Below are 57,671 nucleotides of genomic sequence, written 5' to 3'. Positions count from 1 at the left end.
TTGGAATGGAAAAATGTGATCAATCCTATCCCTACAAACGCTCCTATAAAAGACCAGAGGTGTTCTTTGGTATCTATGAGTGTTTCCTTGTAAAAAACGTATCGTGAAACGCGTATTCCACGCTGAATTTGCTTCTTCATTTAACCTTGATTCTAAAAATTCAATTTTGCAAAAATGGGCAATAATCACTTCTGAAGTCAAGAATTCTGGGAAATTCAGGGGTTTTTTGGTTTGAAATAGAAAAAAATGACCTGAATATTGTGGAAACTGTGTAAAAAATCTAAAATCCTTGAATTCTAAACGATTAGGTTTTGAGGCAGCGGTATCCTTATTTATTGCTCATTTTATTATTTTATCTCCGTCTGAGTTTGTGCGTTTTGGAGTAATCTGCCTAAATTTAATGACACCAAAATTTTTAGAATTATGAGAACCATTAGAGTTTTTATCCTTTTAGTTACTGTGTTCACGTTCTTGAGCATTTCTTACGCCGAAGCACAGCGAGTATCCACGCCTAGAGCCGGAAGAGTAGGTTCCTGGAAGGTACTGGGGACAGTAACAGCTTCTCATTCTGCAGACCATGACGTGATCGTAGTGAAGGGGCCGTACGATTTCTTTCGCCGACTGAAATTTAAGGTCACAGATTCCCCGCTGAACATGAGAAAGATTATCGTTCGATATGATGATGGAGGCAGACCAGAAGAGCTGAATACCCGCTTTGAAATCCCAAAGGGAGGGGAAAGCAGAATAATAGATCTAAAGGGGGGTAGGAGAAAGCTGAAGTCGGTGGAGTTTTGGTATGATACCAAAGGGATATTGAACGGAAAGGCGCATGTGACGCTTTTCGGAATCAAGTAGCCAAATAAAAAAGCCAAGTTGGCGGGAGAGCTAAATTTCTTTCCCGCCTTTATTTTATGCCTTCTATTGTTCGAGTTCCACGATCACCTCTATCTCCACGGCCATATTATTTGGTAAGGCAGCAACACCGACTGCTGAGCGGGCATGTTTTCCTTTTTCTCCAAAGATCTCTACCATCAAGTCTGAAAAGCCATTGATCACTGCTGGCTGCTTGGTAAATGCTGGATCTGAGTTGACCATTCCCAGTACTTTTACAAATTGCTTTACCCGGCTCAGATTTCCGCCTGTGGCTTGCTTTAATACAGCAATGATCTCCAGCCCGGTTTCTCTAGCTGCTTGATAGCCTTCATCTATACTCAGCTCTGCACCTACCTTTCCGAATACTGCAGGACCATTTCCAGACAAGTACAAAATGTTGTCAACTTGACGCCACTTTACATAATTGGCTATAGGTGAGCTGATCTCCGGGAGAGTGAGGCCTAGTTCTTTCAGTTTTTCTTCCGGGCTTTGGGCATAAGATAAGAGCGGGGATAGACAGACTAGGCTTAGCGTCAATAATAGGTTTTTAAATTTCATGGGGATGTGGTTTTGCTTTTTCTAAGCTAGCCGTTTCTTTTTACTTTTGAAATCAACTTTTAAAAAGCATTCTGATGGAGCATATCGAGATAATACCTTATTCACCTGAATTAAGCCCTTTTTTCAAATCCATAAATCAAGCTTGGGTGGAGGAATTATTCTCCATTGAGCCTTTTGACCGGGCTCAATTGGAAGCTCCAGAGGAGACCATCATCAAGCCAGGAGGAACCATTATCTACGCCAAATTAGGGGATGAAATAGTGGGGACGGTTGGCTTGCACAAGATTTCGGATGGGGAATTTGAGTTGGTCAAAATGGGCGTGTCACCGAGCGTTCAGGGAAAAGGTATAGGAATGGCTCTAGCCAAGGCAATTCTGGATAAAGCCAAAGAACTGGGAGGAAAAAAGGTAGTGTTATATACCCACTCCAAGCTTGGCCCAGCCTTGAGGATTTATGAGAAATTGGGTTTCAAAGAAGCTGAAATGGAAGCGGGCAAATATTGTCGCTGTGATATAAAGATGAAAGTAGAAATTTGAGATTTCAAATTTGAGATTACCAGAATCGGAAAGCTTTCTCGTTCACACGATTTCTAAAGAAGAAGTTATCCCAGATATCCGGAGCCAGGTAAATTTCCACGCCAAGGTTTACTGTCATGTATCCATCATAGCGGTGCGTAAGACCGGATCCACGGCGGATTCTTCCACCGTTTCTCAAAATTTTGTCCACATCCGGAAGCCCATTGTCATCTAGGAAATTTGGGTTTCGGACGGCAAGCCTCAGACGGTTTGGATTGTCACCAGATACATAGTCATCTACAAGGTCTAGGTAAAATTCACTGATATTATAGGCGGAAATATCATCCATGTAGTCTGTAAGCGTGAATCTATAGTTCCCTTCCAGGAAGAGATCCATATACACATTGATTTTATACTTCAGGCCCAAACCCATGGGAAAGGTAATGATATATCGCTCGTAAGGGTTGTTTTCCAACTGAAGTGGCCTCAGGTCTATCCATTCACCATCTAGCTGGGTCTCCGGATTGTTAGTGGACATTCCTAAACCTGCAAAAATATAGGGATTCCAAAGTGGGCGGTGGATATTGGGAACCTTTACCGGAAACCAGTAATATTCTACCATTGCGGTAGCTTCCCAGTTTTGAGCCCTGAAATTCAAATTTCTGGGCGTTCGATAAGCCCTAGGATCTGACGGAGGATCGGATCCGGACATTTTGATATAGGAAAAATCCAGTCGGGCTCTGAGATTGGTTCCAAAGGTGTAATGTCCGGCGATATTGACATTCCAGTCGGGTTGAATGCCCTCGTTATATTTCCAAAAGGAGTAAAGCTCGCCAAAATATTGAGTGGGGCCGGCACTTGCAGAAAATGACCATGGTTCCTCAAATCTAAAGCGGTAGAAACTTTGGGAATAGGCTACCGTTGAGGTCAGAAAAACAATTACAAATAGAAGTTTTTTCATAAACGGCCTTCACATAAGCGCAATAGAATCGGGGATTCTGTGCGGAAAATTACCCTATTTTTCCAACTTATCAAACCCTGATTTGAGGTGCAGGTCTCTTTGCGGGAATGGAATTTCTATTCCGTTTGCATTGAATTTTTCGAAGATCACATAATATAATTGGCTTTTCAAAACTTTTGGTCGGTTGCTGTATTCAGATGACCAGACTCTCAGGGTGAAGTTGATGCTATTGTCTCCATAGCTGTCAAATAGTACGTCAGGTTCTGGTGTGTTCAATACTCCTTTATTGGCTTTGGCTACCTCTACCAAAATGTTTTTGACCTTCTCAGGATCTTCTTTGTAGGAAACGCCCACCGGAAAGTTGAACCTGATATTTCGATCATTGTGTGACCAGTTGATCACCTGACTATCAATGAACTGGCTGTTGGGTACGATGATGGTGATGTTGTCATTGGTGACGATCATGGTGGATCTGGCGGAGATTTTGATCACATCTCCGGATACATCGCCCACTTCTATGCGATCGCCTACTTTGATCGGCTGCTCAAAGAGAATGATCAGGCCAGATATGAAGTTGTTGGTGATGTTTTGCAAACCAAAACCTATACCTACACCCAAGGCACCGGCCAGAATCCCAAATGCACTCAGGTCTACGCCATTAGTCTGTAAGATGGAAAAAAGCCCTGCCAATATCAGAATATACTTGACTATGGTACCTATTGATTGTCGGGTGCCCGCCTCAATTTTGTACCTGGAAAGTATTTTATTGACCAGTAGTCGGCGTATCCATTCGGAAATAATAAGTAGAGCCACGAAGGAGCCGATCAGCGTCAGGATAAGGCCAATGGTTAATTTTGACTCTCCTACGTTTACCAGGCTGTAGCTTAATATTTGCTCCACCCATTCTATAAAGCCTGTCGCTTTTTCCTTGGCTACCTCCTGAATTCCTTCTTGCATGCTTTCTATAGTGCTACTTTTCTTTTGCTTAGTTATTTGGCATTTAATCTACTACAATTCTCCCAAAACTTACAAAAGCAAATCCGTTCTTGTCCCCGAATCTGGTAATTGTACCGATGATAATAATTGTTTGAATTTGGCTAATTTTGAGCCATGAGTAAGCAAAAAGAAGAACTGGAGCACCGGCTGAAGCTGCGAAATATAAAACTCTCGGACTATGAAGATATCCGGGAGATCATGATTTCAATCTATAAAAACAAAGGTGGTGCTTGGACTAAGGAAGAGCTGAGAAATCAGTTGAGAGCCTTTCCAGAGGGCCAAATTGGGATTGAGGATAATGGGAAGGTAGTGGCGGCTGCCCTTAGTATTGTGGTGGATTATAATCGTTTCGGTGACAATCATACGTACGATCAGATTACTGGCTATGGGAAGTTTGATACGCACGATATGGAAGGGGACACCCTTTACGGTACCGATGTCTTTGTCTCCTTGGAATACAGGGGGATGCGACTGGGGCGAAGGCTATATGACGCGAGAAAAGAACTGTGCGAAAATCTGAATCTACGCTCCATCATCGCAGGAGGTAGAATACCTGGCTATGCCAACTATGCAGAGGAGATGACTCCCCGCAAGTACATAGATCTGGTGAAAAACAAGGAGATTTACGATCCGGTTTTGTCCTTTCAGATTGCGAATGAATTTCACGTAAGAAAGGTGATTACCAAATACTTGCCGGAAGATACGGACTCCAGAGCCTATGCCACTTTGCTGGAGTGGATCAACATCTATTATGAGAAAGATGAAAAACTGATCGGTAATAAGAAGTCCATTGTACGTCTGGGTTTGGTGCAGTGGAAAATGCGTAGATTTTCCAATGTGGATGATCTGATGCAGCAAGTGGAGTTTTTTGTGGACACTGTTTCCGGTTATAAATCCGACTTCTGCCTACTTCCTGAGTTTTTCAATGCCCCATTATTGGCAGAATTCAACGATATGGATGCTTCGGAAGCCATACGGAATTTGGCAGAATACACGGATGAAATCGTAAGCCGAATGAGTGATCTGGCTGTTTCTTATAATGTGAACATCATAGGGGGCTCCATGCCGGAATACGATGGCAAGAAGCTTAGAAATGTGAGTTACCTCTGTAGGAGAGACGGTACGCAGGATAAGCAATACAAACTGCATATCACTCCGGATGAAGCGGCCTATTGGGGACTTCAAGGAGGGAATGGCATCAATGTATTCGATACAGATGCAGGTAGAATCGGGATTTTGATTTGTTATGATGTAGAATTTCCTGAACTGGGTAGGATTTTGGCAGAGCAGGAAATGGATATTCTCTTTGTGCCATTTTGGACAGATACTAAGAATGCCTTTCTTCGTGTGAATACCTGTGCGAAATCCAGAGCGATAGAAAACGAGTGTTATGTGGCCATCACCGGTTCCGTCGGCAATCTGCCTAAGGTAGAAAACATGGATATTCAGTATTCTCAGGCAGCGATCTACTCCCCTTCGGATTTCTCATTTCCCCATGATGCTGTGGTAGCCATGGCTTCGGAAAATGAAGAAACAATCATCGTGGCAGATGTAGATTTGGATCTCCTCACCAAGCAAAGAAAAGCAGGAAGTGTTAGAAACCTAGAGCAGAGAAGGCTCGATCTTTATTCAATTCAATGGAAGCAGAAAAAATAGTAAACGCATACTTTTCCCATATTTCGGAAGATATCTGGGAAAGAGCGGCCAAAATAAAATTGGTCATTACCGATATAGACGGAGTGATGACGGATGGGGGGATCATCTACGACAACAATAAGCTGGAATTTAAGAAATTCAGTGTGAAAGATGGTCTCATCGTGTATCACCTCCGTAAAAGCGGTTTGATGGTGGGGGCGATCACCGGTAGGGAGTCTTATGTGGTTCAAAACCGCTGTGAGGAACTCAAATTTGACTTTCATTACCACGGTGTGAAAAACAAAGGCAAAAAATTTGACGAGGTATTGGAAACCCTGGTTTTACAGGCTGATGAAGTAGCTTACATCGGTGATGATTTGATTGATTTGCCTATTTTGAGCCGCGTAGGCTTGGCGGTAGTTTCGGCAGATGCCTTGGAATATGTAAAGCCAATAGCCCACTATGTGTCCAGATTTAAAGGAGGAGAGGGCGTTTTCAGAGAAGTGGGAGACTTACTTTTACATGCCAAAAACAATTTAGTCCCAATTATAGAAACCTTATCCCAGCAAGAAAATGCAAAGAAATAAGCAAGTCATGAAGATCACCGATTCTGTGGTATTGGGTGAAGAAAAACCAGTTTTATTCGCAGGTCCATGTGCTGTGGAGAGTTTTGACATTTGCATGGAGATCGGCAGTAAGACCAAAGCATGGGCTGAGCAGCACGGATTTTCTTATGTGTTTAAGGCTTCTTTTGATAAAGCTAACCGTACATCTTCTGCTTCCTTCAGAAGCATAGGGATGGATAAATCTTTAGCGGTTTTGCAGAGAGTGGGCAAGGAACTTCAGGTGCCGCTGGTGACAGATATCCATGAGAGTTACCAGGCCAAAGAGGTGGCTGAAGTAGTAGATGTTTTGCAGATCCCGGCATTTTTATGCAGACAAACAGACTTGCTTTTGGCAGCTGCAGAAACAGGAAAAGCAGTCAAAATCAAGCGGGGACAGTTTATGGCCCCTGAAGATATGCAATATGCAGTCAGCAAGGTCAGAGCTGCCGGAAATGACAACGTGTGCTTGACAGAACGAGGATTTTCTTTGGGATATCACAATCTGGTAGTGGATATGAGAGGCTTGCCTATTATGCGTCAATTTGCTCCTGTGGTTTTTGATATTACCCATTCTGTACAGCAGCCGGGGGGACAGGGCGGTAGTAGTGGAGGACAGCGGGAGTTTGCACCCATCCTGGCCAGAGCCGCTGCGGCTACAGGAATCGACGGCTTTTTCATCGAGACCCATCCGGAGCCCTCCAAAGCACTGAGCGATGGGCCGAATTTGATCCCTCTTCATAAAATGGGAGCATTCCTCGAAATGCTGAAGGAAGCTTGGGTACTGGGTAGAAAGTATCAGGATTTCGAAGTGAACTCTTAAAATAACTCCATGTACAAGTTATTTTTAGTAGTAGGCTTCTTTTTCATTTTTCACGCTTTAGATGCAGTTCCTCTAGACTCATCCCAAATAGCTGAAATAATCAGGTTTAGAATTGAAACTGATCCACCTGGAGAAAAACTCAAAATCAGGAATACCACACTTTTGACTACTGATGATGTAATCAATTTCTACACGGATCGGTATTTTGAGGAGGTTTGGTCTGTGGAAGGGATACTTTCTGAACTGGCTTACGCACTGCGGTTTGAAATCAAACAGTCCCAGTTTGATGGGTTAAATCCAAGGGATTACAATCTGGAAGCAATAGACGGGTTTTTCTCGAAATTCGAAACCAATATGGCGATGGGCAAATCCAATGATCCAGGTGATCTGGCTGATTTGGATATGCTACTCAGTGATGCTTTTTTCCATTTGGCTAGTCATCTGGAGATAGGTAAGGTAGATCCATCCCTAATAGATGAGGAATGGGAGATACAGCGTAAAGAGCAATTGGTTTATTATCCGGATTTGTTGGACGAGGCCATTGCCAGCGGGCAAATTCGACAGACTCTGGAGACGCTTTATCCTAAATTTCCTGTTTACAAAAGAGGTCGTGAAGTGCTGAGAGCACTGGTGGAAGAAGAAAAGGAAGATTCACTGAATTGGAAAAAAGTGAAGGTCTCCAAAGCCCTGAAGGTAGGGGATACCAATAATGATATTCCGATCTTAAGAGAAAGGCTTCAATACTGGGGACTTTTGGATCAATACGAGGTAAAAGAACCGAAACTTTATGACTCAGTGATGATGGCCGGTATCAAGGATTTTCAGGGATATCACGGAATGGTCATTGACGGTGTCATAGGAAAAGTGACAGCTGCAGCGCTAAATGATTCCCCTCAAGCCAAAATCGATAAAGCCAGAGTGAACTTAGAGCGCTTACGCTGGCTTCCGGATACGGTAGAAAATGCTGAATTTATCCTGGTAAATATTGCCAATTTTCAGCTGGATTATTTTAAAAATCTAGATACACTGCTCACAGAACGGGTTATAGTGGGTCGTAAATACCATGAAACACCGATTTTCATGGAGGAAATGAGCTACATCGTTTTTAGTCCTTATTGGAATATTCCCTATTCTATTACTCGTGGGGAAATCATCCCAAGTGCCAGAAAAAACCCAAACTATATCAACTCCAAGAATATGGAGGTAGTTACTCCTGCTGGACAGGTGGTAGATCCAAATTCAATCGACTGGCATTCCAAATCTTTTCCTTATTTGGTCAGGCAAAAGCCCGGTCCGGGAAATTCTTTGGGTTTGGTGAAATTCATGTTTCCTAATAAACATAACGTTTACATTCATGATACCAACGCAAGGTCATTGTTTGCCAATGATGACAGGTCCAGAAGTCACGGTTGTATCCGCATTCAAAATCCCGCTGATTTTGCAAAGATGCTGCTACGTGATGAGCCGGAATGGACCATGGAAAGGATCAATGAGGCGATGAGCCAAACCCATGAACAGGTAGTAAAATTGAAAAAGCCCATTCCAGTGGTGTTGGTCTATTTGACTTTTTGGGCAGATTCCAAAGGAGAAGCACATTTCCGGGATGATATTTATGAGAGAGATCAGGCAGTTTTGATGGCCTTGAATGAAAAGTCATCTTAAGAATGTGAAATGCAATACCCCGTTTTGGGCAAATAGCATCTCAGCATCCATGTTATTCTCTGTTACTCAGTTTTTTTATGTATTGGGTTAAGCGCTTGGTTTAGAGTGGTGTAATGAGTCTTTTTTCGGGTTCTGTCGCAAAATTAATATCGCGTACGAACTTTGGATAATAAAAGGATAAACACCAAAGCCTTTTATGAACAAAAAGATAATTGCCGGCATAGCCACAGTACTAATTGTTGGGATTGGACTTTTTTGGTATTCAAACCATAGAAGATCAGACCTGAAAGACGAATTAAGGGAAAGTCTGACTGGTGAAAAGTCAGGGGTTTTGTCCCAGTCTAAATTTAGTGCTCAAATCCAGGCCTTTTATGCAAATCGGGAATACCTGGAGGTTTGGCTGTTTAATGGCTCGCTTTCTAATTCAGGCGAGGAGCTATTGGAACAGATTGAAAACTCCAAATATGACGGGCTTCAGCCTGTTGATTATTCTTTAGAGGAAATTAACGCACTTTCATCAGACCCGGAAAAAGAAAACAAGAAATTCCGAAATCTCTCAACTGATGAAATGCTCAGCCTGGAGCTGATGTTGAGTGATGCTTTCTTGACTTTGGCGCATGACTTGGAAAATGGTAAGGTAAACCCAGCCAGTCTGGATCCCAATTGGAAATTTGAAAAGAAGGAATCTAAAATCGATTATTTGCATCTGCTCACGGAGATTGGAGCAGGAAGGTCTGTAGAGCATACTTTGCAGGAGCTCTATCCCCACTCCGAACTATATGCCAGAGGTAGAGAGGCTATAGAAGAACTGTATCAAATTCAAGCAAATGATACGCTCGCATGGGAGTTTGCACAGGTAGAAGGTGCTATTGAGGTGGGAGAGATGCATGCCGCCATTCCAGCTTTGCGAAAGCGACTGATGTTTTGGGGCTTTCTGGAACCTTACGAAATCAAGGAAGCTACACTTTTTGATTCTATTATGTTTGCCGGATTGCAGGATTATCAAAAATCCAATGGAATGAAACCGGATGGAATTATCGGGACCTTGGCGGCGGAGTCACTGAATAAGTCACCCCAGGATCTGATCGACATTGCTGCTGTGAATATGGAGCGACTGAGATGGATGCCAAAAATGGACTGGGACCAGGAGATGGTACTGGTTAATATTGCCAACTATCAGTTGGATTACATGCACCACCTGGATACGGCCTTCACGGCAAAAGTGATCGTGGGAAAGGAATACAATGAATCTCCGACTTTCACTGCCCCCATGAGTTATATCGTCTTTAGTCCGTACTGGAATATCCCTGAATCCATTACCAACGATGAGATCATACCCTCAATCAATAAGAATCCAGATTACCTTTCACAAAAAAATATGGAGGTAGTCAGCGGCAGCGGTGAGGTGGTGAAAGCCTCCAAGGTAAACTTATCCAAAGATCAGGGGTATCGTGTTCGCCAGAAACCCGGAGGAGACAATTCCCTTGGTTTAGTGAAATTTATGTTTCCTAATGACTATAATATCTATATCCATGATACTCCGGCCAGAAGTCTCTTTGCCAAGGAGACCAGAGCACTGAGCCATGGATGTATCCGAATTCAAAACCCGGATCAGTTTGCTAAAATCCTACTGGATGATAAGGAATGGGATGATGAAAAAATCCAGAAAGCCATGCACCAGGAAAATGAAGAAGTGGTGGAATTGGACCGAAAAATCCCGGTTGTCCTGCTTTATATGACCTTTTGGGCAGATAAAGATGGCAAAGCTAATTTCAGGTCTGATGTTTATGATCGGGATTCAGCACTTCTGAAAGCTTTGCGAAGCCAAAAATCAAGCCTGGATCAAGCTTGATTTATTGAGGTAATTTTCGTCTTGTCCATAGATAAAAAGTAAAGACCCCTCCTTGATTAAATCTATGGCTTGGTCAGAAAGCTCGCTTGGAAGAGCTGGACAGCCTAGGCTTCTTCCTAGTCTTCCCACGGATTTTGCGAATTCTTCCCGGGCGTAATCCGCCCCGTGAATGACAATCGCTCGATTTCTGGCCTGGTCGTTGAAGCCTTTTTCCAAACCATCCAGTCGCAGAGAGTACCCATGTTTTCCGGAGTAGGTTTCTGCAGTTTTATAGAATCCCAGACTGCTTTTGTAAGATTCAGGTTGGTTGGAAAAAGATATTGCCATCAATTCTCCGGAATTTCTGCCATGAGATACCACGGAGTTCAATAGGATTTCACCCTTTTCTGGGTCTATGATCCACATTCTTTTAGCCGTAGAAGGCAGGCTGAAATCTATGACCGTCAATACTTTTGATTTCAGATCTTCTTTCATTTTGGTCCAGCCTTGAAAGGCTAGGGTAAACACCTCTTTAGAAGGTAACACCCCTGTGCTGCTTTGCAGGCCGTTATAAATGGTGCTGATGGGGTCTATGGAGGTGATAATGGCAGGTTTTTCTGCTTTGATATTTGGCTGTGGGAAACTTCCTATGAAAAGGAGGAAGGTAATCGCAAGGGTTTGGTAAAGCATAAGCATCTGGGTGATTGTGCAAATTTAGGGACTAAGGCCCGTAGTACAAACGAGCTTAACCTCAGTCTCTTATGGTTAATGTCATAAAAGATGTGAAAACTCTTCGGAACCATCTCGGTACTTTTCAGGGTTCTAGCCTTAATGGCTGGAGAAGGTAGGTTTTGGTACCAATTAATATTCTGTATTTTTGCGTTCCGAAAATTATTCCACTGTCTGTCAGGATGCTCTATGCAGTCTAACAGTCTTTATCAAAAATAATTCAAACAAAAGCAGAATAGCGGCTGTTTCAGCAATTCATGAAAGTATCAGTTTACAGAAAAGAGCATTTCAATGCGGCACACAGATTACACAACCCTGACTGGTCAGACGAGCAAAACCAAGCTGTTTTCGGGAAGTGCAATAATCCTCATTTTCATGGACACAATTATGAATTGGTCGTAAAACTAAGGGGGGAGATAGACCCTCGGACGGGGTATGTATATGATATGAAAGTGCTCAGTGATTTGATCAAGGAGCATGTATTGAGAAAATTAGATCACAAAAATTTGAACCTGGATACCGATGAATTCAAAGAACTTAACCCTACCGCTGAAAACATTGCAGTGGTTGTTTGGAATATTTTAAGGGAAAAAATTGATCGAAAATTCGAGTTAACGATTCGACTTTATGAAACAGAAAGAAACTTTGTTGAATACGATGGGAATTAATATCGCCAGAGCTACAGCCGAAGATATAGGTGATGAGCATGTGGGTACCTCCCTTGAAACTCCCCTGAGAGAGGATGCATTTGAAATGGATGATGAGCTGAAGATCGAACTGATCGAAAAGCACTTCCGTGAAATTATGCACATCATGGGGCTGGATCTCACCGATGATAGTCTGAAGGGCACTCCGCATCGTGTTGCAAAGATGTATATAAAGGAAGTCTTTAGCGGTCTAAACCCGCTGAATAAGCCGGTAGCTAAGCTTTTTGACAATAAATACAAATACAATGAGATGCTGGTGGAGAAGAATATTACTTTCTTTTCACACTGCGAGCACCATTTTGTACCTATTCATGGCAAAGCTCATGTGGCCTACATTTCCAATGGTAGCGTGATAGGATTGTCTAAAATCAATAGAATAGTTCAGTATTTTTCGCAGCGACCTCAGGTGCAGGAACGCCTGACTATGCAGATCGGAAATGAGCTGGTGGAGGCTCTGGGCACTGAAGATGTGGCCGTGATCATGGATGCAGATCATATGTGTGTAAGCTCCAGAGGTGTCAAAGACACAACAAGTTCTACACTTACCTCGTTCTATTCAGGAAAGTTTGAACAAGATGAGCAGACTCGCAATGAGTTTTTGAAGTATATCAGCTTAGAGAGATAACTTTTGAAATACTAAACCAACATTATAGACCGGGCAAGCAGCTCGGTCTTTTTTTTTCATTGCAGAATCCTACCGATATTTAAACTTCTATTTAAGGTTTTCGCCCCATTTGTCCCCATGACCAAAAAATCCCAAAAAGAAAGCAAGATTCTGGATGTAGCCTATCAGCTTTTTCTGGAAAAAGGCTATCGTCAAACCACCATGGATGAGATTGCTCAGGTACTGGGGATGAGCAAAAAGACGCTTTATAAATATTATCCGGGTAAAATAGAGCTGCTCTCTGCTACTTTTGAAGTACTGAAAACCAAATTGACAGCCAAAGTGGAAGGGATTTTGGATAATAAATACCTGCCTTTTCCACTGAAACTCAAATCCACACTCACTGTCATGGCATCCCATCTGGCTCCGATCAACCCAGAGCTTTTTGAAGATTTAAGGGAATATGCCCCCGAGGTTTGGGAGGATTTGCAAAGCTACATCAACGAGTCAGCCTACATTCGCTTTCAGCAGCTAATCACCCAGGGAGTATCTTTGGGATTGATGAATCCAAGCACCAACATAAATCTGGTAGTGATGATGTATGCAGCTGCAGTTCAGTCTCTTTTGGATCCCAGGTTTACCGGCCAGTTTCCGGAGGAGATGCAAAAAGGCCTGAAAATTCCCGCTTCGGATATCTATGATCAGGTGACCACCATTATTTATAATGGGATTTTGACCGATGAAGCCCGAGAGGAATTTGCGAATGCGTAAGCCCAGCTTGCTTTGATTTTCCTATCTTTGCAGCCAATAAAAAGGAGGTTTCCGGAAGTAAATCCCACAATCACAGCAATACGAACTTTATCCTCATCATGAGTCATAAGAATTTTAAAAGATACACCATCACCTCAGCTTTACCCTATGCCAACGGCCCCTTGCATATTGGGCATTTGGCAGGCTGCTACATTCCATCAGATATTTATGTTCGATATTTGCGAAGCCAAGGCAAAGATGTGGCCTATATCTGCGGGTCTGATGAGCATGGAGTAGCCATTACCATCAAGGCAAAGAAGGAGGGGAAAACACCACAGGAAGTGGTGGACCATTACCATCAAATCATGAAAGGCAGCTTTCAGGAATTTGGAATCAGTTTCGATCATTATTCCAGAACTTCGGCTCCTATCCATCATGAAACTGCTCAGGGATTTTTTAAGGACCTCTACGAAAAAGGAGAGTTTATCGAGCAAAGCACCGAGCAGTATTATGATGAAGAAGCAGGGCAGTTTTTGGCCGACCGCTACATAGAGGGCACCTGTCCCAAATGTGGAAATGAGCGTGCCTATGGAGACCAATGCGAGAAATGTGGAAGTTCCCTGAGTCCAACTGAGCTGATCAATCCTAAGTCAAAACTAAGTGGGAGAACACCAGTTTTGAAAGAAACCAAGCATTGGTTTTTGGATCTGGCGAGGTACCAGAGTTTTCTGAAAAAATGGGTGCTGGAAGAGCATGCAGAGGATTGGAAAAACAATGTATTGGGCCAATGTAGGTCTTGGTTGGAAGCGGGAGACGGTTTGCAGGCAAGATCCATGACGCGTGATTTGGACTGGGGGATCAAAGTTCCGCTGCAAGACGCAGAAGGCAAAGTGCTCTATGTGTGGTTTGATGCGCCTATAGGATATATTTCTTCTACCAAAGAATGGGCAGCAGAAAAAGGAATAGATTGGGAGCCATACTGGAAAGATGAAGATACCAAGTTGGTGCATTTTATAGGAAAGGATAACATCGTTTTTCACTGCATTATCTTCCCGGCCATCTTGAAAACCCATGGTGGCTATGTGCTTCCTGATAACGTACCGGCGAATGAGTTTCTGAATCTAGAAGGAGAGAAGATCTCTACCTCTAGAAACTGGGCCGTTTGGCTTCATGAATATTTGCAGGAATTTCCGGGTAAGCAGGATGTGCTTCGCTACGTGCTGACAGCAAATGCTCCTGAGACTAAGGACAATGACTTCACCTGGAAGGATTTTCAGGCAAGGAATAATTCTGAGTTGGTAGCCATTTACGGTAATTTTGTGAACAGGGCCGTAGTTTTGACCCATAAATATTATCAAGGCACGGTGCCTGCCCCAGGAGAGCTGACCGGGTATGACGAGGAAGTGATAGCTACTTTGAAAGACTTCCCCGAAAAGATAGCCTCTTCCATTGAGCGATATAGGTTCCGTGAAGCGCTGGCTTTGGTGATGGATTTAGCTCGACTGGGCAATAAATACCTGGCAGACACAGAGCCTTGGAAAGTAGTCAAAACGGATGAGGGTAGAACAGCGACTATTCTGAATATCGCGCTTAATATTGCTGCAAATCTGGCGATAGTTTCCGAACCATTTTTGCCATTTACGGCTGGAAAGCTCTTCGAACTTTTTGGTTTGGAAAAGCCAGAATGGTCGCAGTCAGGCCAGTCCCAATTGTTGAAGGTAGGAAGTACGCTGGGCAAAATGGGGCTGCTTTTTGAAAAAATAGAAGACAGTGTAGTAGAAAATCAAGTACAAAAACTTATGGATGCCAAAAAGGAAAATGAAGCAGCAAATGCACCTGTACCGGTGATGAAAGAGATCATTACGTATGATGACTTTGCCAAACTGGATATGCGGGTAGTGACCATCCTCCAAGCGGAGAAAATGCCTAAATCAAAGAAATTGCTCAAGCTAAAGGTAGATACAGGATTGGGTGAACGCACAGTGCTCAGCGGTGTGGCAGAGCATTTTGAGCCGGAATTTTTGGTGGGTAAACAAGTGACTATGCTTATTAATTTGGCACCAAGGAAAATGATGGGAATTGATAGTGAAGGTATGATCCTGATGGCCGAAGACAAGGACGGTAAACTCAAGCTAATGGTGCCACATGAAGGGACGGCGAGTGGATCGACAATCTCATAAATTCATCGCTCCGAACGAAGCGAAGCAAGTCTGAGCCTTAGTATCAAGAGCCCTGAGTCTAGAGTCAAAAATCACGAACCTAGAATTTAGAACGAAGAGCCAAGATGACCCTGTAGAACCGGGACATCTTGGCTCTTTTTAGTTTGGAGCATAATTCCATAAACTTCCTGTTTTCCTACTATCATTTCTCTGAAATCTAGCACCTTGATACAGGCCTCTCATATCTTGATACTAACGTCAAGCTACTGCATGCTCAATGCAACGGTCTCTTTTTAATCATGCCTCCTTTGGTATCCTTGATAGGATATTGGATCACGAAGGCTTTGGGGTCTATTTTTTCGATTTCTACCAGCATTTTGGTCACCTCCAGACGTGTGATCACGCAGAATAACACCTTTCGGTCCGGTAGTTGATTGGCTTTGTCCCCGTAGCCACCATCTGATTTCAGTACAGTAACACCTCTGCCTAGGTCGTAAGAAATCATCTGCTTGATGTCCTCATTTTGTGGAGACATGATCATTACACCTAAGTATTCTTCTACCCCGTTGATGATGAAATCCACTGTTTTGGATGCTGAAAAATAGGTGAGCATGGAGTACATGGCCGTTTCTAAATCCACAAAAATAGCAGCAACAATAAACAAGCAGACGTTGAATACGGTGATAAAATCACCCACCGTGAGACTGGACTTTCTGCTCACAGAAATGGCCAACACCTCGGTGCCATCGATCACCGCACCGCCTCGGATCGCAAAGCCGATTCCAGAACCCAAGAAAAAACCGCCAAAGACCGCAATCAGTAATTTATCGGCGGTGATTGCAGGAACTTCTATGTAATGAACTAGTAAGGCTAGGCCAAAGATGGCCAGGGTGCTTTTGATGGCAAAAGGTACGGAAACCTGCTTTGCCCCAAGTAAAATAAAGGGCAAGTTGACCAGGATAATCAGAATTGAAAGGTTCACCGGAGTGAGCATTTCGAGCAAAAGTGACATCCCCATCGCGCCTCCGTCGAAAAAGCCATTTGGCAAAAGAAATCCTTTCAGTCCAATACTCGCCATCACTACACCAATAGCTATAAACATGGCGTCTTTAAACTGTCGGTACAGTGTAATTCGCTTAATCAATGCATTGTCTTGGATGTTCAATATTCTCTTAACCATGATTCGAAAATAGACTATTTGTTGAAGACTTGATTCGTATTGGCCTCAAAAAATGCTTATCTTAAGACAGAAGTTTACTTGGATTCAAACTGTAGATAGATTTTATTGTATTGACATTGAAATAGCTTGATTTTTAAATATTGTATATTATTTGAATGTTATTGGTAATAAAATGATCCTATTTCAGATATATTTTTGAAAATATCTCGAATTGAGCTATCTTTTTACACTACGAAACTCCAATTCTTAATTTTATGAATATCGATCATTATAAAACAGGAGGACACTTTGACGAAATGGTGTCACCTGAGGGGGAGATTAGAAGCCATTATGAGGAGTTTTACAAGCATTTGAAGAAAACCAGCAGCAGGAAAATGAATCACCTGCAGTTTTCGGCCAATCAGACGCAACGCTCCATGGGCATGACCTTCAATGTGTACCATGACAACCAAGGCCTAGAGAAAATCCTACATTTGGATATTATACCTAGAATTATCCCCAATTCTGAATGGGAAATATTGGAGTCCGGGTTGAAGCAGCGGACCAAGGCCATCAATTATTTTTTACAGGATATCTACAATGAGCAGCAGGTGCTCAAAGACGGTATAGTCCCCTCAGATTTGATTGTGAAAAGCAGGGATTTTCTTGAGCCCTGTATAGGATTGACCCCTCCCAAAGGGATCTGGTGCCATATCACAGGTACAGATCTGGTCAAAAATGTAGATGGGCAATATTACGTGCTGGAAGATAATCTGCGCTGCCCTTCCGGAGTGTCTTATATGCTGGAAAGCAGGGAGATCATTAAGCGGGTGTATCCTGATATTTTTAACCAAAAAGGTGTGAAGCCTGTCTCTGATTATCCGGCTAAGCTTCTAAGCATGCTTCAGAATCTCTCCGACAAGCCCAAGCCGGTAGTGGGTGTGCTCACTCCCGGGATTTACAATTCTGCCTATTATGAACATTCTTATTTGGCTCTGCAGATGGGAGTTGAGCTGGTGAATGGAGTGGATCTTATCGTGGAGAACAATAAAGTTTACATGCAGACAACTAAAGGTCTAGAGCAGATTGACGTGCTCTACCGTAGGATAGATGATACCTTTTTGGATCCGCTTACTTTCAATCCTGAATCCATGCTAGGAGTACCGGGGATTTTTGAGGCTTATAAAGCAGGCAATATAGCCTTAGCAAATGCTCCTGGTACTGGTGTGGCAGATGATAAGGCTGTGTATGCGTACGTGCCGAAAATCATAGAATATTATCTGAACGAGCAACCTATTTTGAACAATGTGCCCACATATCTCTGTAGGGAAGAAGAGGATAGAGCCTATGTGTTGGAGCATATTTCCGAGCTAGTGGTGAAGGAGACCAATGCCGCCGGGGGCTATGGGATGCTTATCGGCCCAAAATCCACTGCCGAAGAACATGAGAAATTCAGAAACCTGATTAGAAATAACCCCAAAAATTACATTGCGCAGCCTACACTCTCACTCTCCACGGTACCTACTCTGGCGGATAACACCATCTCAGGTAGGCATGTAGATCTTCGTCCGTACATCCTTTATGGCAAAGATATAGAAGTGATACCTGGCGCGCTTACCAGGGTAGCTTTGAAGGAAGGGTCCTTGGTGGTGAACAGCTCTCAGGGAGGCGGAAGTAAAGATACTTGGGTATTGTATTAATTAATGTATAAAGACCATGCTTAGTAGAGTTGCGAATAGTATTTATTGGTTGGGGAGATATCTGGAAAGAGCGGAAAACTATGCCCGTTTTATCGATGTGAACTTTAACCTCATGCAGGATTTGCCAGGTGATCTAAAGGAACAATGGCTACCGCTCATTGCCACCACCGGAGATTTGGAACTTTACAAGTCAAAGTACCAAGGGTTTGAAAGGCAAAATGTGCTTTTTTTCTTGGTGTTTGATGCCGAAAATCCCAATTCAATGATTTCTTCTATCAAGTTTGCCAGGGAAAATGCCAGGATTATCCGTGAAAATCTAAGTAAAGAAACCTGGGAAAAATCCAATGAACTCCATTATATGATGCAGCATGGACTGGAGAAAAAAGTGTGGAAAAAAGAAGATCCCAGGCCATTTTTTGAGAAGGTCAAAAATCAGATTTTATTAATCTATGGAATAGCAGATAGCAGTGTGGCTAGAGTGGAAGGCTGGTATTTCAGGCAGCTTGGGCAGTATCTAGAGCGGGCAGATAAAACCTCTAGAGTCTTGGATGTGAAGTATCATATTTTGTTGCCTTCTGATCAGGAGGTAGGTACACCTCTGGATTTCTTGCACTGGATGGCACTTCTTAAATCTGTGACTGCATTCAATACCTACAGGAGAGTGTACGGAAATATCGATCCTGCTTGTGTGGTGGAGTTTTTGGTGCTGAATAAATATTTCCCCAGGTCAATTTATTTCTGTATCAAGAAAGCAGAACACTGTCTTCACAACATCTCTGGTAACTTGGGTGGCGGCTACATGAATTCTGCTGAAAAGGCCATAGGAGAATTGCGTTCCAGGCTGGAATTTTCCGAAGTGGGGGAATTGATAGGATATGGGCTACATGAGTACTTGGACAATCTTCAGGTCAAGATCAATCAGATCTCTGATTTGGTAGATACCACCTTTTTCACCATTCGGGACAATCAGGTGCAGCAATCTCAGTCTCAATCTTAGTCACCATACACTCCAGTCTCTGGCTTTTCGAAAATCTCCTCATCAAACTCCTCTTCCAATAGTAAGGCGTCTGCAAAAGTGACTTGGTATTTGATGTTTTTCAAAGAATCATTCTCATACGCATACCCGGTAAGAATGCGCGGAAAATACACGCCGTCAGCGTTTCTGTAGTCCTCATATTTCAAGGCGCTAAAAGGAGGGTTTTCAGCCCCGAAAAAGGTGACGGTGTATAGTAAGTACTCCAGTCTGTTTGTCTCAGGGTTGATCAATAGGAAGTATTGATCATCCGGACTAGCTCCTTTTTCCTTATCAAAACTCACGCTGAAGGTGGGGTATTCCTTGCCATTGATTGTTTTTGGGTCGGATTTTGAAACAGTCACCCCTGGATCTGTAAAGATGTAGGGGATATTAAAAAAATAGAAATACAGATTGTGGTAGAAGCGCAGTGATCTTCCTTTATAGGCTTCCCTGTTTGGGCTGATCCAAGTTTGCTCACCATCAAATCCCATTTCAAACTCTGTGTTTGATAACCTGATTTTACGGCTGTCCAGGTTGATAAATGCATCTTCCTCCGTCATAACTCCCTCATGGATCATGGCATAGCTTTCTGCTTTGGCCCGATACCATTTTTCCCACTCACCATGTGCATCCAGCACTGCTTCAAACTCTGGAGAGAGCTCAGGAAGTGGTTTTTCCGAGTTTTGCTGACAGGAAAATACAAGTGAAACCAGGCAAAGGGTAATAAGTAAAGCGTAGATTTTAGGCATATTGGGGTTTTTAAAGGACAATTTAAGGGTAAATATGGAAGATCTGCAAACCTCTTCTTTTTTCAAAAAGCAAAAAAACCCGGGCAATACCCGGGCATTTCCAAAGTTAAACCTATTGTATAACTAACCCTTAGCTATTGTTCTACCGAACTGTCTTTAAGTTCTTTTCCTCTCAGGTTTTCCCAGCTGAAATCTGCGCTTTTCACCAATGCGATTGCCTTTGGCAATACGGCTGCTCCGATCATAATACTGCCTATGGAAATTACGTGAACGGGATTTAAGAAATAGGATCCAGAGGTGAATACCCCTAAAATGAGCAGGGTGCTGAATGGCATGGATACTGCCAGCACATTGACCCCAAGTTCCAGATCGAATGTGGGATTGCTTTTCTGGTCTTCGTTTTCATGCTCCAGCTTGCGTACTGCCGACATGTGTGCAAACGGCCAGAAGCTGACTGCACTCTGTGGAAAAACCACTGCGAGTAGGATAGCCGCCTCTGAAGGCATGGGAACCAGCCAGATAAACAATCCGGAAATCAGAAAAGTGATCCCTGCTCTGAAAGTGAGCAAAGAAGCAATCATCCTTAGCTGATCCCACTTGAATATGACTGCGATTCCTATGAAAATCAAGACCAAGGGAGTCATCATGTCCTTCATCATCAGTACCGAGGCACTGAGAAAACCCGGTAAATTATCCATGTTGATACCCAAACTGAGCAAGCCAATAGCTACTAGGATCACCATGTTGATGGGTTCGCTGACCATGGCCAGAAGCAGCTGTTTGATTTTCTGAGTATTGGATTTGGATTTCAGGCTTTGATTCTTGTAATACCAGGACATAGCCAGCATATAAGCTAGAATGAGCACAAAAATCTTATTTCCAATATCAGAAAGCGCTGCCCAGGCCAGCACGTCATCACCGAGATATTCCACTATAAAGGGGAAGCAGGTGAGCCCAGGAGCCAAAGAGGGGAGAAGCAGCATCAGCGTACGCATGGCTGGGGTATCTCCCTTCACTCCAAAAAGCGGTAGTGCATAACGCGTGACCAGAATCATCACTATGTTGAAAATCAAAGCCAAAACCGGTAGTATCATTAAATCCGGATTGATTTCGATCTTCAGCAAAGCGACGAAAATCATGGCTGGCAGTGCGATGTTGAGTATGATTGTTTTTAAACCCTTTTTCTGATCTTCACTTTGGAGTTTTTTTTGAAGAAATAGTCCAATAACTATTAGAAGAATCAGCGATAAGGTTTTTTGAAGTGCAATACTCATATTGTAATTAGTTCTATGCTGTTACTTTCTTGAAGGCATCGACGAAGATTTCCATCTCCTCTTTGGTGCCCATACTTACCCGGCACCAAGGTTTGTTGTCGATATTGAATACCCGTATGCCTACTCCGCTATCATACATTCCCTTCATAAATGGCTGTCCCTCCATTCTCAATGGGAAGATCATAAAGCTGGTATGGGATGGGATGATATCGTATCCCATGGCTGCGATTTCTCCTTTGGTATATTCTCTGCAAGCGGTGTTCATATCGCGACAGCTGCTCAGAAAGGATTCTTCTTTTAAGCTGGCAATAGCTCCATTGAGAGAAGTCACGCATAGCCCCATGGTACTTCGTACTTTGGAAGTGATGCTTTCGATCCGTTCAGGCTGGGCCACCATATAGCCGATTCTCAGGCCGGCCATTCCGTGGATTTTAGAGAATGTTCTGGCTATGATGACATCCTTGCCTTCCGCTACTAGGCCTACCATTGAACTTTTCTCAGGATTGTCCAGAAATTCCAAATAGGCTTCGTCAATAAAAACCGGGGTTTTCTCGGAGACTTTGGAACAGAATGCACGAAGTTTGGTAGCATCAGTGATCGATCCGGTTGGGTTGTTTGGATTACAGATATAGACCAGATTAGTCTCGGAATCTACAGCAGCTTCCATAGCATCCAGATCGTGCTGAAAGTCCTTTGTCAGTAAGGTGGGTTTCCAGGTAGCCCCCAGTTTTTGTGCGGTGTTCATCAGTGACATGTAGGATGGATCTGCAGAGACTACGTTTCCTCCATTCATAAACTGGACAAATGCCACTTTCTCCAAAATATCCGAAGAACCAGGAGAGAGCATGATGTGATCAGGGCTTACGCCTTCTTTTTCTGCGATCATGGTCAGCAGCTCTCTTGCTTCTCCATGACCGTATCTGTTGCCTAAGGAAATTGAGTCGGAGATTGCCTTGATGACTTTGGGTGAGGGGCCGTAAGGATTTTCGTTAGCGTTTAATTTGGCTACCAGTCTAGCCTCATCAAAATTAAATGCCGGGATATGCTCATTCAGGATGGATTCTGGCTGATAGACAGCCATTGATTTATTTTTTGCGGAAGCAAATGCAGGTGCCAAAGCCATTGAGCCCATGGCCATCAGGCTGGATTTGATCCAAGTTCTTCTGTTAAATGTGTGATTCATGATCTTGTGTTTAGGTTAGAGTCAAATAGTTTTAATGTATAAATGCGCTTAGTTTACTCTGACGGTGTGGTATTTCCGAAAAGGGATGTCCTTGTATTCGCCCACAAACTCCAGTCGTACCTGGCTTCCTGAGGTAGGTTCAGATAGCCCTAGCTCGGACCAGGAAACCACCAGTTCGGCAGCACCGGCTGCATCCGTGAGCAGACTGGCAACCGCAGTGGTATTGTTGATAAATACCGCTATATCGAGATTAGATACCGGGATGGAATCTATCCCCTGGGTGTGGTCCAGAATGTTTGTTTTGTCCAGTTCCAAAAACTTGGAAGCCACAGTTACCGGAGATTCCGGTGAGAAGGAATTGCCTTCAAATAAAATCAGAACCGGGGCGGCCACATTGGGAGTGACCAATTCCTCAGTTTCCACGCAGGACTGAGTGAATATCATGGAGACTACTGCTCCAATTGCCAATAATCTATTAATAGAGTTTTTCATAGGAATGTCTGTTGAGTTTTGGAGATTGATTGGATTATTCTACCCACCATAGAGGTGTTCTCATATTGTCTGACCCGCCCAGTTTGCTGATGCCTTCGTCTAGGTTCGTCTTGTTCAGAGAGTATTCAGAACTTGGGTATTCAATTCTGGTAGGTAAAACCCCTTCATTTGAGAAAACTGCATTAGGATTTGGGGGTGGCATCACCGGATAGCCAGTTCTACGGTATTCGTTCCAGGCTTCTACCCCTTGTCCGAATAGGGCTATCCATTTTTGCGTCATGATGCTTTCTTTAGTCACTCCGCCTATTCTGCTCATATAGTCATCCGGCATGATCAAACCTTGCTGTCTAAATGAGGCTTTGATGGCGCTCTCCAGATATTCAGCAGCATCACCTTCGATGTCTCCATCTAGCGCAGCTTCCGCTTTGATAAACTCCAGTTCCGCATAGGTCATTAGTACGCTCGGAGCGGTAGGGTCTAGGTATTTCAATCCGATTCTGGAAGCGTTATAAGTTCCTGCTGCAGCATCAGTGAGTCCATTAGGCAGGCCTGCATAGGAACCGTCTTCCAAAGGCTGGGCATACACGGTAATCCGCTCATCATCCAGCTCCAGTAATTTGTCTATCAAGGTACTGCTGATGTTCCAGTCAGACCGGGTAGAGAAAACATCAAACATTTTGTTTCTACTGCCTATCACATCAAAGTGATGTAGTTCTGCTGCCTGTTCTACATTTTCGAAAACGGGATACTTGCTCGGGTCACCTAGAATCTGAGCCATTATAGCTCGGGATTCGGCCGGCTTTTGGCTGGCTTGTCTATTGGCAATTCGAAGAGTCAGAGAATTGGCAAAGCGCTTCCATTTCATGATGTCTCCGTTGAAGAGAATGTCACCTTCCACGGTAGGTCCATCCGTAGACAGCAAGTCATTTGCTTCCATCAGTTCATTGAGGATTCCGGCATAGATTTCCTCCTGCGAGTCATATTTAGGAGAGTTGATAGGTTCTTCGCCTGTACCTTGTAGCGCTTCAGTGTAGGGGATGGGGCCAAAAACATCTGTCAGATAAGCAAAGGCAAAAGACTGCATGGTCATGGCAATGCCTTGATAATTGGCGTTTTCAAAAGAAGATCCCGGTGCCGAGAGCGTTTTTACCCGTTCAAAATTGATCAGGGATTCGTTGTAAATACTGTTCCAGGTCCCAGATGAAATGGTCAGTGGGATTTCGTAGCTGTCTCCCTCAGCATTGATGTAGATGTTTCTTGACAAGTGCTGTATCCAGCACATTGCCGCATCTATGTTCAATCGCTGATAGCGAGTGCTATGACCCCAATATCGGTCTACTACCGTTTGAATTGCGTTTGGCAAAAGCAGAGAAGGTGAGATGGATACGGGGTTGTTTGGGTCAGTATTGATCTCTTCAAAATCTTTGGTACAGGAAGTCATCGTACCAAAAGTCAGAAGGAGAATAGCGGTCGTATATTGATATATTCTTTTCATCTGTTTATAATTTGTTTTTAAAAGGTCAGATGAAATCTCGCATTGCGCGCTAGTATGGCAGAATGTCGCTTTTTAGTCATGCTCGATTTCATGTGATTAGTTCTTTACAGGTAGATGGTTGGATTAAAAAGTCACGTTTAAGTTGAATCCTAAACTTCTGGTAGTTGGCATCTGGCCATAGGCAAAGCCTTGGGCATTGCCGCCTTTCATATCCACTTCAGGATCCATGTGAGGGTGGTTCTTGTATAGGATAGCTAGGTTTCGGCCTACAAATGACAATTTCATGGACTGGATGAAGCTGTTTCCTAGGAAGTTTTTTGGGAATACATAGCCTAGAGATAGTTCGCGAAGCTTGACATAGGTGCCATCAAAAATCCCTGATTCATGATAGGTTCTCGGGTTTTGCGAGTTCCAAAAGGTGGTTGCGTTGGCTATCACATCATTTGGGACATACACTGGATCTTCTGCAGTACCTATGTTCATGACTCCATTTCCTATTACGCCTTCCTCTCGACCGGCTTCGGTTTCTATATACTGACCTGTTTTTCTGGCCAGTCCAGTTCCCACGTCGAAAATATCCCCGCCCATTTTCACATCGATCAGCGTGTTGAGCTCTATGCCTTTGTAGGCAAAGGAGTTAGTCCAGCCTCCAAGCCAATCCGGCTGAATGTTACCGACTATGAATGTCCCTTCTTCCAGGACTGGTAGTCCATTATTATAAATCAACTCGCCCTCTGGGCTACGCAGGTATCTTCTGCCGTAAAGCGAACCGTATGGCTGCCCTACTCTGGCTTCTGAAGTCAGTGAGTTTTGTGAGCCTAAAATGTAGTTTTCAAGGCCCTCAGCCAGTTCTACTACCTGGTTTCTGTTTCTGGAGAAATTCAGGGCGGTATACCAACTAAATCCTGAAGCGGTATTGAATGGAGTGGCATTTATCGTCAATTCTACTCCTTGGTTGGTTATTTCTCCGGCATTCAGGATTTGGCTGCTGTAGCCGGATGCTGTGGAGATTGATACTGCAAGGATTTGATTTACAGTAGACTGGTGGTAATAAGTGAAGTCTACGCCTACTCTTCCTTCGAAGAATCTAAGATCTACGCCTACCTCTTTTCCGGTGGTGATTTCTGGCTTCAGGTTTCGGTTTGCAATTTCATTGGACTCGGAATAGGTAGGAGTAGTGCCCGCCCAAAGTCCCTCTGAAGAGTAAACCTGATTCAACAAATAGGGGTCTGCATCATTTCCTACTTGCGCCAAACTTGCTCTTACTTTTGCAAAAGACAACCAGCCTGACTGCACATCGAAAATATCTGTTAAAACGGCACTCAGTGCTGCGGAAGGGTAAAAGAATGAATTGTCCGAAGTGGGTAAAGTACTGGACCAGTCGTTTCTTCCGGTCACATCCAGGAACAGGTAGTTATTAAATCCAAATTGTGCTGAGCCAAAAACACTATTGACTACTTGTTCTCTAATGGTGCTGGATGGTGTGACCGGACTGGCGTAGTTGCCAAGGTTATACAACCCATCTATGGTCAGTTCTCCTACACTTACTGAGGTGCTTTTGTAATTATTTACCCGGTTAATAGCCCCTCCCTGTACTTTCAATGATAGCCTTGGTGTGATGTCCTTGTCAAAAGTGATGATGATGTCACTATTGGTTTCCTGGCTGGAGTACACATTTTCAGAATAGGCGCCAAATCTCTTGACGTTGTTTTTCGTGCTTTCTGCTCTGTTGATGTTAATGCGGGTGTCAGTCCAGTAATCTGTCCCTGTTCTGGCCATGATATTGAAGTTTTCGCCCAGGTCATAGGATAAGGCTACACTACCTACCAGTCTGTCCTTCTCATTGGAGTTTGGAAGGTATTTCTGGTTGTAGAAAGGATTGGAGAAGTACTCGTGTTGCCAGTTGGCATAAGGATAATCATCACCATCCCGGAAGGTGAGCCTTTGGATTTCGTAATAGTCTTCCCAGTTTTTTAGTTTATCGTATTCGGTGTGTCTATGTGCCCAGATGAAATCCTGACTGCCTGTAAAGCCTCTGTTGTCAGAGCCAGATTTGATGTATTCGGCATTTACACTCATCTGAAGTTCAGGGATGAACTTATATGAGGTGTTGAGTTTGAAATTGTTTCGGAAGTAGTCATTGTCAGCCATGATGCTGGTCTGGTCTAATCTCCCTATTGCTACACGAAAGCTTCCTTGCTCATTTCCTCCGGAAAGTGCCACTGAGTTTGAGATGCTCTGACCGGTTTCCCAGAATTCCTCCCAGTTATTTGGCTGGGGTAATAAGGCAACTCGCTCCGGAGCAGAATACCATAAGGGCACCATTCTGCCATCCATAGGTGCTCCCCAGCTTTCGTCTACGCCCGCAGTCCCCCGGATTCCATCCGCGTCAAATCCATTTCTACCATCCACATACCAGGTGCGATAGCCTGCACCGCCTCCATAGGTGTTTTGAAAATCAGGTTTCACCAGCGGGTTGTCAAAAGTCATGTTGCTGTTGAATTCTATGCCCAGTCCCTTGGTGTCAGACCCATTTTTAGTAGTGATCATGATGACGCCATTGGCAGCTCTGGACCCGTAAAGAGCAGCAGCTGTGGCTCCCTTCAGGATGTTCATTTCCTTGATGTTGTCTGGGCTGATTTCAGAAAGTCCATTGCCGTATTGACGGCTGGAAGTTTGCTCTAAGGGAACTCCATCCACTACGACCAGGGGTTGGTTGTTACCGGCTACTGAGGAGGATCCTCTTATGACGATCTGGGCCCCACTTCCTGGCATGGAATTACCGGTGACCTGTACACCCGCTACTCGGCCTGAGAGGCTGTTTGCCACGTTTGTGGGGCGAGCTTCTGTTAAGGATTTTCCATCTACACTCTGGGTGGCATAACCCAACGCTTTCTTGTCCCGCTCCAATCCAAATGCAGTCACCACTACTTCGTTCAGGGCTAGGTCTGATGAAGCTAGCTTGATGGTGAAATTCGAGGTGGTGCCAATGGGGATTTCCTGGGTGGTGAAGCCAATAAATGAAACAGCCAACACCGCCTCTGAGTTTTCATCTGGGATAGTCAGGGTGAATTTGCCATCCACATCGGTGACTACGCCTATCATGGTCCCTTTGATCAATACACTGGCTCCAGGGATGGGAGTATCCGTATCGTCCAAGACCAGTCCTTCAATCGTCCGCTCAACAGCTTCGATTTTAGGTTTTACTCTAGCTGTGGTGCTAGGAGCAAGGCTTGTGGCGTTTGATTTTTCTAGCATATAAAAGTTGCCAGCACCTTTTTTGTAATTGATCTGACTGCCCTTTAGGATTCTGGCTAGGTTTTCTTCAGCAGACAGCTTGGTGTTGATGGCTGCTGGTATTTTCGCTTCCAGCTCTGCTAGGGGAGCAGGGTAAGCGATAGAAATGGCGTAGAGGTCCTCCAGCTCTTTGATGGCTGATTCCAGCTTTTTAGGGCCTACCTGCGCTGTGGCAGTTGGAGGGTCTTTATCGAGTTTGGCGAATGTTTGGCCTTGGGCTGATGGTGGTAGCACCAGCACACCGGATACCCCGGCAACCAACAGTAAACGGGTAAATTTGATGAGCATAGATTAATAGGTTAGTGGTTAGAATGTTTATTCGCGATTATTTTGGGGCTACTGCGCGTCATTCTTTCATCTTCAGGGGGTATGTCCTGAGGATTATTTCCTTGTAATTTTAGCTCCCGCGTATCGGTAGCATTTTGCTCGAACAATTTTTATTGGTTACTAATAGTTGGTTTTTTGCCTGCTGTCCGGCCGAACATCAGGCGGTTATTTATAATACTCGTATTAAATTTTCTTCTACATCCAGCTTCGTATTGAAGAGTATGGCAATGTTTTCAATGACTTCGTCAGCACTATCAGTCAGGGGTATACTGCCTGACACCAGTTGGTCTTTTTGGTCTAGGCTTTCACTCTCAAGTCTCAGGTCATACACTTCCTTCACTATCGCAAGCACCTCTTCCAGACTTTCATTCTTTAGTTTCAATTTTCTGTCTTTCCAGGCCAGCAACCTTTCAGGGTTGGTGATTATTTTCGAATGCAATTCATGTTTGCCAGGATCCAGCCTCACCATTTCTCCCGGTACCATGCTGTGCTTGGCAGAACCGGACTTTCCTTGATAGCCTAAAGCCACGCTTCCTTCTATTAAGGTCACTTTATGGACAGGGTGCTGGTTTTTGAAATTGAATTCTGTCCCCAATACCTCTACTTCCATGAGGGTACCCTCATTGATGGTAAAGCGCTTCTCCTTCTTATCTTTTGCAATCTCAAAGTACCCCTCTCCCGCTAAGGTCACTTTCCGGTCAAATCCCCAGATTTCACTTTTAGCATAGCTAAGCTTGGAGTTGGAGTTTAGGATCACTTTTGACCCATCCGGAAGATTTACTTCCATAGTTTCATTAGAGGCAGTTTGAAAACTTACCTCATCAGGTTTGGCTAGGATCCAGAATGAGCTAGCAAAGGCAAGGATCAATGCAACTGATGCGGCAATTCTAAAATAAGTCCGTCTTTTGCTTTTCCTTTTTTCTATTTCACGGATGCGGGAGCTGATTCCTGTAAGCATTCTATCTTTTAGCGCTTGTTGGGATTCTTCCGGCATTTGTCCTACAAAGTCATCTTCGTTCCCCTCATCAAACCTCTCTAGGTTTACAGTATTTTCAATATGTCCTGAATTTCCTGTTTCCATTATTTAGCTTTATACCCTATTAGTCAGTTTAGAATAAAAAATCCGCTATTCGTCTATCAAAAAAAACCAAAAAATAAACATTTTACGTTTTTTGTATTAAAAACAATAATTATTTAACCCTGTGTGTAGAAAATTTGCAATAAATCGAATCTAGGTGTTTTGGTTTTTGAGTCTGGTTCAGATACTGCTGAGCAAAGCCATGATGGATATGGAAAAGGTAAACTCTCTTAGTCCTGTTCGGATGTCCTTCATTGCCTTAATCATGTGTTTTTCTACCGTACTTACTGAGATTTGTAAGGTTTGAGCAATTTCAATGTTGCTTAAGCCTTGGTTATGCCTGAGTTGATAGACTTGTCTTCGCTGAGCGGGAAGTCTATTAATGACTCTTTTGAGATTGGCTTTCAAGTCGTCAAATAATACCTTGTCGTCGGTAGAGGAGTCGTTTTGTTCCCCCTTTTTGCGCTCTTTCTGGGCAAAATTCTCCCTCACTACCTGAGATTTGTACTGGTTGATTATTTTGTAATTGACAGCTGTGAATAGGTAGGAAGTCAGGGAGGAATGAATGTCCAATGTTTGGCGTTTGGTCCAGAAATCAATAAATACCTCCTGCACTATCCCTTCTACAATTTCTTTTTTTGCGAGCTTCTTGTATCCGAAATTGAAAAGCCTTTTCCAGTAAAGGTGGTATACTTCCACAAAAGCTGATTCATCACCCTTTTGGATTTTTGAGATCAATTCCTGCTCTTTTTTAATGTGCTCTGACATAGAAGTAGGCTTAATTGGTAGGTTGAGTGGTTTGCTTTGGTGATCAAATCAGGTTAAAAAATTAACTTGATTTATCTTATTTTCTGTGAATCTATTAAAATCAGGGTTTAAAAAGAATATAAAATGTTTAAAAAAGTGACAAAAAGTAAAAAATAGGGTGGTTGTCGATTTTAGGGTGTTTGGCCTGGTCCGGGTAGCTTTTGGGATCAGGCTAAAGTTTTTACAAGCGTATTGACCTTGCCATAGCTACCGGGTTTTATTCTTTCGGAGACCATAGTTCAATAGAATTTCCCAGAATTTCACACACAGGTTCGTACAACCAGACCTGATGCATTACGAACTATTCATTCGCTGGAAGGAAAGAAAATATTCGCGCTAAGTTTTTATTAGATTAAATCTAAATAATAAAAAACTTCATTATTTTTGCCTCATCTTTTCATCAAATAGCCTCAACCTGAACACGCTATGAAGCCAACCAAATCAAACACTTGGAAGACCATCAGAAATATTTTTGATCAGATACACTTGTATGCCGGGCTCATTTCCGGCCTGGTGGTAATAGCTGTGTGCTTTAGCGGGACCATTTATGTGTACAATACAGAAATCCGGGAATTCATGGATTCTGAGCGGTATTTTGTGGAGGAGCAGGGAGAGCGGCTTTCTGCTGATCGGTTAAAAGCTGAACTGGAGAGCCAAACCGGAGCGGATGTAGTGGGGTTGATGTGGAATGAAGAAGCTGACCGTACGGTACAGTTTACCTTAAAAGAAGAAGGAGAAAAAGGCAGAGGAACTACCTATTATGTGAACCCCTATACGGCGGAGATTGTCTCCAACAGTTCGGACAAAACTGCTACAGCGGAGTTTATGGGCTACATGTTCAGTCTGCACAGATGGTTGCTTTTAGATAGAGTGGAGACCCCCATTCTGGAAAGTATGGGCAATAGGGACCTGGGCAGGTTGATCAATGGCATCGCTACACTTTTGTTTCTACTGGGTGTGATCACCGGAATAGTGATTTGGTTTCCAAATAAAGTCAAAAACTACAAGCAGGGACTGAAGATTAAATGGTCAGGAAACTGGAAGCGTGTCAATCATGACCTGCATAATACCCTTGCTTTTTATTCCTTGATTTTCCTCTTTATCATGGGAGCTACCGGGCCATTTTGGTCTTTTACTTGGTACAGAGAGGGGTATCAAAAAATGTTTGATACCTATCAGGCTCCTACCCAAAGAGGTGAAGCTTCAGCCAAGGGAGAACGTCAAAAGCCGGAACCAGCCCAAGAGGAACCAGCCGGGGAACTAGCTGCTTTTTCACTGGAAGATGTTTTTGCAAGTACCAATAAGGAACTGCCCTATGAGGGGAATATCAGGGTTTCCTTGCCTTCCAAATCAGGAGACCCAGTGCAGGTGAGTAAGTATCGTACAGGGTTTTTCGCTAGAGCAGGAGCGGATCAGTTGACACTTTCTGCATCTGATATGTCAGTGACTGAAGCGAAGCTGTTTTCGGATATGTCTGTCCGCCAGCAGATCGGTAGATCCATCAAGTCACTTCATGTGGGTGATATTTTTAGCCAATTCAGCAAATTACTGTGGTTTATCGCTTGTTTAGTAGCGACCAGTTTACCTATCACCGGTACCTTGATCTGGTGGAACAAACGTAAAAAGAAGCCCGCTAAGAAAAAGCAAAACCAGCCACGTGTCGCAGAAATGGCTTAGTGTCGCAGATTATATGCCGGGAAAATCAAAACATTAAGGAAATCTTAAGCCTTTTAATCAGGTGCTTTGCATTGAATTAGTAACTTTTGCGTAGCAAAAGAAAAAGTAGCTATGCGAATTCTAGTCGTAGAGGATGAGCCTGGGATTTCGGGTTTTCTCAAGCAAGGTTTGGAAGAGGAATCTTACGAGGTGACTGTGGCCGAAACAGGCCCTTCCGGCTTGGATTTGGCTCAGGAGGGCGATTTTGACCTGCTTCTTTTGGATTGGTTGCTGCCGGGGATGAGCGGACTGGAACTTTGCTCGGCATTTAGGGAAAAAAATAAGCGGACCCCAGTTATTTTTCTTACGGCCAAAGATACAGTGGACGAAACCATAGCAGGATTGCAGTCCGGCGCCAACGATTACATCAAAAAGCCCTTTCACTTTGAAGAATTACTGGAACGGATACGGGTGCAGCTGCGCCAAAAGCAAATAGAACCGGAAGTGCATGCGCTAGGATCTGTCCGTTTATATCCGGCAAAACATCAGGTTTACAAAGGCAATGAAGAGGTGGTTCTCACGCAGAAGGAATTCGCTCTTTTGGAATTTCTGATGAAAAACAAAGGTGAAGTATGCCGGCGCACCAGCATTATCGAGCAAGTTTGGGATATTCATTTTGAATATAACACCGGAGTGATCGATGTTTTTATCAATTCGCTGCGCAAAAAGCTGGGTTTTCATCAAGAGGATAATCTGATTCATACTGTGCGGGGAGTGGGTTATATAGCCAAAGAACAATGAGTGTATCCTATCAAGAGCGCATCGCCCGAAGGCTTACATTAGTAACCGCACTGTTGGTCTTACTGGTGTTTGCCATCATCTACGTAGTGGTGGACTATACCGTGGTGCAGAGTATAGATCGTGAACTAAAACTGGAGACGGATAAGCATCTGGGCCAGATTTTTTTGGTGGAAGGGGAGATCAAATTTGCCCACAAAGATGAATGGCAGGAGCAGGAGCATAGTCAGATCCAGCTCAATCCGATTTTCATAGAAATAGTAGACACACAAGGCTTATCCATGGACCGCTCCCCGAATCTGGGAGAAAACCACCTGAGCTTTTACCCCGATCGTGCGCACCAAGATGAGGCCTGGACTTTGAAAACTGGAAGTCGGGAGGTGAGACAGATGCAGATTCCCTTGAAGCATGAGGGCCGAGATGAAGGCTATATGCTGGTAGCCAAGTCCTTTGAAGATGCCCGGGATCTGTTGACCAATCTGAGGAATATACTGTTGATTTTGTATCCGGGGATATTGATTTCCTTGTTTCTTTCCATGCGCTTTCTGGCTGGGAAAAGCATTCAGCCCATCAAAAACATCATAGCTAAGACCAACCAGATCTCCCAAAGTAACCTCAATGAGCGCGTACCTGAGGTGGAACCCGACGATGAAATTGCGCAGCTGACCAGGTCCATCAATGGCCTTTTGGCCAGGTTGGAGCAGGCTTTGATCCGTGAAAAGCAATTTACCTCAGATGCCTCACATGAACTTAGAACCCCGCTGGCGGTCATGAAAGGTACTTTGGAGGTGCTCATCCGAAAGCCCAGAACCGGACAAGAGTATGAAGAAAAAATCCGGATGACGTTGGGTAGCATAGATAGAATGTCAGCTATGATCGATCAGTTGCTTTCCCTCGCACGGGTCGGTAATAACGGACGAGCATCTATTGACGAGGTGGAACTCCTCTCCTTTACTAGGGATATAGTAGCGCGACACAAAGGAGAGAGTGGGCGAGAGGTGAGCTTGCAGACTAATTTGAGCAAACCACTTTTTGTAAGGGTCAATGAAGGCTCTTTGCAGATGATCTTCAATAACCTTTTGCAGAATGCCCTGAAATACTCAGCTGGAGATTCTCCCATCAATTTGAAATTAGGGATTCATGATGCTCTTCCTTTTGTACAGGTAGAAGATCAGGGGAGCGGAATTTCCGATGAGGCTTTAGAAAAGATCTTTGACCCTTTTTATAGGGATGTGGCCGCAAACCCAGGGGTGTCCGGAACTGGATTGGGACTGGCTATTGTCAGGAAACTCGCCAACGAATCACATATTCAGGTGGAAGTAGAAAGTGAAACAGGGAAGGGGAGTGTTTTCCGATTGATTTTTGAAAAGAAAATTTAAGGTAATCTTAAGGAAGATTTTAAGGCTTTATAGCTGGCGAGGGGCAATTTTGTAATTCAAATTTAGCCGCTCGCATGTTAGATCGTATCATTCAATGGAGCCTTGCCAACAAGCTCATTGTATTCATTTTTGTCGCTGCCTGGATAGGTTTTGGAGTCTTTGCGCTCAGTAATCTTCCCATAGGCGCAGTACCGGATATCACCACGAATCAGGTGCAGGTCATCACCACCTCCAGAAATCTCGCTACCGAAGATGTGGAGAAATATCTGACCTACCCTGTAGAACTGGAAATGGCAAATTTGCCAGGCGTACTGGAAATTCGCTCTGTTTCTAAATTTGGGCTATCAGTAGTTACCATTGTTTTTGAGGACAAAATGGGCACCTACTTGCCTCGGCAGCTGATAGCAGAGCGGATCAAAGTGGCCGAGGAGAGCATACCAGAGGGGTTTGGGTCGCCTGAAATGGGGCCGATCAGTACCGGGTTGGGCGAGATTTTTCAGTATGTGATCGACGTGGAACCAGGCTATGAGCAGGAATATGATATCACGGAGCTCCGTACTATTCAGGATTGGATCGTGCGCCGACAATTATCCGGGATAGAAGGTGTGGTAGAGGTGAATACCTGGGGAGGTTACCTTAAGCAGTATGAGGTAGCCATCAATCCGGAGCGTCTCAAAGCCATGCAGCTAGACCTGGTGGAAGTGTATGAGGCACTGGCGCAAAACAACTCTATCGCCGGTGGAGGCTATATAGAAAAGACCAATGAGAGTTTTTTTATCCGTGGTGAGGGACTGGTGTCCTCACTAGAGGATATTGGAAATATAATAGTGGAAAGCAGAAACGGTTCTCCGGTTTATATTCGTGATGTCGCAGAAGTGGGCTTTGGGCATGCCAATAGATTCGGGGCCATTACAGCCAATGGAGAAGGGGAAAAGGTACTGGGACAGGTGATGATGCTGAAGGGGGCAGATTCCAAAGGAACCATAGACCGGGTCAATGAAAGACTGGAAAGTATCAAGAGCACACTTCCTGAAGGGATAGTAATCAATGGGTTTCTGGATAGGTCCGAATTAATAGGCAAGACTACATTTACCATTGCAGAAAATCTCATTTTGGGTTGTTTGATCGTGGTTTTCGTGGTGGTGATTTTGCTGGGGAATCTACGCTCTGGGTTGGTAGTGGCTTCAGTGATTCCGCTTAGCTTACTCTTTGCCTTATCCCTCATGTATATTTTTGGTGTGGATGCCAATTTGATGAGTTTGGGAGCCATTGATTTTGGTATTATCATAGACGGAGCGGTGATTATTGTAGAGTATATTGCCTTTCAGTTTGTCAAGTCTGATCATAGACTTCAGGGCTTATCCGGATCGGAGAAGAGGAAAGTGAAAGACCAGATTTCTATTTCCGGAGCATCTAAAATGATGCATTCGGCCATTTTTGGACAGATCATTATCATCCTTGTTTTTATACCTATACTTTCCCTTACCGGCGTAGAAGGAAAGATGTTCAGGCCTATGGCCGAAGTGTTTTCTTTTGCACTGATCGGGGCTATGATCCTAGGCTTGACCTATGTGCCTGTGGTTTCATCGATGTTTTTGAAAACCACTCCTCCCGGACCTAGAAATATCTCCACCCGTATCATCAATGGGCTGAACAAAGTCTATGAACCTACCATTACCTGGGCGCTGGACCATGCTAAAGTGGTGTTGATTGGGGCCTTTGCCATGCTGGTAGGCACGGTATTGATTTTTCGCAATATGGGTTCTGAATTTGTCCCTACTCTGGATGAGGGAGATTTTGTGATTCAGCCATTCCTGAAAACAGGAACTACGCTCACCAATACCGTAGAGACCATTACCGAGATTGAGAAAATTCTCCAGAAGTTTCCTGAGGTCAACCAGGTAGTGACCCGAATCGGTGCGGCTGAGATTCCCACAGACCCCATGTCCATGGAGGAAAGCGACGTGATCGTGACACTCAAACCCAAATCAGAGTGGACTACCGTGGAGACTAAGGATGAGCTGGCGGAGAAATTTAAGGAGGCGCTGGAGGTGATCCCGGGCATGGAGTATGAATTTACCCAGCCTATAGAAATGCGCTTCAACGAGCTGATCACAGGAGTGCGTGCGGATCTGGCCATCAAGGTATTTGGAGAGGATCTGGATGTGCTTTTGCAGACAGCAGAAGAGATCGAGGCTGCCATACAAAATGTAGATGGAGCAGCGGACATTATTTTGGAAAAAGTGGACGGCTTGCCTCAAATGAAAATCGAATACAATAGAGCAAAGATTGCCAAATTTGGATTGAATATCTCTGATCTAAACCAAGTGGTGACCATGGGGTTTGCAGGGATGAGTGCAGGGAAGGTTTTCGAAGGTGAAAAGCAGTTTGATCTGGTGGTACGTTTTGCCGAGCCCTTTCGTAAGGATATCCGGCATCTGGAACAAGCTTCCATACAGCTTCCCAGCGGAGGGTCTGTGCCTTTGTCAGAACTGGCGGCGATATCCTATACCAAAGGCCCAGCTAAGATTTCCCGTGATGATACCCAGCGCCGGGTGGTGATTGGAGTGAATGTGAGAAACCGGGACCTGCAGTCTGTAGTGGACGATATCCAAGGCATTATTTCCAACCAAGTGGATATTCCCGAAGGGTACCGGGTGGATTACGGAGGGCAGTTTGAAAACCTGCAAAAAGCCAGAAACCGACTGCTGATTGCGGTGCCCATTGCGCTCTTCCTCATATTTGTGCTTTTGTATTTTGCCTTTTCTTCCAGCAGAGAAGCACTCATGATTTACTCTGCGATCCCCTTATCCGCCATCGGTGGCGTACTCTTGCTCTGGATGCGGGATATGCCTTTCAGTATATCTGCGGGTGTAGGTTTTATCGCCCTATTTGGTATTGCGGTACTCAATGGAATTGTACTGATAGAACATTTCAAGTCTATGGAATCTAGTTTTGATAATCTGAAAGACCTGGTGATTACCGGGGCAAAGGAACGGCTTCGCCCGGTTTTATTGACTGCATCGGCGGCTGCTTTGGGCTTTTTGCCAATGGCCATCTCTACTTCTGCGGGAGCTGAGGTACAGCGTCCGTTGGCTACGGTGGTGGTAGGAGGATTGATTACCGCCACCATTTTGACCCTGGTGGTTCTGCCGGTTTTGTACGTCACATTTAAAAGCAAATCCGGGAAACTTCCCGGGGCGACCAAGCTTTCAAGTGTAGTGCTGCTGTTTTTTGTGGTGAGTTTTACTGCCCAAGCACAGGATACTACCCTTAGTCTGGAGCATGCTCTAGAGCTGGGGATGGAACGCAACCTGGGCTTGCAAGCTGCCCATAAATCCATAGACATTGCCCATGCGCAAGTGGGGCAGGGGTGGGATTTGGAGAAAACTTCCATTTACTATGCAGAGGATAAAAATGACCTCGCTGAGAATGGGATTTACAATAGAAAGTGGGGGCTGAGCCAAAGTTTTGAATTTCCTACCGTTTACGGAGCTCAAAAAAATGCCTTAACTGCCAAAGTGGAAATGCAGTCGAAGCAGGTAGAACTCCAGCAGCTGCGGCTGAAAGGAGAGATCAGTAAGGCTTTTATCGCTGTGCTTTACTGGGAAGACTTAATGGAGCGCTATACTTATTTGGATTCCTTGTACGGGGAGTTTTCCAGAGCTGCGTCCCGCAAATTCGAAACCGGAGAAAGCAATTACCTGGAGAAACTGACAGCCGATGGAAAGCGGCAGGAAATTGCCCTGCGGAAAAATGAAGCCAGAGAAAAGCACCTGATGGCTACAGATGAACTGAAATTGCTGCTCAATTGGGAGGGAGAGCTTAGGCTATCTGATGAGGAACTGAACTTGAGCTTGAAGCTGCGCGATGACTGGTCTGATCATCCGGGAGTGAGCTATTATGAAAGTGCAGTAGCTCAGGCTGAATTTCATACCCAGGCAGAAAAACGAAAATACCTTCCGGATATCAATATAGACGTATTCCGGGGAACCAACCCAGGACCCAATGCCAAGGTGTACCCGGGCTTTCAGGCCGGACTGGCAGTGCCCTTGTTTTTTGGTGCCCAAAAGGCCCAGGTGAAAAGCAGCAAGTACCAACAGGAAAAACTCGCCCTGGAAGCTGAGCAGTACGAATACCAGCTGGAATTGAGCGCCCAAAAGCTTCAACGACAGTTAGATCAGGATTTGCGGGTGATTGAGTACTACGAAAAGGAAGGCAAAGAACTTTCCCGACAATTGCTCGCCCAGGCACAGCGATCCTATCAAGAAGGCGAGATTGACTTTCTGCAATACGTACAGCTTTTGGAAAATTCCATTTCCATCACCTTACAATACCTGGAAAGCAAGCATGCTTACCAACAAACCATTTTAAACATCAATTACCTTCTCAACTGATGAAGAATCTACGCATAGTATCGATCCTTTTCCTGGCCTTAATCTTGGGAGCTGGTTTTTTCCAATGTTCTACTAAGGAGTCTGAAGACGCTCAGGGAGTGGAAGTGCAGGCAGGTACCAGCGATGGTGCCTATATCAACGTCTCTACCCAGCAATTTGAAACCATGAAAATGCAATGGGGAAATCCTGAGATGCAGGAGTTTTCAGCAGGAATACCGGCTCAGGGAACCGTGAAAGTTCCGGTGGAAGGGATTCAGGAAATTTCAGCATTTTTTGGAGGGTATGTCTCTGGCTTGAAGTTGCTGGAGGGAGAATCTGTGAGCAAAGGTCAGGTGCTTTTCTACCTGGAGAATCCGGATTTCGTCACCCTGCAACAGGAATTTTTGGAAGCAAATAGCCAGTTGAATTACCTCCGGGAGGAATTTGAGCGTCAGCAAACCCTTTTTGCCGAAAAGATCTCTTCACAAAAAAACTACCTCAAGGCTGAGGCGGATTACCAATCCACCAAAGCCAAAGCAGAAAGCCTTCGCAAGCAATTGTCTCTGATCCATATCAATGCCAGCGAACTGAAAGCAGAAAACATCCGCTCCAAAGTACCGGTGCTAGCCCCTATTTCTGGATTTGTAGAAGCTATACATTTGGTACAGGGTTCATTTTTACCTGCTGGCGGCAAGGCCATGACCCTCATCAGTAAGGAGCATTTGCATATTGAACTGGTGGTTTTTGAAAAGAATGCCACGCAGATCCATAAAGGTCAAAAGGTACAGGTTAGCATTCCGGATCTACCGGGCAAAAAGCTAGTCGCAGAGGTTTTTATGGTGGGCCAGTCCATTAACGCCGAGCGGCAGATTAATATTCATGCACATTTACCTGAGGAAAAGGAGGAAGAAATGCTAGTGCCGGGCATGTTTATAGAAGCGGTGTTTCAGACAGACCCACAGCAAGCTTGGGTGCTTCCATCTACTGCGATTATTAATTCCGAAGGTACAGGTTATGTATTGGTGCGCCGGGAGCAAAGTGATGCCGGCTTCCAATTGGAAAAAGTAGCGGTGCAGACCGGGAAAACCAATAATGAGGGAGTGGAAATCATGCCAAATGATGCAATCTCAGCAAGCACTGTAGTGCTGACTAAAGGAGGCTTTAATCTCTTGCCTTAAGCAGAAGTCCATTTCAGTAAAACAAAGTCGTCTGTGGCATAGGTTAAGTAGGGAAGTATAGGCAATTTTGGGGAGTTAAGGCGCAGGAACAAGCGTGATTTCCGGAGTATCAGATGCTGGCGTAATATCCATAGGCTCAGAGGAGGATTCCGGAATAGTGGCATTTGAAAAGAGATTTAGAGAACTTACACCTATCTCTTCGGTATTTCGAATACGAATAGAGACCCTTGGAAGGTCAGAGCTAGACCCGTCTGTACGGGCAGAGACGCTGAGCACATCAAACGCCACAATTCCAAGGTTTGCTCCTTGCAAATTCCCTTCGATTGGATCGTAATTAATCGAGATATCGCTATCATAAACCACAGCATAAACTGTCTGTCCCACTAGCATTGATAAGCCCATGGCTCTTAAAGGAATCACATTGGGGATTTCGTCTAGCAAAACTTCCGGAACATCTCCTGACGCACCCAACCCTGGACCCGGGGTGAGGTAATTTTGGAGGCCATTAGCGGTTGGGCCTGCGTTTATCCAACTACTTAGTATAGAAGTAGGCGCAAACCAGCCTTCATCCCCTACTTGACCGGAATACAGACCTATAGTTTTACCTGCGTTATCTTGAAAGTATTTCAAGGTTTGTCGCTGCCCAATTCTGGCGATTTGATCATTGACGTCTGTTTCTGAAAAATTGTTTGGTTCGTTCCCATTGTCTATACTCTCTTCATCGAGCAGAAGAAATACAATTTCCGAATTGTCTAAGGGCTCGCCATCACCGCCATTTGGAGTGTTGTCATCATCAGTACATGAAGATAAACTGACGAGGAGCAGTAAAACTAAAATGCCGGGAATATTTATAATGGATTTCATCAGTGGAGGAGTTTAGTAGGTCAGGTTTATAATTAACCTCAAAGACGACTATTTGTTGTAATAGGAATGGGCTAATACGGATAATCTGTGGATCCTTACGGTGTAACTCAAATTGAATGGGAGGGGCATTTCGCGGAAAGGAAGGTATGGGAAATGCTGTTATTCGTACCTGACTAATTCCTGATGTTGAACTGGGTTTATTCAACCACTTGATATCTTTTACCTTTTTTCAGCATCTTGCCCTCATATCCTTTAAAAACTACAGGTATGGAAATATCTCTTTCCTTTCGCACCACAAAATGCAAATGAGGCCCACGTGTAAATCCTGTCAGACCTGAGATTCCAATTTTTTGCCCCCTTTCTACCCATTCGCCTTCTTTTACCAAACTGCCCTTAAAATCTAAATGAACATAGGAAGCTAATGTCCCATCTGAGTGCATAATGACAATTTTATTGGCAGCATCTATCAATTCTTCCCCACCTTGTTTTGAAAACCAGTCAATTACCTTTACAACAGTACCTTCCCTTGCTGCAAAAACAGGTTCTCCTACATCTAGTTGAAAATCTATCGCATATCGGGACCTGGAACTGTTATGGGAAAACTTATCATTAAAACTTTGGCTTACTTCATATTTCTTGTTCGATTTAAATGGCAATCGGTATAAATAATCTAAATCTGGTGCTATAAGAGATTTATGCCCTATAAAATAGCCCACACGCACGCTATCAGCAAAACGAGCGGTAAATATAGAGTCGGGCAGTTCGCCAAAATAGGTTAAGAGCGCAAGGCTGTCTTTGGGCTTAAGCAGAAATGAATTTAACTCTTGCTTATTTTCCTCTGAAGTAAAGTAGATTTCTATAGGAACTAAAACCTTGCTTGTAGCCCTGAATAGTAATGTGTCCGAATCTTTTACCCATCCAATGGACAAATCATCTAAGTATGTAACGGGCTCATCTTTTTGTTTTTGACCAAAACAATTCAGAATGCTAATAAAAATGAAGGATATGGTGATGTAAATTTCTCTCATCAATTTTCTATGTACCACGATAAGTATAAATGCAGTAGGTGATCACGGAGTTGGTTGTTCAGGTTTCAAGATACTTGTTTTATAGGTAAATATGGTTTGAGTTTACTTTCAAATCTCTTGTTATTACCAGCTTATGCATTCGTTGTTTTAGGTTTTTAACCTCTTTAATATCGATTGGAATCAGTGTAACCTGAGGTTATATCCGAACATCAGATAATAAGGTACCAAAGGCGTGGTTTTGAAATCCTGAGTCATCACCATGCCAATATTGAGTGTGAGATCTGATTGTTTGGAGGAGTAGCCAGTTTGAAGGCCATACATGAAATTTCCCCCGGAGGAAGGTTTATACCAACCATCTTTTACGGTTGTAAAGATGGTGCCTTTGAAGGTGTCGGAATGGGTGAAATCACTTACAATGGCTTTATCAAAACCAACTTCAGCAGCCACAAACCATTTGGGTTTGTAAAAACCCAATACACCTTTTAGTTCACTTCCAAAATTCTTCAATTGGACTAAAGGATTTTCAAATCTCCGGTAGATTCCATTTAAAGTAATACTTCCCTTTAGATGTGATCTGTTCCAAAATACAACCTGTCCTCCAATTTTAGTTTTAAAGTCATCCAAGAGCTTTTCACCTGATGGAATGGAGAAATTGCTAGTCAGCAGAATAGGCGTATTTGTTTTGAGTTGGTAAGCGTAGCCCAAACTAAAAGAAACACTGAAATCCCAGCCAATACCGGCAGTGATGATATGTTTTGAATCTTCCAGCGCATTCCAATTCACCGTTTGTGGCATGCCTTGTTGACAAAAGCAGAAGAACATGGCTATAAAGAGCAAAGGTTTAATTTTCTTCATGGTCTTTAGTTTAGTGAATTTAAATAGCCAAGAACGGCAGGGTGAACCGAATCCCATTTGAAATAAATCATTTCATGCCCGGTGTCGGCTATTTGCACAATTTCTGAACTGGGAAAAAATGACGCTTCTTTTTGCGCAAAGCTCAACCCATAGGATTTGTTGTTTTCACCATACAGAAAGAGGACCTTGGTCTGATATTGATTGAGGTTGGTGGTAAAGTAAAACCCTTCATTTTCTGAAATATCCATAAAGGCCTGCAATACGCCTGCTCCATTTCTCCAAAAAGGGGAGGCCCCTTCAATCCCCTCGTCATTGCCTTCTGCATAAGAGAAACTTGATGCTATGGCCAACTTGTAATCCAGTATTTCATGTTCATTTTCACGCCCGGTTAGGAACTGATCGTAATACAGGACATCATTTGTGATTTCCGAAAAGAGGTTCAGTTTCCGGCTTGCTTCCCCATACTCGTCCAATAGTTGTTTGTTGAACCCACCCGCCTCAGCGAATATAGCCCCATCAATCCTGTCAGGATAGGCATTGATGTAAGCTGCGGCAAGCATAGCTCCCCATGAGTGACCGAAAAGGAAAACTTTTTGATTGGTAGAAGTCCTGTAGTGTTCGATCACAGCAGTGAGGTCATCTAAGTAGAGTTGGATGGAGTAGGTGTTTTTATCGTGGCGCTGGGACAAGCCAGTACCACGCTGGTCGTAGAAGACAACGTAATAACCATCATCTGCGAGCTGCCGTACGTTTAGTCCGTTTCGGTAATCTGCACCGGGGCCACCATGCAGGAAAATGACCATGGCATTAGCAGGATTTCCGTAGGTCTGGGCATGAAGGCTTGTACCATTCAGGGATAGGGACGGCAAACTGGGGTCTTCTGTCACGGTTTTTGGAACTAAGTTTCCCGGCTCATTCATGTCAAGATCCATTTCGCAGGAAATGAGCAGGGTGCAAGCCAACCCTATGACTGTCAGAGTCTTTAAGTTCATACTTTTCAAGTTTTTAAAACGATGTAAAAGTCAGCTTTCGCTGTTTGTGAATCGCCCCAAAATGAAAAGTGGAACCTGTTTCTTTATTTATTTGGCCAATATTATCTTAATAATCAACCCCTTATTCGAGCATTGCCTTGTTTTCTTTCAGATACTCGGATGGGGATTTACCTGTCAGGTTTTTGAAATTTCTATTGAAAGATGTTTTCGAGTTAAACCCACAGGCATAAGCAAGAGATAAAAGTGTAAATTTTTGATTGTCGGGAATGGCTATACGTTCCTTGAATTCTTCAATTCTCAATGAATTGACATAATCGAAAAAGTTTTTTTGCTCGATCGAATTGATAACTTGAGAAAGGGTGTTGGGATGTGTTTCAAGTTCTTCGGCAAGCATTGTCAATGTCAGCTCGGGTGTGAGGAATAATTTCTTTTGCTTCATCACATGCACCAATTCAGCATGGATAGTTCTGAGTTGCCTGTCTGTTAATGTGGACTTTTCATACTTGGAATTTTCGGGCTGGGCATGGGGTAGCTCAGCAGACTTATTGGATCCAATTGTGGAAGAAAACTCAAACGCTTGTGGGTTAGTAAAAATTCCTACTTGCTTAATGCCGTAAAAACCAATAAAAACCACGAACAGTACTACTGTGGAAAAAATAATTTCATCATCAGCAAAGAAAGCCAGTACCCAGATGCAGGCTAATCCGATGACTAATCTAAAAAGCCATTGTAGGTTTATTTTTTCTAAGGAAGAAAAATTGTCTTTAATCCGCTTTTTATGAATGGCTAAAGCTCGCAGTGATAAAATAGTGTAGGTAATGCCAGATAGGATAATACCAACAAAAATAAGGGTAGATACGGTCTCAAAACCTTCGCCTTCATTTTGGTAAACAAGGATTTTCTCTTCCAGGCTGAGGCTTATAAATGGAATGGTAGCTATAAGTGCTAGGAAATAGGGTAGAAAATGGAGATATATTTTTGGCTTGCCAAAGTGCCCCGTGGTGAGTACTGAGGTGTAGAGGAAAAGAAAAGGCCCATGCAAGAGAGGGAATGGTATTTCAAGTCCCAAAAGGTATGGGAATTCTAAATAGTGGTTTGAGGAAATAATGGAAAATAAAATCAATTGGACCAAAATCACACAAAGCCAAGAGAAAAGTATTTTGTCAGCAAGGCTTTTTCCTTTTTTCGTCAACAAAATGATTAACAGGAAGGAAGTGATGACTATTCCGATTAGGTATATCATTGATTCAGGAGGTCTTTTCTAGGTGACGAACAGCAGTTTAGTGCTTGGATTAGTAGGGATTTTAGGGCACTACAGCCTGTCCCGATGCATCGGGAAGACCCGTACTGCCTATCCCGTGAATCGGGATACGGTGGTGTGAGAGCCTCAACCTGAGCCAATTAGCTCAGGTCGGGCTACTCGACTGGCAACTTTTTATTCTCCACCATATTTTGCAGGTATTCTGACATTTTTAGATTCTAAAGTCCATAAGAGGCTAACTATCCACCATCGGCCACCATAATACGTCAATTGATAGCTGTTTATTCCTTTTTCTTCAACTCCCTCAGAGTCCTTACCATAAAAAGTCTCGAATACCTGAGCAATGCCATTGTATTCATCCACAACTTTATGGATTTCTTTTTCAAGATATCCTTCTTCATAGTAAGGATCTTTCAGGAGGGTGAGGAAATCATCAAGTGATAAAGTTTCAGCATTTGTAGAATCAGCAACTGTAAATATGGCTGATGGATGGAATAGATTCCTAATTGCCGTAGTATCCATTTTCTCACCCTTTTCTATGGTTATTTGATCAAGTAGTTCATTGATAATTCCGTCAATAGATTTAAGAGGAACGTCAGGTTTTTCTTGAGCTAAAGAATTAATTGAAGCAGTCAAAAAAAGTATTATGCAAAGAGAATATTTCATATCGTGTTTATTTTTCTTGAATTTTTATTTTCCCGTTCTGCCATCCTTTAGGTAGATGTAGGTTCATTCCTGTTTCATTTTCAACATCTATTAATTCATTCCTAAGCTCAATGCTCCTTAGCCCAATATTAGCTCTATTCTTATTTATAGTTTCAAGAACTATATTGTCTGGAATGGCTCCAAGAAATCCATATGATGTTAATTCATGTTCGTTCAAAGCAGCAATTCGCCAGTCCTCTATTTGAGCTAATTCATAGGGTGATATTTCTCCTTGCTCCAATGCATTCAATAATCTTGGCTTTAAATGATCATATAAAGTGTCTTTCGAATTATAATTCACTGATATTGAATTATGATGACTTAAAATCACAGAGCCCCATAAGTTATTCCCAATTAACCGTTCACCAGGGTAACCAAATTCATCTAAAATTTTCCCTAGTTCCTCTAACTGATGTTCGCTATGGGGGGCAAATTTTATTTCAGAATATCTCCTTTTAGCCTTTTGTCCAATTCTAAGTAATGCCCCAAATGCTTTTTTCTGGTCTTTTTTAAACATTTCGTGGACTTGCTCTTTTAGCTGAATATTAAGTCTTGATAAGTAGATTTTGTGAAGGGAGTCATATGTTGACATTAATTTAGTCCATTCCGGTTGTTTCCTTAATGACCTCAGGTTGCCATTTTTGTTGATGCTTTTTAGTGTCCAACCAGCCTTAATCCCCAGCCTAGCAAACTTTAATCCTGATTTATAATCTTTCTCAAATGCACTGAGTTCAGCAGCAACTTTGACATCTCTTAGAAACAAGAAATCAAATTGTTTGAATAGAGAATCAAGTAGGTTAATTGCAGTAGTGTATTTCCCTTCAACAATTAACTTTTCGTATTCAATCACTTTTGAATGGTAGTTCAGGTAGTTTTCTTGGGCCTTGCTCTTGGTAGAAGCGAAAAGGAAGCCTATAAGTATAAGGGTTAGGGAAAGTTTCTTCATCAAATAAAAGATGTGTTTTTAGTGCAAATGGTTGGAACGTTTAGTAAAATCAGTCTTTTTAATCCCTCATATACCCTTCCAATTGTGTGTGCCTAGCATGGGCACCTGGTATCGAAATACCAAATAATTCCAGAAGGTGGAATGCCTGTGCCGGAGTATTCGGTATTCCTTACAGGCGTGTTGGTGAAGTCTGTTAGCAAGCCGCAATGCCTGTCTCGAGAATCGGGATACTGCCCAAAGGATTGGTCCGCATCAGGCACTTCGGTATTTTGGGAAGCTCTGCCAAGCAGGTCACGATCTCGCTGATCCACCGGGAACTCGGAATTCCAATTATGGAACCTGAACCCAGAGTATTGGAAATCTACAATCCGAGGTACTGCCCTTGCTGCCAGAAGGAAAGCATGGTGAGTATTCAGCGTCTGCCCAAAAGAGGACCTCCGAAAGCCGTCTTTCCCAAAGTCGCAACCCAATTTTAATTCCTGATTTTTGTCGGGCGGGGAAACCTATGTCCTAATCATAAAAAAAACCTTTCCAAACGGATCTGGGAGCGATGAAAAATCTATAACCGAATGACTTTTTGAACCTGCTAAACAATTTCGAACAGAATTTTTGAATTATTCGAAATTGCAAAAAACCCTAAAACCCTGACTCAATCCCCATAAGAACCTCTCCGGTTCTCCCGATACACTGCGCTATCGGGACAGGCAGTGCAACAGCGGTTTCATCGTTCGTGCTACGCACGCGACGAAAACCTAGGTGTTGCCACCATGTGCTTTTTTATTTTTCTTCTTCAGTTTTGTCTAGTTCTACTTGTTCAACGTCTTCGTTTGGTTTTCTTGTCTTAATTTTCCATAACCAATAAAGTCCACCGAGAGGAATTCCTAAAGTCCAAGCTGAGTTTAAATAACCCATATAGTTGAAGCTCATTCCTAAGAGAATTTGGAAACTTAAAAGGCTGAAAGAAAATCCACCGACCGCACTGTATGTTATCGCAGGGACGTTAAAAAACACAAGTGCGATATATTTCAACCACTTTTTCTTTAGGTCACTTTTCTTAATGAGTCGGATGACGTAAATATTGAAAATAGGAACGCAGATAACGATTAGTCCAAAAAGCCAAAATAGGGTCATGTTCGGTATTTGCTCCTTAACGTCAAGAGTATTTATGTTCAGGATTTTCTTTGTCTGGTCGTCAAATAAAACCTTAAATACTCCAAAGTGGGTTTCATTTGAAAATTGCACTAAAACTACTGTTGTGTTTGGAGGAGTATTATTCTCTTCAATGGTCGACCAAGTCTTTTCGGACTTCATCAAAGAGTAATCTAATTCTGAACCAAAATTGTCAACAACGAGATTTCTGAAGTTCCCTAATCCTGCTTTCAAACTGTCGGGGTTGGTGTTTCTCGCCATTTCGTGTCCCATGGCGAATAGTTCCACACATCTGTCATAGTTCTCTTGTAGAAGAGCTTCGACAAATTCTTCTGTCTTGTCTTTGTAGTCAAATGTGTTACTAATGAATTCACATCCTGATAAAATTGTCAAGGTCAGGAAAAGGAGTAGTGTTCTCTTCATATTTAAAATTCTGTTTGTCTGTCTTTTTTGCATTGGTGGCAACGGTTTGCATATGGCTTGTGGCGTTTACGAAGCACTTTCCTGTCCCCCGAAATCAAAGTTGGCTACGGAGCGAAAACCTTGCTGGCAGCCGTTCACCCACCATAAGCTATATGCTGTGTTGTAGTGCGTTTTTATTATTCCGAATTTATTTGTTTTAGGAATTTCTTAATAGGCTCAATAACTAGCTCTGGAGCATCTCTATATTCATATCCCACAATTTGATCGACATCAATCCTTACAAGGCGTAAATTTTTACCAAATGCATTTTTAAGTTTTTCTTGAGCTTCAAGCATTGCGGGGTATGTAGATTGGGTATGGTATTCATACACCTTTCTTTGCATTACCGTATCATTGGCTAGTTTTTGAAAATAGATTCTCGCAACAGAATCCTGAATATTGTTGATTAATTCACTTCTAAATACAGGGTCATCAGCTATTTTATTTAAGAATTCTTTCGTTGGTGAAGGCGGAATCTCGTTTCGGACTTCTTCCATAAAAGGAGAACCTACAAATACTAATGCACCATGTCCTTTTTCTGATCCTTGCAGGCCATATTTATTTACAATAGCTAAAGCTGGAACATTAATTTTTACTGAATTGGATTTATAATGGCTAGGTCGATAAGTTCTTCTAGCTTCGCTAACATCAATAAAATTAGTTTGGGGATTGGAGCTGGGACTTGCCCTTAAAAACATTTCAAAACTCTTAAACGGGTCTTTATAATGTTCCTCTAACCACGGTACTGCTAATCCATTTAAGTAAACAATTCCTGCAACTCTTTGTGGAAAGTTTTCAGCCAAATATGTTAACTCTGCTGAAACAGAAGAATTACCAATAAAAACAGCTCGCTCTATTTTAAGTGCATCTACAAATTTGATGAGATGGTCACCTTGACTTTTAACATCATATGCTTTTATATCGGAATTTCCATATCCTGGCCTAGTAATGGCCAAAACCCTATTGTTTTTAGTTAAGAGTGGTCCAAAATCTTTATATGTAAAAGCATCCCAGCCTTCAGAGTGGATTAATATTACACTTAAACCTTCACCTCCGAAATCAAGGTATTGTGTTTGTAACCCGTCAATAGTTATTACTTCACTTTTATATTCCTCACTATTTGTTTGGGCTTGTAATACAGTAATCTGAAGCGTAAATAATAAATGTATCAATATTCTTTTGCTAGATACTAATTTCATTTTATTCCAAATTTAAATAGCTCGTTGGTCAAAATGCACTACAACGTTGTGGCTAAGCTGCGTTTTAATGCAGTTTAGGTTTTGTTGGGTTTAGTTTACTTTTTAAAGTATTCTTCATTATTCTCAACAAGCATATTTATTAAATGCTCATTATCGGAATATTCTAAATAGTTGACATTGCGAAAAGCTTCACTAAATCCTCTAGCCAAAAAAGGTAAAGTATGAATGTCAACTGAACACATAATTATATTTTTTTGACCTCCCATTGCGAATCCCAACTCAATTAGTGCACTCGTTGGAGTCTTAACAGGGTATATTAAAAGAAAATTTCTACTTTTTTCAATTGCTTCTAAATCAGTTTTAGCTGCGACTTTAGGTGGTTGGTGCTCATGATTATTAGAAAAATGTAAAGAGGCATTGAAGATTCTTTTATAGCCTATCTTTTTAAGTTCTGTTTCTAGATTATTAGCAAATTCGTTAATCTCAGCCCTTTCTACTTTGCTTTTTATAGCTGCAATAGGAAATGCAATAAAAACATCATACTCATAAGTTTTGTATTCAGTGTCTTTAGTGACTGAAGGAAGTGATTGCCTATTGTCAATCCAATGCATCAAAACAGCACTAACAATTGTCAAAAACAAAGCTACCAGCATCCCTATGATAATCCATGATTTGTGACTAGCATCTAAATTTCCCTTTGCCAACACGATGGCTAGAATACCTTCAACTAGCAATATGGAGCCTCCTAATATCTTAATTGGTGAATCGAATAAATTTGTCTTTTCCATATGTTCTTAAATTAAACCCAACGTTCCGGCTAAAAAGCGTTGCTGTCCCGCAGGGCAGTTATGATTTTTTAGCCATTGTTAGCTACTGCCTTTTCCCATTCTTCTTGAAAGCTTGGGATTCTATTTCGCTTAATTTGTTTTAAGTAGTTCGTTACAATATTTCGATTTAGTTTTTTGACCCAGTCGTCATTTCGTAAGCTTGATTTGTAATCAAAGTCTTCGTCTAAATCACCAACTTCTGCATTTAGGTCAATTATAATATCATCAATTATTACCCTTAATGCTTGCCTTAAATTTTCTCTACTTTCTGAGTTCTTCACAAAGTCATTAGGCGATTGAATTAATGAATTACCAACTGTATCATTCATCAATATGCCTTTAGTTATATACATCAAAGCATATTTGGTTAAAGCATACCTAGCTATAAGTTGATTCTCAATATCATTTATTTTTTCTGTGAGGACTTCATCTAGAACTTGAATGAAAATTATCCGATAAGCTGTGACTTCAGGTCTTGCAAACAGTTTATTATATGCATCTTCAAAGACCTGGTATTTTCTATGAGTGTTCCACGGTTCTTCCAAATCAAAGGACATAAGAAAGACTCCCATAAATTCATTTGATATTACTTTTAGGCCATCAGGGGTTTTGTCACCACGTTTTATTTCATAATAATATTCTTCCCCAAACTTATCAGCTATTTCATTTTGTGATCTTATTTGAATTTGATTGTATGATTTAAAGTCTCTTGGTTTTACTCCGTTTTGGCTGTTAGAATACTCGGTAATCTTTGATGATAAAGAAGAATTTATTGGCACCTTAATGACTTTGGTTAGAACCTTTAAGTCATCGGTTAGGTGAGACTGATTACGATACAGAGAAGTAAGACTTTGACAGCCATTTACAACGTAGAACTTTTTAATCGTTAAGGATTCGTCATCTTTCTCAACGTCTTCTGCCACAATTGTTATCCCATTATGGAATAATGGAAATTGTTTATGTAGTGAAGGGTCTTTAATGCTTCTTACGATACCTTTGTTAATCTTCGTATTACCTAATGCACCCCTTACATTGTAATCGAAAATTGATTGGTCATTTATTCCATCTAATTGGACTAATTCCTTCGCTTTTATAGGTGCTATGTAAGTAACAGTATCTGAATCAGCGAAATATTTTGTGGTTTCATTTTCAGAAACATCAAATTTTGCTTCTGCTAGTAGGTTTATTTCTTTTTTGTCACTTATATATTGTTCTTCCAAAATTGTCTTACCAAAAAACTCAACATTGTCAATTTCATTTAAAAGAGCTTGACCGTCAGCTGATAAATCAACATTTGTAACGAATACTCCACGGATTTTATAAGCGTCCAACTTTTCTGGCAGGTCAAGTCTTTTAACTAAGGAGGCGACTTGTGCTTTTCCTGCCGTTTTTATTAAATTTTCTAGTTTTTCTTTTGTTGCGAATTGGTCTAGGGTTCCTATAAATTCTTTTAGTGTAGTGTCCCCAATAGTTTTCTTATCACTTTGGGCAATTTTGGTCTGAAAAATATCTATTGTACCTAATCCTTCATTAAGGTAGATTCCGTCAACCCCTTTATCACCGTTATTATCACAAACTGAGTCAATTGCTAATTGTTGGTCGAGGCGAAAATACTTTTCCAAGTACCACATCAAGAAAGCGGCACTTTCGGTTCTACCTTCAATGTTGTAAAACTCAATCTCTTGAAGTATGTCTGGATAATTTACGTTCATTCCTTTTCGTTTTTTAGGTTGTAGCTAACGGCCCTGGCTATGGCAAGTGCGGGTTTTTGAAACCGCTTTCTTGTCAGCTTACCGTAAAGTTATTTAGTTGTAATATCTTCATTTTTAAGCAGTCAGCCCGCATTTGCTATAGTCGATGTTAGGCACAGTTATATTTTTTGAATTAAATCGATTGTCCGATTAACATAGTTTCTAAGTTCCTCACTATTTAGTGGAATTTCTAGGTAGTTTGGGTTGGAGTGATGGTAAGACTTTGAATAATCATTAATATCAGATAAATCATCTAAAATTGGTTGAAGTTTATTCAGCGGTTCATTTTGTTCTGATTCCCGAATTGATTTTAACATATCTCCAAGCCAGTCATCTGATTTAAAAATCGTAAAGTACTTTAGTCTAAACATCCCTTCAACACTAGGTCTAATACATCTTACAACTTCCCTTTTATCAAATTCTGATGTTTCACCCTTTTCCAAGAAATTGTGCATGACCGTTAAGTCCTTATAAATACCTGTCATTGTTTCTAATTCAATATTGTGAGGAATTATGGCACTTGTTGAATTCTTGTAAACAATTTTTAGGCTTTTACAATTTTCAGAGCGTGAAATAAAATCCTTAACAAAATTGATGTCGTGACTCAGTAGAATAAATTGTTTGCATCGTTTAGACAATGAAACAAGTTGATTAATTGTAACACTTCTCCTGGAACTGTCGAAGCTAGAAATAGGGTCATCAAAGATTATTGTTTTCTTGTCTAAATTTTCTTGAATTTTAAGTCGGGCAAGAAAAAATGCAAGGGCAAGAGAGCTTTTATCTCCTTCGCTTAAAGTATGTCTTAAAGAAATGGATTCCGAGTCAGATCTAACATCGAATTCTTTAATTTTTATGTAGTAAACAAACCGACTGCCTTTTTTATTCAGTTTGGTCAATTGAATATTAGGGTTAAACAGTTTTAAGTATTCATTAATCTTATCAAGGTAGGTGCGTCCAAATTTTTCAGCAACCGTTACTAGACTATTATCTAGTTTCTTTAGTTCTTTTGTTATTTCAGCAGAGTCATTTTGGGATTTTTCAATTTTGCTGTTTAAATCCTTAATCTTCTGTTCGTCTTCTGTTTTTTTTATGGCGTATTTATAATTGCGTCTTTGCTGGCTCTTTTTCTTTCTTAATCCCCTTAATCGTATAATTTCATCAGCAATTTTAGCTCCTTTATCACCGACTACAATTTCAAAAAAGGTTCCTCTTTTATCTAAATTCCCTAGAGTTATCAAGTAGACATTTGAATCGATGTAATAAGTATCAAAAACTTCAATGTCATTAATGGTCTTGTTCCACTTACTACCTGTGAATTTTAATTGCTTGTGATTATCATCAATTAGCAGTACATCTATCTTTTCATTGACACCAAATGACCTTCTTTTTACGATACGCTGGAAATCTCCTTTGAGGGATTTAATTAATTGTGTAAATGTTGTTTTACCAGAACCGTTATCCGCATAAATTGCATTGACTTTGCTTAGAACACCATCCCAGTTTTCATTTGATGAAACGAATTGCTTGTAGCGTCCTAGGTTCTTTATATGTACTATCTTATGTATCATCTTTTATTGTGCCTAACGTTTCGGGGCTTGGCGTCAGTGGCGGAAATTGAAGCGAAAAGTTTCAATTTAGCGACACGGTAAGCAAAAGCCAATTAATTGAATAAATTTAAGAAAAAAGTCAATATAATTGGCTTTTTGCGAAATAGAAAGCCGAAACTTCAATTTTTAGCCTTAACCCGCCATTGCGCCAAACCCTTGTTATAGGCAGTTATTATTAATTTGTTTTTGGTACTTTAAAAAGTAAAACGATTGCATAAATCTGTAACGCTGTTTGAATAATATTAACAATTCCCACAATTGGATTATTTACAATGTTCATAATTATAAATGGTATACCAATTAAACCAAATATCATTAAAACTAATAAAACATATTTTATCCAATCATTACCTTTACTCACTAAATAACCAATCCCAATAATTATTCCTAACGTGAAAATTGCAATAATAATTCCAAAACTATTGTTGAGTGTTTCAGGACTAAGAATTACATTAATAAAACCTAATCCTGCTGACAAATAAATTACATTTGCTGCTTTTTTGTGATTTGGATGTATAATAATTTCTTTTACTTTGTTTTTTTCAGATACCAAAAACATTATTCTTTGTGTTTCTAATTCTGTAAATTCTCTACCTCTTGATTTTAGAATTTCATATGCTAATATATTTGCTTCTGGAACAAACCTATTTCCTTCTTTAATATATTCTTCTAATTCTCTATCTGTTTTAGTTTCTAAAACACTTTTTTTTACACTCATAGTTTGTTGAATAATTGCCTATAACTTATTTATTTGCGCCATTTTGTGGCGTTTATCTACTGATTTTGGGTGGCTATGCGCCACAAATTACCATAGTTTATGGCGTTTATTTTTCTATAAATCATCGAAAGGGGATTTGATTTGTCCTAATGACTTGGTGGAAACATGCGTATAGATCTCTGTGGTCTTACTGCTCTTGTGACCTAGTAATTCTTGAATATATCGCAGGTCTGTACCACTTTCTAGTAAATGGGTAGCATAGGAGTGCCGTAGCCAATGTAGGGTGGGTTTCTTCTTCATCCCAACTTTTTTTACAGCCTGATTAAGTACATTCTCCAAGCTCTTAGGGGAATATGTATGTCCTGCCTTTGCACCTTCAAACAAATAGGTGAGGGGCATTTCTAATTTATAGTATTCCCGGAGCATGTCTATGACTTTCTTACTAATCGGAACTATCCGGTCTTTGGCTCCTTTTCCATCATTCACCCGCAGCAGCCCCCTTTTCGATTCCACATCTTCAAGCCTGAGGTTTATCAACTCACTTCGTCTTAATCCACATGCATAGATGAGGCTGAGCATTGTTCTGTGCTTTATATTTTTGTGTGCTAAGAGTATGTCTTTCACCTCTTCTTTGCTGAGTACATGGGGAAGCTGTTTTGGCTTTTTCGGCCGTTCGATCCCTTCAGGTTCCAGCTTGCGTTTTTGCTTGTTAGAAAAATACAACTTCACTGCATTGATGACTTGGGACTGAAAGCTAACTGAGTATTTTCTCCTAAGAATATAATTTTGATGGAAGTTCTCCAAATCTTCCGTGATAATTTCTACAGGCTTTTTATTATTTGTAAATCGAAAGAACAGGCTCAAGCTCTGGCTATAGGTCTTTATGGTCGATTCTGCATAGCGTTTGTTTTGCATCCATGCTACAAACTTTCCGATTTCTTGCGCTAGATCGCTAGCTAGTTCGGGTAGTGTGGCAGGTATTTGTTCCTGTTTGATTTGGTCAAAATCTGAATAATCTAGCCAGACCTTCCCTTTGAAGTGAGTTAGAAGTTGATCTAAAATGTCTTCTGAGTAAGGAATGAACCAAGCTTTCTTTTCTGAACTCCATTTTGCCTTGGACAGGGTTTTGACTAGCTCTATTAGCGCTCGATCATAGCCAAACTGGAGTAAAACCACTCCTTTCTTTTTCCAAATGGCAGATGTGACAGTAATTGTTTTCATGGTGAAAAAATAGGCTGTAATATAAAAGAATATTTAGGTAATACCTAAAGTAGTTTCAGAATTATTGAAGCTTATGAAAGAGGGTTTTACTACAGTTTCACATCAAAATAAGCAACTCGTTTTTTCTTGTTCTGATTATGAACCCGAATTGTTCAAATTGGGTTTTCCTGATCAAACACACTATTTCATGGCAAGAACAGCGGAACGCAAAGTGACCATGGGGCAGGTCTTCAAGACGATTATCTGGCCCCGCCGTAAGCACTTGTTTTTAGGTCTCTTTTTAATTATCATCTCCCGTCTGGCCAGTTTGGTACTGCCCGGAGCCAGTAAAATCCTCATCGATGAGGTAATTCCTTCCAATGATCTCACCATGCTCAAGTGGCTGATCGGAGGGGTAGTGCTCGCCATCGTGGTGCAGTCCACCACTTCCTATGCGCTGACGCAAATTCTAAGTGTGGAAGCCCAGAACCTGATTTCCAAACTCAGATCTCAGGTGCAGGCGCATATCATCAAGCTTCCGATTCGATTCTTTGACAATGCGAAAACCGGTGAGCTGGTTTCCAGAATCATGACCGATGTGGAAGGTGTTCGGAATTTGGTAGGAACAGGTTTCGCGCAAATGATAGGAGGGATCCTCACGGCAGTAATTTCACTTTTTTTGTTGATCAGTATCAGTCCGATGATGACACTTTATGTGCTGCTTCCGGTAGTGATCTTTGGCTTGGTTTCCTTAAAGGCTTTTGGGCGCATTCGTCCCATTTTCCGCGAACGCGGTAAAATCAATGCGCAGGTAACTGGAAGACTGACCGAAACGCTGGGAGGAATCCGAGTGATCAAAGGCTTCAATGCCGAACAGCAGGAGATCAATACGTTTGCTAAAGGTGTAGATGAGTTGTTTCAGAATGTGAAAGCGAGTTTGACAGCTACCAGCTTTGTGACCTCTGCAGGAGCCTTGCTTTTGGGTTTGGCTTCTGCCGGTATCATGGGAATGGGCGGCTACATGATCATGCAAGGCGATATGACCTTTGGTGATTTCCTTGCGTTCACGCTTTACTTGGGTTTTATGATTGCGCCGATCGTACAGATGTCCAACATTGGGTCTCAGCTCACCGAAGCTTTTGCAGGTTTGGATCGTACAGAGGAAATTATGAATACGCCCTTGGAGGCGGATGATCGCACACGAAATTTAGCTTTAAAGGAATTTAGAGGCGATATAAAATTTGAGGATGTATCCTTTGCCTATGAGGAAAATAAGGATGTAATCAAAGGGGTGAGTTTCCATGCTCCGGCAGGTTCGGTAACTGCTTTGGTAGGAACATCTGGTTCAGGGAAAACAACCATAGCGGGACTCGCAGCTACTTTTTTAAACCCTGATTCTGGTAAAATCACCTTAGATGGAAATGATCTGCAAACGGTTACTTTAGAATCATTTCGCTCTAGATTGGGTGTAGTTCTTCAGGATGATTTCTTATTTGAAGGGACGATAAAAGAGAATATACTTTTCCCCAGACCCAATGCCAGTGCCGAGGATTTGCAAAATGCCGTAGTGGCAGCCCATGTGCAGGAGTTCACGGATCGATTTGAAGATGGGCTGGATACTTTGATCGGAGAGAGAGGAGTGAAGCTATCAGGAGGACAAAGGCAGCGTATTGCGATTGCCAGAGCAATTTTGGCGGATCCTAGGATTTTGATTTTGGATGAGGCGACTTCTAATTTGGATACGGAATCAGAGACCTTGATTCAGGCCAGTTTGAAGGAGCTGATGAAGGGCAGAACGACTTTTGTGATCGCCCATAGATTGAGTACCATTCGTCAGGCAGATCAGATATTGGTGGTGGAAAAAGGCCATATCGTGGAGCGAGGCAGGCATGAGGAATTGATTGCGCTGGAAGGAAGGTATTATCAGTTATATACTTATCAGTCGAGGATATAAAGGCTGAAGTCTTAAAGGAGAAAGCTGAAAAGAGCAGTGATCACTACTCGTAGTATATTATGCACTTGCAGTTTGCCTCTTTACAAAATGCATACAAATTGAAGCTTGGGTTCATAAAGTTTTTCTTACAATTGCAGTTGAAGAACAAAAGATACATCAAGCATCGGACATCAAACTTCTTACATCCCCTTTATCATATCCACCACCTGAGCAATGTGCTCTGCTTGGTAGAAGTTCTCATGTTTTACTTCGTGTTCGCTTCTTTCGTGCTCCCAGGTGATGTGAAAAGGAATATGAATAGCATGCCCGCCAAGTGCTAATACTGGCAATACGTCTGATTTCAGGCTGTTTCCCATCATCAGAAATTCATTTGGAGCTACATCGAGGTGACGGATCAGTTTCGCGAAATCTGCTTCTTTCTTCTCGCTCATAATCTCAATATGGTGGAAATAATGATCCAGTCCCGACTTCTTCAGTTTTCGTTCTTGATCTACTAAATCCCCCTTGGTAGCCATTACCAGGCGGAAATCTTGATTTAGATCAGCAAGAACTTCTTCTACTCCCAGTAGAATCTCTACTGGTTTTAACAGCATCTCATTACCGATTTCCAAGATCCGTTCAATCAGTTTTACCGGGATTTTATGGTCAGAAATCCTCATAGCCGTCTGAATCATGGAAAGCATAAAGCCTTTGATGCCATACCCGTAAAGGTTTAGGTTCTCAATTTCGGTTCGGTAGAGTTCTTTGATGCTGCTATGCCTGGGCATAAATGCCTCCATCAAGCT

Annotated in this window: 48 protein-coding genes and 1 pseudogene (2 of these 49 only partly in view); 20 read left to right on the top strand and 29 right to left on the bottom strand. The window is 42.3% G+C overall.

Annotated elements, in window-relative coordinates:
* A protein-coding gene (locus tag PBT90_RS12615) for an HPP family protein (RefSeq protein WP_264810945.1) crosses the window boundary here: on the bottom strand, positions 1-140 show its 5' portion. 478 nt of this gene lie to the left of the window's left edge; only the first 140 of its 618 coding nucleotides appear in the window; its start codon is at positions 138-140; the stop codon falls past the left edge of the window.
* Positions 141-423: 283 nt separating this feature from the next.
* Between PBT90_RS12615 and PBT90_RS12610 the strand changes: the two genes are divergently transcribed.
* A complete protein-coding gene (locus PBT90_RS12610) occupies positions 424-855 on the top strand; it encodes a hypothetical protein (protein WP_264810944.1) in 432 nt (143 codons plus the stop codon).
* A 63-nt stretch (positions 856-918) separates the two neighbouring features.
* On the opposite strand, the gene PBT90_RS12605 is transcribed toward PBT90_RS12610, so the two are convergent.
* Positions 919-1,431 carry a RidA family protein gene (locus PBT90_RS12605; RefSeq protein ID WP_264810943.1) on the bottom strand — a complete coding sequence of 171 codons (513 nt, stop codon included), beginning with the start codon at positions 1,429-1,431 and terminating at the stop codon, positions 919-921.
* Between the two features lie 146 nt (positions 1,432-1,577).
* Between PBT90_RS12605 and PBT90_RS12600 the strand changes: the two genes are divergently transcribed.
* Complete coding sequence (locus tag PBT90_RS12600; protein WP_333482147.1) at positions 1,578-1,967, top strand: GNAT family N-acetyltransferase; 390 nt, start codon at positions 1,578-1,580, stop codon at positions 1,965-1,967.
* Positions 1,968-1,983: 16 nt separating this feature from the next.
* Here the strand turns inward: PBT90_RS12600 and PBT90_RS12595 are convergent, their stop codons facing one another.
* Together PBT90_RS12595 and PBT90_RS12590 are read right to left on the bottom strand one after the other, a co-directional pair.
* The gene (locus tag PBT90_RS12595; protein ID WP_264810941.1) at positions 1,984-2,907 is read right to left on the bottom strand and encodes a DUF6089 family protein; all 924 of its coding nucleotides are present in this window, start codon (positions 2,905-2,907) and stop codon (positions 1,984-1,986) included.
* Positions 2,908-2,961: 54 nt separating this feature from the next.
* Complete coding sequence (locus PBT90_RS12590; RefSeq protein WP_264810940.1) at positions 2,962-3,864, bottom strand: mechanosensitive ion channel family protein; 903 nt, start codon at positions 3,862-3,864, stop codon at positions 2,962-2,964.
* A 153-nt stretch (positions 3,865-4,017) separates the two neighbouring features.
* On the opposite strand from PBT90_RS12590, the gene PBT90_RS12585 reads away from it, so the two are divergent.
* From PBT90_RS12585 to PBT90_RS12565, 5 genes are all read left to right on the top strand, one after another.
* Positions 4,018-5,559 carry a bifunctional GNAT family N-acetyltransferase/carbon-nitrogen hydrolase family protein gene (locus tag PBT90_RS12585; RefSeq protein ID WP_264810939.1) on the top strand — a complete coding sequence of 514 codons (1,542 nt, stop codon included), beginning with the start codon at positions 4,018-4,020 and terminating at the stop codon, positions 5,557-5,559.
* A complete protein-coding gene (locus PBT90_RS12580; protein ID WP_264810938.1) occupies positions 5,541-6,125 on the top strand; it encodes a KdsC family phosphatase in 585 nt (194 codons plus the stop codon). The genes PBT90_RS12585 and PBT90_RS12580 overlap by 19 nt, the downstream gene beginning before the upstream one ends.
* Entirely contained in the window at positions 6,112-6,963 is an 852-nt protein-coding gene (gene kdsA, locus PBT90_RS12575; protein ID WP_264810937.1) for a 3-deoxy-8-phosphooctulonate synthase, read from the top strand. The genes PBT90_RS12580 and kdsA overlap by 14 nt, the downstream gene beginning before the upstream one ends.
* A gap of 9 nt (positions 6,964-6,972) precedes the next feature.
* On the top strand, positions 6,973-8,625 hold the full coding sequence (locus tag PBT90_RS12570; RefSeq protein WP_264810936.1) for a L,D-transpeptidase family protein: 1,653 nt from the start codon (positions 6,973-6,975) through the stop codon (positions 8,623-8,625).
* A gap of 196 nt (positions 8,626-8,821) precedes the next feature.
* Positions 8,822-10,477 (top strand): L,D-transpeptidase family protein, encoded by a 1,656-nt coding sequence (locus tag PBT90_RS12565; protein WP_264810935.1) that lies wholly within the window; start codon positions 8,822-8,824, stop codon positions 10,475-10,477.
* On the opposite strand, the gene PBT90_RS12560 is transcribed toward PBT90_RS12565, so the two are convergent.
* Positions 10,457-11,146: a murein L,D-transpeptidase catalytic domain family protein gene (locus tag PBT90_RS12560; protein ID WP_270129555.1), complete on the bottom strand. Its 690-nt coding sequence runs from the start codon at positions 11,144-11,146 to the stop codon at positions 10,457-10,459. The genes PBT90_RS12565 and PBT90_RS12560 overlap by 21 nt on opposite strands.
* Before the next feature lie 296 nt (positions 11,147-11,442).
* Here PBT90_RS12560 and PBT90_RS12555 point away from each other — a divergent pair, with 296 nt between their 5' ends.
* From PBT90_RS12555 to metG, 4 genes are all read left to right on the top strand, one after another.
* Positions 11,443-11,853, top strand: a complete 411-nt coding sequence (locus tag PBT90_RS12555; RefSeq protein WP_264810933.1) for a 6-pyruvoyl trahydropterin synthase family protein — start codon at positions 11,443-11,445, stop codon at positions 11,851-11,853.
* A complete protein-coding gene (folE, locus tag PBT90_RS12550; protein ID WP_270129547.1) occupies positions 11,813-12,517 on the top strand; it encodes a GTP cyclohydrolase I FolE in 705 nt (234 codons plus the stop codon). The genes PBT90_RS12555 and folE overlap by 41 nt, the downstream gene beginning before the upstream one ends.
* A 117-nt stretch (positions 12,518-12,634) precedes the next feature.
* Positions 12,635-13,267 carry a TetR/AcrR family transcriptional regulator gene (locus tag PBT90_RS12545; protein ID WP_270129545.1) on the top strand — a complete coding sequence of 211 codons (633 nt, stop codon included), beginning with the start codon at positions 12,635-12,637 and terminating at the stop codon, positions 13,265-13,267.
* Between the two features lie 98 nt (positions 13,268-13,365).
* Positions 13,366-15,426: a methionine--tRNA ligase gene (metG, locus tag PBT90_RS12540; protein WP_264810930.1), complete on the top strand. Its 2,061-nt coding sequence runs from the start codon at positions 13,366-13,368 to the stop codon at positions 15,424-15,426.
* Between the two features lie 253 nt (positions 15,427-15,679).
* Here metG and PBT90_RS12535 read toward each other — a convergent pair whose 3' ends face one another.
* A complete protein-coding gene (locus PBT90_RS12535) occupies positions 15,680-16,585 on the bottom strand; it encodes a YitT family protein (protein WP_264810929.1) in 906 nt (301 codons plus the stop codon).
* A 254-nt stretch (positions 16,586-16,839) separates the two neighbouring features.
* Here PBT90_RS12535 and PBT90_RS12530 point away from each other — a divergent pair, with 254 nt between their 5' ends.
* Both PBT90_RS12530 and PBT90_RS12525 read left to right on the top strand, forming a co-directional pair.
* Positions 16,840-18,264 carry a circularly permuted type 2 ATP-grasp protein gene (locus PBT90_RS12530; RefSeq protein WP_270129542.1) on the top strand — a complete coding sequence of 475 codons (1,425 nt, stop codon included), beginning with the start codon at positions 16,840-16,842 and terminating at the stop codon, positions 18,262-18,264.
* Positions 18,265-18,280: 16 nt separating this feature from the next.
* On the top strand, positions 18,281-19,261 hold the full coding sequence (locus tag PBT90_RS12525) for an alpha-E domain-containing protein (protein WP_264810927.1): 981 nt from the start codon (positions 18,281-18,283) through the stop codon (positions 19,259-19,261).
* Here PBT90_RS12525 and PBT90_RS12520 read toward each other — a convergent pair.
* The 8 genes from PBT90_RS12520 to PBT90_RS12485 all read right to left on the bottom strand — a co-directional run bounded on the left by PBT90_RS12520 (position 19,258) and on the right by PBT90_RS12485 (position 29,942).
* On the bottom strand, positions 19,258-20,028 hold the full coding sequence (locus tag PBT90_RS12520; RefSeq protein ID WP_264810926.1) for a DUF6503 family protein: 771 nt from the start codon (positions 20,026-20,028) through the stop codon (positions 19,258-19,260). The two genes, PBT90_RS12525 and PBT90_RS12520, sit on opposite strands and share 4 nt — an antisense overlap.
* 134 nt (positions 20,029-20,162) lie before the next feature.
* Complete coding sequence (locus PBT90_RS12515; RefSeq protein WP_264810925.1) at positions 20,163-21,302, bottom strand: AEC family transporter; 1,140 nt, start codon at positions 21,300-21,302, stop codon at positions 20,163-20,165.
* A gap of 13 nt (positions 21,303-21,315) precedes the next feature.
* Positions 21,316-22,485 carry a pyridoxal phosphate-dependent aminotransferase gene (locus tag PBT90_RS12510; RefSeq protein WP_264810924.1) on the bottom strand — a complete coding sequence of 390 codons (1,170 nt, stop codon included), beginning with the start codon at positions 22,483-22,485 and terminating at the stop codon, positions 21,316-21,318.
* A 48-nt stretch (positions 22,486-22,533) separates the two neighbouring features.
* A complete protein-coding gene (locus tag PBT90_RS12505; RefSeq protein ID WP_264810923.1) occupies positions 22,534-22,977 on the bottom strand; it encodes a hypothetical protein in 444 nt (147 codons plus the stop codon).
* A gap of 34 nt (positions 22,978-23,011) precedes the next feature.
* On the bottom strand, positions 23,012-24,472 hold the full coding sequence (locus PBT90_RS12500; RefSeq protein ID WP_264810922.1) for a SusD/RagB family nutrient-binding outer membrane lipoprotein: 1,461 nt from the start codon (positions 24,470-24,472) through the stop codon (positions 23,012-23,014).
* A 123-nt stretch (positions 24,473-24,595) separates the two neighbouring features.
* Positions 24,596-28,057, bottom strand: coding sequence for a SusC/RagA family TonB-linked outer membrane protein (locus PBT90_RS12495; protein WP_264810921.1), 3,462 nt, complete (start codon positions 28,055-28,057; stop codon positions 24,596-24,598).
* A gap of 208 nt (positions 28,058-28,265) precedes the next feature.
* Positions 28,266-29,177 (bottom strand): FecR family protein, encoded by a 912-nt coding sequence (locus PBT90_RS12490; protein ID WP_264810920.1) that lies wholly within the window; start codon positions 29,175-29,177, stop codon positions 28,266-28,268.
* A 177-nt stretch (positions 29,178-29,354) separates the two neighbouring features.
* On the bottom strand, positions 29,355-29,942 hold the full coding sequence (locus tag PBT90_RS12485; protein WP_264810919.1) for an RNA polymerase sigma-70 factor: 588 nt from the start codon (positions 29,940-29,942) through the stop codon (positions 29,355-29,357).
* A 465-nt stretch (positions 29,943-30,407) separates the two neighbouring features.
* Here PBT90_RS12485 and PBT90_RS12480 point away from each other — a divergent pair, with 465 nt between their 5' ends.
* The 5 genes from PBT90_RS12480 (at position 30,408) to PBT90_RS12460 (ending at position 39,368) form a co-directional block, all read left to right on the top strand.
* Positions 30,408-31,658, top strand: coding sequence for a PepSY-associated TM helix domain-containing protein (locus PBT90_RS12480; RefSeq protein ID WP_270129537.1), 1,251 nt, complete (start codon positions 30,408-30,410; stop codon positions 31,656-31,658).
* 111 nt (positions 31,659-31,769) lie between these two features.
* Positions 31,770-32,438: a response regulator transcription factor gene (locus tag PBT90_RS12475; RefSeq protein WP_270129535.1), complete on the top strand. Its 669-nt coding sequence runs from the start codon at positions 31,770-31,772 to the stop codon at positions 32,436-32,438.
* A complete protein-coding gene (locus PBT90_RS12470) occupies positions 32,435-33,814 on the top strand; it encodes a sensor histidine kinase (protein WP_270129533.1) in 1,380 nt (459 codons plus the stop codon). The genes PBT90_RS12475 and PBT90_RS12470 overlap by 4 nt, the downstream gene beginning before the upstream one ends.
* A 74-nt stretch (positions 33,815-33,888) precedes the next feature.
* Positions 33,889-38,211, top strand: a complete 4,323-nt coding sequence (locus PBT90_RS12465) for a CusA/CzcA family heavy metal efflux RND transporter (protein WP_270129531.1) — start codon at positions 33,889-33,891, stop codon at positions 38,209-38,211.
* Positions 38,211-39,368, top strand: a complete 1,158-nt coding sequence (locus PBT90_RS12460; RefSeq protein ID WP_270129529.1) for an efflux RND transporter periplasmic adaptor subunit — start codon at positions 38,211-38,213, stop codon at positions 39,366-39,368. The genes PBT90_RS12465 and PBT90_RS12460 overlap by 1 nt, the downstream gene beginning before the upstream one ends.
* A gap of 75 nt (positions 39,369-39,443) precedes the next feature.
* Here the strand turns inward: PBT90_RS12460 and PBT90_RS12455 are convergent, their stop codons facing one another.
* From PBT90_RS12455 to PBT90_RS12425, 7 genes are all read right to left on the bottom strand, one after another.
* The gene (locus tag PBT90_RS12455) at positions 39,444-40,232 is read right to left on the bottom strand and encodes a hypothetical protein (RefSeq protein WP_270129527.1); all 789 of its coding nucleotides are present in this window, start codon (positions 40,230-40,232) and stop codon (positions 39,444-39,446) included.
* A gap of 197 nt (positions 40,233-40,429) precedes the next feature.
* Positions 40,430-41,260, bottom strand: coding sequence for a M23 family metallopeptidase (locus tag PBT90_RS12450; protein WP_270129525.1), 831 nt, complete (start codon positions 41,258-41,260; stop codon positions 40,430-40,432).
* Between the two features lie 180 nt (positions 41,261-41,440).
* Positions 41,441-42,115: a hypothetical protein gene (locus tag PBT90_RS12445; RefSeq protein ID WP_270129523.1), complete on the bottom strand. Its 675-nt coding sequence runs from the start codon at positions 42,113-42,115 to the stop codon at positions 41,441-41,443.
* A 5-nt stretch (positions 42,116-42,120) separates the two neighbouring features.
* Positions 42,121-43,107, bottom strand: a complete 987-nt coding sequence (locus PBT90_RS12440) for an alpha/beta fold hydrolase (protein WP_270129521.1) — start codon at positions 43,105-43,107, stop codon at positions 42,121-42,123.
* A gap of 121 nt (positions 43,108-43,228) precedes the next feature.
* On the bottom strand, positions 43,229-44,350 hold the full coding sequence (locus PBT90_RS12435; protein ID WP_270129519.1) for a helix-turn-helix domain-containing protein: 1,122 nt from the start codon (positions 44,348-44,350) through the stop codon (positions 43,229-43,231).
* 192 nt (positions 44,351-44,542) lie between these two features.
* Entirely contained in the window at positions 44,543-45,034 is a 492-nt protein-coding gene (locus PBT90_RS12430; protein ID WP_270129517.1) for a hypothetical protein, read from the bottom strand.
* Between the two features lie 7 nt (positions 45,035-45,041).
* Positions 45,042-46,019, bottom strand: coding sequence for a hypothetical protein (locus tag PBT90_RS12425; RefSeq protein ID WP_270129514.1), 978 nt, complete (start codon positions 46,017-46,019; stop codon positions 45,042-45,044).
* A 227-nt stretch (positions 46,020-46,246) separates the two neighbouring features.
* Between PBT90_RS12425 and PBT90_RS12420 the strand changes: the two are divergent.
* A pseudogene (locus tag PBT90_RS12420) lies at positions 46,247-46,495 on the top strand (IS91 family transposase); the annotation flags it as partial.
* 301 nt (positions 46,496-46,796) lie between these two features.
* Here PBT90_RS12420 and PBT90_RS12415 read toward each other — a convergent pair.
* The 7 genes from PBT90_RS12415 to xerA all read right to left on the bottom strand — a co-directional run bounded on the left by PBT90_RS12415 (position 46,797) and on the right by xerA (position 54,953).
* Complete coding sequence (locus tag PBT90_RS12415) at positions 46,797-47,624, bottom strand: hypothetical protein (protein WP_264810905.1); 828 nt, start codon at positions 47,622-47,624, stop codon at positions 46,797-46,799.
* A 143-nt stretch (positions 47,625-47,767) separates the two neighbouring features.
* Positions 47,768-48,829 carry an alpha/beta fold hydrolase gene (locus PBT90_RS12410; RefSeq protein WP_264810904.1) on the bottom strand — a complete coding sequence of 354 codons (1,062 nt, stop codon included), beginning with the start codon at positions 48,827-48,829 and terminating at the stop codon, positions 47,768-47,770.
* Positions 48,830-48,924: 95 nt separating this feature from the next.
* Positions 48,925-49,617, bottom strand: coding sequence for a hypothetical protein (locus tag PBT90_RS12405; RefSeq protein WP_264810903.1), 693 nt, complete (start codon positions 49,615-49,617; stop codon positions 48,925-48,927).
* A 68-nt stretch (positions 49,618-49,685) separates the two neighbouring features.
* Positions 49,686-51,368, bottom strand: coding sequence for an AIPR family protein (locus PBT90_RS12400; protein WP_270129509.1), 1,683 nt, complete (start codon positions 51,366-51,368; stop codon positions 49,686-49,688).
* Between the two features lie 158 nt (positions 51,369-51,526).
* Positions 51,527-52,975 carry an AAA family ATPase gene (locus tag PBT90_RS12395; protein WP_270129507.1) on the bottom strand — a complete coding sequence of 483 codons (1,449 nt, stop codon included), beginning with the start codon at positions 52,973-52,975 and terminating at the stop codon, positions 51,527-51,529.
* Between the two features lie 214 nt (positions 52,976-53,189).
* Positions 53,190-53,732 (bottom strand): hypothetical protein, encoded by a 543-nt coding sequence (locus PBT90_RS12390; protein WP_264810900.1) that lies wholly within the window; start codon positions 53,730-53,732, stop codon positions 53,190-53,192.
* A gap of 114 nt (positions 53,733-53,846) precedes the next feature.
* Entirely contained in the window at positions 53,847-54,953 is a 1,107-nt protein-coding gene (gene xerA / locus PBT90_RS12385; RefSeq protein WP_264810899.1) for a site-specific tyrosine recombinase/integron integrase, read from the bottom strand.
* Positions 54,954-55,140: 187 nt separating this feature from the next.
* Here xerA and PBT90_RS12380 point away from each other — a divergent pair, with 187 nt between their 5' ends.
* Entirely contained in the window at positions 55,141-56,886 is a 1,746-nt protein-coding gene (locus PBT90_RS12380; protein ID WP_264810898.1) for an ABC transporter ATP-binding protein, read from the top strand.
* A 179-nt stretch (positions 56,887-57,065) separates the two neighbouring features.
* Here PBT90_RS12380 and PBT90_RS12375 read toward each other — a convergent pair whose 3' ends face one another.
* Positions 57,066-57,671: the 3' portion of an HAD family hydrolase gene (locus PBT90_RS12375; protein WP_264810897.1), read on the bottom strand. The gene runs 84 nt beyond the window's last position; only the last 606 of its 690 coding nucleotides appear in the window; its start codon lies beyond the right edge, outside the window; its stop codon occupies positions 57,066-57,068.

This window comes from Algoriphagus sp. TR-M9, assembly GCF_027594545.1.
GTDB lineage: Bacteria > Bacteroidota > Bacteroidia > Cytophagales > Cyclobacteriaceae > Algoriphagus > Algoriphagus halophytocola.
This window is presented reverse-complemented; position numbering and strand designations above follow the sequence as displayed.

What these genes read in the sequence shown, in the direction of transcription:
- PBT90_RS12610 (WP_264810944.1), top strand. Translation starts at nt 424, where the DNA reads ATGAGAACCATTAGAGTTTTTATCCTTTTAGTTACTGTGTTCACGTTC.
- PBT90_RS12605 (WP_264810943.1), bottom strand. Translation starts at nt 1,431, where the DNA reads ATGAAATTTAAAAACCTATTATTGACGCTAAGCCTAGTCTGTCTATCC.
- PBT90_RS12595 (WP_264810941.1), bottom strand. Translation starts at nt 2,907, where the DNA reads ATGAAAAAACTTCTATTTGTAATTGTTTTTCTGACCTCAACGGTAGCC.
- PBT90_RS12590 (WP_264810940.1), bottom strand. Translation starts at nt 3,864, where the DNA reads ATGCAAGAAGGAATTCAGGAGGTAGCCAAGGAAAAAGCGACAGGCTTT.
- PBT90_RS12585 (WP_264810939.1), top strand. Translation starts at nt 4,018, where the DNA reads ATGAGTAAGCAAAAAGAAGAACTGGAGCACCGGCTGAAGCTGCGAAAT.
- PBT90_RS12580 (WP_264810938.1), top strand. Translation starts at nt 5,541, where the DNA reads ATGGAAGCAGAAAAAATAGTAAACGCATACTTTTCCCATATTTCGGAA.
- kdsA (WP_264810937.1), top strand. Translation starts at nt 6,112, where the DNA reads ATGCAAAGAAATAAGCAAGTCATGAAGATCACCGATTCTGTGGTATTG.
- PBT90_RS12570 (WP_264810936.1), top strand. Translation starts at nt 6,973, where the DNA reads ATGTACAAGTTATTTTTAGTAGTAGGCTTCTTTTTCATTTTTCACGCT.
- PBT90_RS12565 (WP_264810935.1), top strand. Translation starts at nt 8,822, where the DNA reads ATGAACAAAAAGATAATTGCCGGCATAGCCACAGTACTAATTGTTGGG.
- PBT90_RS12560 (WP_270129555.1), bottom strand. Translation starts at nt 11,146, where the DNA reads ATGCTTTACCAAACCCTTGCGATTACCTTCCTCCTTTTCATAGGAAGT.
- PBT90_RS12555 (WP_264810933.1), top strand. Translation starts at nt 11,443, where the DNA reads ATGAAAGTATCAGTTTACAGAAAAGAGCATTTCAATGCGGCACACAGA.
- folE (WP_270129547.1), top strand. Translation starts at nt 11,813, where the DNA reads ATGAAACAGAAAGAAACTTTGTTGAATACGATGGGAATTAATATCGCC.
- PBT90_RS12545 (WP_270129545.1), top strand. Translation starts at nt 12,635, where the DNA reads ATGACCAAAAAATCCCAAAAAGAAAGCAAGATTCTGGATGTAGCCTAT.
- metG (WP_264810930.1), top strand. Translation starts at nt 13,366, where the DNA reads ATGAGTCATAAGAATTTTAAAAGATACACCATCACCTCAGCTTTACCC.
- PBT90_RS12535 (WP_264810929.1), bottom strand. Translation starts at nt 16,585, where the DNA reads ATGGTTAAGAGAATATTGAACATCCAAGACAATGCATTGATTAAGCGA.
- PBT90_RS12530 (WP_270129542.1), top strand. Translation starts at nt 16,840, where the DNA reads ATGAATATCGATCATTATAAAACAGGAGGACACTTTGACGAAATGGTG.
- PBT90_RS12525 (WP_264810927.1), top strand. Translation starts at nt 18,281, where the DNA reads ATGCTTAGTAGAGTTGCGAATAGTATTTATTGGTTGGGGAGATATCTG.
- PBT90_RS12520 (WP_264810926.1), bottom strand. Translation starts at nt 20,028, where the DNA reads ATGCCTAAAATCTACGCTTTACTTATTACCCTTTGCCTGGTTTCACTT.
- PBT90_RS12515 (WP_264810925.1), bottom strand. Translation starts at nt 21,302, where the DNA reads ATGAGTATTGCACTTCAAAAAACCTTATCGCTGATTCTTCTAATAGTT.
- PBT90_RS12510 (WP_264810924.1), bottom strand. Translation starts at nt 22,485, where the DNA reads ATGAATCACACATTTAACAGAAGAACTTGGATCAAATCCAGCCTGATG.
- PBT90_RS12505 (WP_264810923.1), bottom strand. Translation starts at nt 22,977, where the DNA reads ATGAAAAACTCTATTAATAGATTATTGGCAATTGGAGCAGTAGTCTCC.
- PBT90_RS12500 (WP_264810922.1), bottom strand. Translation starts at nt 24,472, where the DNA reads ATGAAAAGAATATATCAATATACGACCGCTATTCTCCTTCTGACTTTT.
- PBT90_RS12495 (WP_264810921.1), bottom strand. Translation starts at nt 28,057, where the DNA reads ATGCTCATCAAATTTACCCGTTTACTGTTGGTTGCCGGGGTATCCGGT.
- PBT90_RS12490 (WP_264810920.1), bottom strand. Translation starts at nt 29,177, where the DNA reads ATGGAAACAGGAAATTCAGGACATATTGAAAATACTGTAAACCTAGAG.
- PBT90_RS12485 (WP_264810919.1), bottom strand. Translation starts at nt 29,942, where the DNA reads ATGTCAGAGCACATTAAAAAAGAGCAGGAATTGATCTCAAAAATCCAA.
- PBT90_RS12480 (WP_270129537.1), top strand. Translation starts at nt 30,408, where the DNA reads ATGAAGCCAACCAAATCAAACACTTGGAAGACCATCAGAAATATTTTT.
- PBT90_RS12475 (WP_270129535.1), top strand. Translation starts at nt 31,770, where the DNA reads ATGCGAATTCTAGTCGTAGAGGATGAGCCTGGGATTTCGGGTTTTCTC.
- PBT90_RS12470 (WP_270129533.1), top strand. Translation starts at nt 32,435, where the DNA reads ATGAGTGTATCCTATCAAGAGCGCATCGCCCGAAGGCTTACATTAGTA.
- PBT90_RS12465 (WP_270129531.1), top strand. Translation starts at nt 33,889, where the DNA reads ATGTTAGATCGTATCATTCAATGGAGCCTTGCCAACAAGCTCATTGTA.
- PBT90_RS12460 (WP_270129529.1), top strand. Translation starts at nt 38,211, where the DNA reads ATGAAGAATCTACGCATAGTATCGATCCTTTTCCTGGCCTTAATCTTG.
- PBT90_RS12455 (WP_270129527.1), bottom strand. Translation starts at nt 40,232, where the DNA reads ATGAAATCCATTATAAATATTCCCGGCATTTTAGTTTTACTGCTCCTC.
- PBT90_RS12450 (WP_270129525.1), bottom strand. Translation starts at nt 41,260, where the DNA reads ATGAGAGAAATTTACATCACCATATCCTTCATTTTTATTAGCATTCTG.
- PBT90_RS12445 (WP_270129523.1), bottom strand. Translation starts at nt 42,115, where the DNA reads ATGAAGAAAATTAAACCTTTGCTCTTTATAGCCATGTTCTTCTGCTTT.
- PBT90_RS12440 (WP_270129521.1), bottom strand. Translation starts at nt 43,107, where the DNA reads ATGAACTTAAAGACTCTGACAGTCATAGGGTTGGCTTGCACCCTGCTC.
- PBT90_RS12435 (WP_270129519.1), bottom strand. Translation starts at nt 44,350, where the DNA reads ATGATATACCTAATCGGAATAGTCATCACTTCCTTCCTGTTAATCATT.
- PBT90_RS12430 (WP_270129517.1), bottom strand. Translation starts at nt 45,034, where the DNA reads ATGAAATATTCTCTTTGCATAATACTTTTTTTGACTGCTTCAATTAAT.
- PBT90_RS12425 (WP_270129514.1), bottom strand. Translation starts at nt 46,019, where the DNA reads ATGAAGAAACTTTCCCTAACCCTTATACTTATAGGCTTCCTTTTCGCT.
- PBT90_RS12415 (WP_264810905.1), bottom strand. Translation starts at nt 47,624, where the DNA reads ATGCAAAAAAGACAGACAAACAGAATTTTAAATATGAAGAGAACACTA.
- PBT90_RS12410 (WP_264810904.1), bottom strand. Translation starts at nt 48,829, where the DNA reads ATGAAATTAGTATCTAGCAAAAGAATATTGATACATTTATTATTTACG.
- PBT90_RS12405 (WP_264810903.1), bottom strand. Translation starts at nt 49,617, where the DNA reads ATGGAAAAGACAAATTTATTCGATTCACCAATTAAGATATTAGGAGGC.
- PBT90_RS12400 (WP_270129509.1), bottom strand. Translation starts at nt 51,368, where the DNA reads ATGAACGTAAATTATCCAGACATACTTCAAGAGATTGAGTTTTACAAC.
- PBT90_RS12395 (WP_270129507.1), bottom strand. Translation starts at nt 52,975, where the DNA reads ATGATACATAAGATAGTACATATAAAGAACCTAGGACGCTACAAGCAA.
- PBT90_RS12390 (WP_264810900.1), bottom strand. Translation starts at nt 53,732, where the DNA reads ATGAGTGTAAAAAAAAGTGTTTTAGAAACTAAAACAGATAGAGAATTA.
- xerA (WP_264810899.1), bottom strand. Translation starts at nt 54,953, where the DNA reads ATGAAAACAATTACTGTCACATCTGCCATTTGGAAAAAGAAAGGAGTG.
- PBT90_RS12380 (WP_264810898.1), top strand. Translation starts at nt 55,141, where the DNA reads ATGGCAAGAACAGCGGAACGCAAAGTGACCATGGGGCAGGTCTTCAAG.